Annotated in this window: 46 protein-coding genes and 1 tRNA gene; 20 read left to right on the top strand and 27 right to left on the bottom strand. The window is 59.6% G+C overall.

Features of this window, described 5'->3' with window-relative positions; genetic code table 11:
• Positions 1-191, bottom strand: a 191-nt coding sequence (locus VGN12_29435) for a hypothetical protein (GenBank protein ID HEY4313612.1), incomplete at its 3' end; no start/stop codon positions are given.
• Positions 192-569: 378 nt separating this feature from the next.
• On the opposite strand from VGN12_29435, the gene VGN12_29440 reads away from it, so the two are divergent.
• The gene (locus VGN12_29440) at positions 570-953 is read left to right on the top strand and encodes a winged helix-turn-helix domain-containing protein (GenBank protein ID HEY4313613.1); all 384 of its coding nucleotides are present in this window, start codon (positions 570-572) and stop codon (positions 951-953) included.
• 157 nt (positions 954-1,110) lie between these two features.
• Here VGN12_29440 and terL read toward each other — a convergent pair whose 3' ends face one another.
• The 4 genes from terL to VGN12_29460 form a co-directional block, all read right to left on the bottom strand.
• The gene (terL, locus tag VGN12_29445) at positions 1,111-2,646 is read right to left on the bottom strand and encodes a phage terminase large subunit (protein HEY4313614.1); all 1,536 of its coding nucleotides are present in this window, start codon (positions 2,644-2,646) and stop codon (positions 1,111-1,113) included.
• Complete coding sequence (locus VGN12_29450) at positions 2,612-3,175, bottom strand: helix-turn-helix domain-containing protein (protein HEY4313615.1); 564 nt, start codon at positions 3,173-3,175, stop codon at positions 2,612-2,614. The genes terL and VGN12_29450 overlap by 35 nt, the downstream gene beginning before the upstream one ends.
• A gap of 54 nt (positions 3,176-3,229) precedes the next feature.
• Positions 3,230-4,567: a DNA modification methylase gene (locus VGN12_29455; GenBank protein ID HEY4313616.1), complete on the bottom strand. Its 1,338-nt coding sequence runs from the start codon at positions 4,565-4,567 to the stop codon at positions 3,230-3,232.
• 240 nt (positions 4,568-4,807) lie between these two features.
• Positions 4,808-7,495, bottom strand: a complete 2,688-nt coding sequence (locus VGN12_29460; protein ID HEY4313617.1) for a hypothetical protein — start codon at positions 7,493-7,495, stop codon at positions 4,808-4,810.
• A gap of 316 nt (positions 7,496-7,811) precedes the next feature.
• On the opposite strand from VGN12_29460, the gene VGN12_29465 reads away from it, so the two are divergent.
• Together VGN12_29465 and VGN12_29470 are read left to right on the top strand one after the other, a co-directional pair.
• The gene (locus VGN12_29465; GenBank protein HEY4313618.1) at positions 7,812-8,045 is read left to right on the top strand and encodes a hypothetical protein; all 234 of its coding nucleotides are present in this window, start codon (positions 7,812-7,814) and stop codon (positions 8,043-8,045) included.
• The gene (locus VGN12_29470; GenBank protein HEY4313619.1) at positions 8,042-9,541 is read left to right on the top strand and encodes a recombinase family protein; all 1,500 of its coding nucleotides are present in this window, start codon (positions 8,042-8,044) and stop codon (positions 9,539-9,541) included. The genes VGN12_29465 and VGN12_29470 overlap by 4 nt, the downstream gene beginning before the upstream one ends.
• Here the strand turns inward: VGN12_29470 and VGN12_29475 are convergent.
• Positions 9,523-9,597 (bottom strand) — tRNA-Pro (locus VGN12_29475). The two genes, VGN12_29470 and VGN12_29475, sit on opposite strands and share 19 nt — an antisense overlap.
• 692 nt (positions 9,598-10,289) lie before the next feature.
• Between VGN12_29475 and VGN12_29480 the strand changes: the two genes are divergently transcribed.
• The 3 genes from VGN12_29480 to pyrF all read left to right on the top strand — a co-directional run bounded on the left by VGN12_29480 (position 10,290) and on the right by pyrF (position 13,556).
• Entirely contained in the window at positions 10,290-10,964 is a 675-nt protein-coding gene (locus VGN12_29480; GenBank protein ID HEY4313620.1) for a DUF2293 domain-containing protein, read from the top strand.
• A 183-nt stretch (positions 10,965-11,147) separates the two neighbouring features.
• Positions 11,148-12,512 carry an ATP-binding protein gene (locus VGN12_29485; GenBank protein HEY4313621.1) on the top strand — a complete coding sequence of 455 codons (1,365 nt, stop codon included), beginning with the start codon at positions 11,148-11,150 and terminating at the stop codon, positions 12,510-12,512.
• A 120-nt stretch (positions 12,513-12,632) separates the two neighbouring features.
• The gene (gene pyrF, locus VGN12_29490) at positions 12,633-13,556 is read left to right on the top strand and encodes an orotidine-5'-phosphate decarboxylase (protein HEY4313622.1); all 924 of its coding nucleotides are present in this window, start codon (positions 12,633-12,635) and stop codon (positions 13,554-13,556) included.
• Positions 13,557-13,607: 51 nt separating this feature from the next.
• Here the strand turns inward: pyrF and ndk are convergent, their stop codons facing one another.
• The 7 genes from ndk to VGN12_29525 all read right to left on the bottom strand — a co-directional run bounded on the left by ndk (position 13,608) and on the right by VGN12_29525 (position 21,628).
• Positions 13,608-14,069 carry a nucleoside-diphosphate kinase gene (ndk, locus tag VGN12_29495; protein ID HEY4313623.1) on the bottom strand — a complete coding sequence of 154 codons (462 nt, stop codon included), beginning with the start codon at positions 14,067-14,069 and terminating at the stop codon, positions 13,608-13,610.
• Between the two features lie 306 nt (positions 14,070-14,375).
• On the bottom strand, positions 14,376-15,014 hold the full coding sequence (pncA, locus tag VGN12_29500; protein ID HEY4313624.1) for a bifunctional nicotinamidase/pyrazinamidase: 639 nt from the start codon (positions 15,012-15,014) through the stop codon (positions 14,376-14,378).
• A gap of 112 nt (positions 15,015-15,126) precedes the next feature.
• On the bottom strand, positions 15,127-16,833 hold the full coding sequence (locus VGN12_29505; GenBank protein ID HEY4313625.1) for a DUF1559 domain-containing protein: 1,707 nt from the start codon (positions 16,831-16,833) through the stop codon (positions 15,127-15,129).
• A gap of 310 nt (positions 16,834-17,143) precedes the next feature.
• Positions 17,144-17,941 (bottom strand): DUF1559 domain-containing protein, encoded by a 798-nt coding sequence (locus VGN12_29510; protein HEY4313626.1) that lies wholly within the window; start codon positions 17,939-17,941, stop codon positions 17,144-17,146.
• A gap of 105 nt (positions 17,942-18,046) precedes the next feature.
• Positions 18,047-19,432, bottom strand: coding sequence for a PepSY domain-containing protein (locus VGN12_29515; GenBank protein ID HEY4313627.1), 1,386 nt, complete (start codon positions 19,430-19,432; stop codon positions 18,047-18,049).
• A 48-nt stretch (positions 19,433-19,480) separates the two neighbouring features.
• Positions 19,481-20,545 carry a DUF1559 domain-containing protein gene (locus tag VGN12_29520; protein ID HEY4313628.1) on the bottom strand — a complete coding sequence of 355 codons (1,065 nt, stop codon included), beginning with the start codon at positions 20,543-20,545 and terminating at the stop codon, positions 19,481-19,483.
• 297 nt (positions 20,546-20,842) lie between these two features.
• Positions 20,843-21,628: a hypothetical protein gene (locus VGN12_29525; protein HEY4313629.1), complete on the bottom strand. Its 786-nt coding sequence runs from the start codon at positions 21,626-21,628 to the stop codon at positions 20,843-20,845.
• A 393-nt stretch (positions 21,629-22,021) separates the two neighbouring features.
• On the opposite strand from VGN12_29525, the gene VGN12_29530 reads away from it, so the two are divergent.
• The 6 genes from VGN12_29530 (at position 22,022) to VGN12_29555 (ending at position 30,536) form a co-directional block, all read left to right on the top strand.
• On the top strand, positions 22,022-22,969 hold the full coding sequence (locus VGN12_29530; protein ID HEY4313630.1) for a DUF1559 domain-containing protein: 948 nt from the start codon (positions 22,022-22,024) through the stop codon (positions 22,967-22,969).
• Between the two features lie 56 nt (positions 22,970-23,025).
• The gene (gene mscL / locus VGN12_29535) at positions 23,026-23,481 is read left to right on the top strand and encodes a large conductance mechanosensitive channel protein MscL (GenBank protein HEY4313631.1); all 456 of its coding nucleotides are present in this window, start codon (positions 23,026-23,028) and stop codon (positions 23,479-23,481) included.
• A gap of 188 nt (positions 23,482-23,669) precedes the next feature.
• Positions 23,670-26,714: a DUF1553 domain-containing protein gene (locus VGN12_29540; protein ID HEY4313632.1), complete on the top strand. Its 3,045-nt coding sequence runs from the start codon at positions 23,670-23,672 to the stop codon at positions 26,712-26,714.
• Entirely contained in the window at positions 26,704-28,137 is a 1,434-nt protein-coding gene (locus tag VGN12_29545; protein HEY4313633.1) for a DUF1501 domain-containing protein, read from the top strand. The genes VGN12_29540 and VGN12_29545 overlap by 11 nt, the downstream gene beginning before the upstream one ends.
• A gap of 300 nt (positions 28,138-28,437) precedes the next feature.
• Positions 28,438-29,022: a hypothetical protein gene (locus VGN12_29550; protein ID HEY4313634.1), complete on the top strand. Its 585-nt coding sequence runs from the start codon at positions 28,438-28,440 to the stop codon at positions 29,020-29,022.
• A gap of 365 nt (positions 29,023-29,387) precedes the next feature.
• A complete protein-coding gene (locus VGN12_29555; protein HEY4313635.1) occupies positions 29,388-30,536 on the top strand; it encodes an acyltransferase family protein in 1,149 nt (382 codons plus the stop codon).
• A gap of 32 nt (positions 30,537-30,568) precedes the next feature.
• Here VGN12_29555 and VGN12_29560 read toward each other — a convergent pair whose 3' ends face one another.
• Entirely contained in the window at positions 30,569-31,909 is a 1,341-nt protein-coding gene (locus tag VGN12_29560; GenBank protein HEY4313636.1) for a DUF1501 domain-containing protein, read from the bottom strand.
• Positions 31,910-32,320: 411 nt separating this feature from the next.
• Here VGN12_29560 and VGN12_29565 point away from each other — a divergent pair, with 411 nt between their 5' ends.
• Positions 32,321-33,061 (top strand): hypothetical protein, encoded by a 741-nt coding sequence (locus VGN12_29565; GenBank protein HEY4313637.1) that lies wholly within the window; start codon positions 32,321-32,323, stop codon positions 33,059-33,061.
• 33 nt (positions 33,062-33,094) lie between these two features.
• Here the strand turns inward: VGN12_29565 and VGN12_29570 are convergent, their stop codons facing one another.
• A complete protein-coding gene (locus VGN12_29570; protein ID HEY4313638.1) occupies positions 33,095-34,408 on the bottom strand; it encodes a carbohydrate porin in 1,314 nt (437 codons plus the stop codon).
• A gap of 228 nt (positions 34,409-34,636) precedes the next feature.
• Between VGN12_29570 and VGN12_29575 the strand changes: the two genes are divergently transcribed.
• Complete coding sequence (locus VGN12_29575; protein HEY4313639.1) at positions 34,637-35,881, top strand: NAD(P)/FAD-dependent oxidoreductase; 1,245 nt, start codon at positions 34,637-34,639, stop codon at positions 35,879-35,881.
• A 76-nt stretch (positions 35,882-35,957) separates the two neighbouring features.
• Here the strand turns inward: VGN12_29575 and VGN12_29580 are convergent, their stop codons facing one another.
• From VGN12_29580 to VGN12_29595, 4 genes are all read right to left on the bottom strand, one after another.
• Complete coding sequence (locus tag VGN12_29580; protein ID HEY4313640.1) at positions 35,958-36,407, bottom strand: hypothetical protein; 450 nt, start codon at positions 36,405-36,407, stop codon at positions 35,958-35,960.
• Between the two features lie 367 nt (positions 36,408-36,774).
• Positions 36,775-37,338, bottom strand: coding sequence for a hypothetical protein (locus VGN12_29585; protein ID HEY4313641.1), 564 nt, complete (start codon positions 37,336-37,338; stop codon positions 36,775-36,777).
• A gap of 18 nt (positions 37,339-37,356) precedes the next feature.
• The gene (locus tag VGN12_29590) at positions 37,357-38,079 is read right to left on the bottom strand and encodes a hypothetical protein (GenBank protein HEY4313642.1); all 723 of its coding nucleotides are present in this window, start codon (positions 38,077-38,079) and stop codon (positions 37,357-37,359) included.
• 95 nt (positions 38,080-38,174) lie between these two features.
• On the bottom strand, positions 38,175-39,233 hold the full coding sequence (locus tag VGN12_29595; protein HEY4313643.1) for a M42 family metallopeptidase: 1,059 nt from the start codon (positions 39,231-39,233) through the stop codon (positions 38,175-38,177).
• Between the two features lie 372 nt (positions 39,234-39,605).
• Between VGN12_29595 and VGN12_29600 the strand changes: the two genes are divergently transcribed.
• On the top strand, positions 39,606-41,729 hold the full coding sequence (locus tag VGN12_29600) for a 3-hydroxyacyl-CoA dehydrogenase NAD-binding domain-containing protein (protein ID HEY4313644.1): 2,124 nt from the start codon (positions 39,606-39,608) through the stop codon (positions 41,727-41,729).
• 61 nt (positions 41,730-41,790) lie between these two features.
• On the opposite strand, the gene VGN12_29605 is transcribed toward VGN12_29600, so the two are convergent.
• The gene (locus VGN12_29605) at positions 41,791-42,561 is read right to left on the bottom strand and encodes a PEP-CTERM sorting domain-containing protein (protein ID HEY4313645.1); all 771 of its coding nucleotides are present in this window, start codon (positions 42,559-42,561) and stop codon (positions 41,791-41,793) included.
• A 420-nt stretch (positions 42,562-42,981) separates the two neighbouring features.
• Here VGN12_29605 and VGN12_29610 point away from each other — a divergent pair, with 420 nt between their 5' ends.
• The gene (locus tag VGN12_29610; protein ID HEY4313646.1) at positions 42,982-43,386 is read left to right on the top strand and encodes a bifunctional nuclease family protein; all 405 of its coding nucleotides are present in this window, start codon (positions 42,982-42,984) and stop codon (positions 43,384-43,386) included.
• An 87-nt stretch (positions 43,387-43,473) separates the two neighbouring features.
• Here the strand turns inward: VGN12_29610 and VGN12_29615 are convergent, their stop codons facing one another.
• The 4 genes from VGN12_29615 to VGN12_29630 form a co-directional block, all read right to left on the bottom strand.
• On the bottom strand, positions 43,474-45,273 hold the full coding sequence (locus tag VGN12_29615) for an aspartate kinase (GenBank protein ID HEY4313647.1): 1,800 nt from the start codon (positions 45,271-45,273) through the stop codon (positions 43,474-43,476).
• A gap of 159 nt (positions 45,274-45,432) precedes the next feature.
• A complete protein-coding gene (locus VGN12_29620; protein HEY4313648.1) occupies positions 45,433-46,638 on the bottom strand; it encodes a cofactor-independent phosphoglycerate mutase in 1,206 nt (401 codons plus the stop codon).
• Between the two features lie 3 nt (positions 46,639-46,641).
• The gene (locus tag VGN12_29625) at positions 46,642-47,940 is read right to left on the bottom strand and encodes a homoserine dehydrogenase (protein HEY4313649.1); all 1,299 of its coding nucleotides are present in this window, start codon (positions 47,938-47,940) and stop codon (positions 46,642-46,644) included.
• A 947-nt stretch (positions 47,941-48,887) separates the two neighbouring features.
• Entirely contained in the window at positions 48,888-50,084 is a 1,197-nt protein-coding gene (locus VGN12_29630; GenBank protein ID HEY4313650.1) for a lipid-binding SYLF domain-containing protein, read from the bottom strand.
• A 246-nt stretch (positions 50,085-50,330) separates the two neighbouring features.
• On the opposite strand from VGN12_29630, the gene VGN12_29635 reads away from it, so the two are divergent.
• From VGN12_29635 to VGN12_29650, 4 genes are all read left to right on the top strand, one after another.
• Entirely contained in the window at positions 50,331-51,089 is a 759-nt protein-coding gene (locus VGN12_29635) for an enoyl-CoA hydratase/isomerase family protein (protein HEY4313651.1), read from the top strand.
• A gap of 101 nt (positions 51,090-51,190) precedes the next feature.
• On the top strand, positions 51,191-52,033 hold the full coding sequence (locus tag VGN12_29640; protein ID HEY4313652.1) for an alpha/beta hydrolase: 843 nt from the start codon (positions 51,191-51,193) through the stop codon (positions 52,031-52,033).
• Between the two features lie 33 nt (positions 52,034-52,066).
• Entirely contained in the window at positions 52,067-54,631 is a 2,565-nt protein-coding gene (locus tag VGN12_29645) for a WD40 repeat domain-containing protein (protein ID HEY4313653.1), read from the top strand.
• A 158-nt stretch (positions 54,632-54,789) separates the two neighbouring features.
• The gene (locus VGN12_29650; protein ID HEY4313654.1) at positions 54,790-55,323 is read left to right on the top strand and encodes a TFIIB-type zinc ribbon-containing protein; all 534 of its coding nucleotides are present in this window, start codon (positions 54,790-54,792) and stop codon (positions 55,321-55,323) included.
• A gap of 35 nt (positions 55,324-55,358) precedes the next feature.
• Here the strand turns inward: VGN12_29650 and VGN12_29655 are convergent, their stop codons facing one another.
• The 3 genes from VGN12_29655 to VGN12_29665 all read right to left on the bottom strand — a co-directional run bounded on the left by VGN12_29655 (position 55,359) and on the right by VGN12_29665 (position 57,573).
• Complete coding sequence (locus VGN12_29655; protein ID HEY4313655.1) at positions 55,359-56,222, bottom strand: methylene-tetrahydromethanopterin dehydrogenase N-terminal domain-containing protein; 864 nt, start codon at positions 56,220-56,222, stop codon at positions 55,359-55,361.
• Between the two features lie 226 nt (positions 56,223-56,448).
• A complete protein-coding gene (gene fae / locus VGN12_29660) occupies positions 56,449-56,946 on the bottom strand; it encodes a formaldehyde-activating enzyme (protein HEY4313656.1) in 498 nt (165 codons plus the stop codon).
• A gap of 204 nt (positions 56,947-57,150) precedes the next feature.
• Positions 57,151-57,573, bottom strand: a complete 423-nt coding sequence (locus VGN12_29665; protein HEY4313657.1) for an ATP-binding protein — start codon at positions 57,571-57,573, stop codon at positions 57,151-57,153.
• Positions 57,574-57,671 lie beyond the last annotated feature (98 nt).

The raw sequence follows: 57,671 nt of genomic DNA on the forward strand, positions 1-57,671 counted from the left end.
TCGCCGATTTGCAGGTTTGCGATCTCGCTGGCGCGCAAGCCGCAACAGGCCGCCAGGCGGAAGACGACCAAATTCAGCCGTGTGCTTCGTGAACGAGGCGCCTTGCGTGCCAGTTCCGCCAGTACCGTGCCGAGTTCGCGGCGGGTCAGAATCTTCGTCGGGTCGAGTGCTCGCGGTCGATAAGTATGCATTGAAACTCCCCTTAGTCGAATTGCCAGCAAAAAGCCCTTAGCACGTCCGACTTTCTCGGACGCCTGGACAGTCAGTACCTCTGGCTTCTTCGGAAGGCAAGCGAACTCGGACCCAGTTCGCCCATTGTGGGTCCGAACTCGTAGAAGGACGATTTCGGTCGACCTAAACGATGACGGACTCAGCCCGCATATTCCGCCACTCAGATGCCGTCGTGCTAATGATAAAGCCGTATGGAATCAGCAGATTCTTTTTGCATTCCGCGGTTAAGCGCTTGATGTTTTCCCGTCCGCATGGCTCCTGTGTCCTGCTCGCGCTGGCAGGTGGTTTGTCGATCGTTCGGCGGCCTGCGAAGCGCGACAGCATTCAGGAGACGAAACATGTCCACGAAGAAAAAGGCCGTCGCGAAGGCCCGTGCAAAACCGAAGACCCGAGACGAAGCGCCAGTTTCCGTACCCACACTGGAGACGAACGCCTCGCCGCCTCCAGCGCCTACAAAGCCCAATCCAAAGAAGCGCAACGAGTCGAAGCCAAAACGATTGAGTGCGCTGGATGCCGCGGCAATGGTACTGGCCGAAGCCGGCCAACCGCTGACCACGCGTGAGATGGTCGAAGCGATGGCTTCCAAGGGCTATTGGACGAGCCCAGGCGGCAAGACGCCACATGCGACGCTCTACAGCGCCATCTTGCGCGAAATCGGTGCGAAGGATAAAGCTGTTCGATTTGTGAAGATCGAGCGCGGCAGGTTCGCCGCCAACAGGTAGGCCGTCACCAGTCTCTGCTCCCGACGCCCACGTTGGCCCACGCGTGGGCGTTTTCTTGTTGGTGTGCCCTTTGCGGCAGGGCGGGGAACACCCCGACACGGTGCGAACACGGCCACGACGTGGCAATCCTGCGACGAAGCTGCGAGCCTCGACCTGACTACCGCCTGCGGTGTCCCAAGCGGATATGCTCGTCGCCGCGGCGCTCAATAAAAATGCCGTGACGTCTTGGATCTGGACGTGGAAGATGCAGGAACTCCGGCGCACAATTTGCGCCCGCGTACCGCGCCAGTCGAGCGAACGCACCGGACGAGGCATCGACCTGGTCGTCATTACGACCGTTGGGAAAAACGCAGAGTTCATGGATATACGCATCATTCCAGGACCCCGCCACCAGGCAGACGTTGTTAATGCCGCACTGGGAAGCAAGGGGCTGGGCGCGAACTATCTTGGCTCCGGTTGGGCGGTCGAAGATTACGGTATGACCTGCCAGCCGTCGTCCCAGATACTCTGTAACGCTCTTGCCGGCTGAACCGGGCTCCTGTTCCAGCACGATTTCCACGAACTGCCCGTCAGTTTTGGCCGTTTGCTGAATGATGGCATCGCGTTGGGTGGGATTCCAACGTCCGCGTCGTACATCCTCGATATAGAACGTTCCCGTCTCATCGCGGCTCATGAGTACGCCGCAGGTGTAATCTCCTTCGATGGAAGCTGCGAGATCCCAGTAGCGGACCCGTCGCACACAGCCTTGAGGACCGACGGGCACGATCCGAAACCAGGACCGCTGAAACAATCCACCGTCGAGCGGCGCCGGACGCTGCTGCAACTGGCCGGCCGTACCGTAGAGTCCCAGGCGACGCTTGAGTTCTTGGACCGCCGGCCAGGGAAAACGGGTCGGACACAATAGTGCATTTTCTTTCTGGCGAGGATCTTGCCAGCCTACGGACGTCGTGCAGCGGCGCCCTGGCTCGAATTCCATCGGCAGGCAGAGATGTTCGTATCCCCCTTGTTCGAGGAGGTGCCCCGCCAGGTCCCGTTCGTGCAAACGCTGCATCACGACGACATGGCAAACGGTTCGCGGATCGTTGCCGCGGGTCGACATGGACTGATCCCACCAATGAAGCACCGCTTCGCGCTGCGTATCGCTTTCCGCTTGCGTTACGTTGTGGGGATCGTCGGCCACAATGAAGTCACCTCCTTCGCCGGTTCCCACACCGCCGGTGGAACTGGCCAGGCGAAAGCCGGTCTTGTCATTGTCGAAGCGAGTTTTTTGGTTCTGGTCGTCACGAAGGGCGAATCGGTCACCCCAGCGGCGCCGGTACCAGGTCGACTGGATAATGTCGCGGCAATGCAAGGAATCTCGCAACGACAAATGATGGGCATAACTGGCGAACAGCCACCGCGTATGCGGTCGCGTAGTCCACACCCAAGCCGGCCAAAACACGCTCACTAATAGGCTCTTCATGCAACGCGGTGGGATATTAATGACCAGCCGTCGAATCTGCCCGCGGGTGCATGCTTCGAGATGGTCACAAACGGCCCGCACATGCCAAGTCGAAACCAACCGAGTTCCTGGCTCGACGACGGGCCACGCCTCGACGACGAAATCAAACAGGCTCTTCTCGCACAATAGCGTGGTCGCGGCGTCCAGGTAGCGGGGGTCAATCGATTCGGTCATCGGCGATTGTTTGATCATCGTCCTTAGTCTCCGTTCCTTGAGTTAATGCCAACTGACGGTCGCGCACGCGTTTGAGCGCCCGCAGTTCAATCACGCTCAATGTGGCGACGGCAAGTCGGTAAGGTTCCTGGCCGTTTGGCATGACAGGCGCAATTTTCGTCGGAGCATCAAGGCCGAGCATGGTGCGGCGGGCCGCATTGCATTTCAGGATGATTTCCAACATCCGTGGATCACCATGGCGGTTCCTGACACTTTTACGTGTCTGCTGGTTGCCACCATCTCCGTTGATGACCGCCGATTGCGCGGGCTTTTGCGATTGCTCCCAAGCTGCCCAGGCTTCCCGTTCAACGCGATCGAGCTTTTGCAATTCTTCGGCTTGAGCCAGATCGAAATCCCGAACGGCCGAATCACGCCATTCTCGGCGGACGTACTTTAAGTCGTCACAAACCGTCGATTGATCGACGCCCACGCGCTCGGCGATCGAGGATTGGGTCCACCTCTGCAGATAGAGGTCGGCGACCTGGCGGCGGCGCTGCGCGATGGCCAACTTCTTATTGGCAGGCACGGGCATTTATGGAATCTCTAGAAATGGGCATGGTGACTAGGAACTGCACGCTGCGGCTGGCCGGAGATCGTTTCTGTCACCACGCGCCAATTCGGCCTTTCGCCCGGTGAATTTCTCCCAGCGCTCGACGATGACATCGCAATACAAGGCATCAAGTTCCATCAGAAAGGCATGCCGACCCGTTTGCTCAGCGGCGATCAGTGTGCTGCCGCTACCTCCGAACAGATCGAGCACGTTCTCGCCTTCGCGTGATGAATACCGCATGGCCCGTACGGCTAGCTCAGTCGGCTTTTCGGTCAAATGAACCATCGATTGTGGATTCACCTTTTTGACGCTCCACACGTCAGTGGCGTTAGTCGGACCAAGCCACTGATGTGCAGCACCTTCTCGCCAGCCGTAGAAGCACCATTCGTGATTGCCCATGAAATCTTTGCGAGTCAGCACGGGATGCTCTTTGACCCAGATGATGGCCTGGGAGAAATAAAGGCCCGTCGCCTTGAGCACAGGGGGATAGTTCGCGCAGTTCGCGTAGCCGCCCCAGATGTAGAAACCACGGCCGGGCGCTAAGACACGTGCCATGTTGCCAAACCAGTCTGCCAGCAACTGATCGAACGCCTCGTCCGTCACGAAGTCGTTGGCGAGGGGACGATCCTTGGGGCGTAGCTTCCTGCTAGTCGGCTTGGCCTTCCCAGGATGTCGAGCGACGTCCAGCGATTGATGATGCTTTGGGCCGGCGAACGACGACAGCCCTGCGGCAATCGCATTGTTGGAGCGTGGTTCAACTTTGACGTTGTACGGCGGATCCGTATTCACCAGGTGGATGATTGCGCCCCCAAGCAGCCGGTCGACGTCCTCTGGCTTACTCGAGTCGGCGCACAGTAATCGATGATTGCCGAGGATCCACAAGTCCCCCGGGTGTGTAGTCGCCTCATCGGGAGGTGCTGGAATGTCATCGGGATCACAGAGGCCTTCCACCAAATCGGGATTGAGCAGCTTCGCCAACTCATCTTGCTCGAATCCCAGCAGTCCGAGATCGAAATTCAACGCCTGCAGTTCGGCCAACTCAATTGGCAACAGCTCCGGATCCCATTCGGCCAAGCTGGCCGACTGATTGTCGGCGATGCGGTATGCCTTAATCTGCTCCGCCGAGAGATCTGTGGCCACATGGACCGGTACCTCGTCGAGGCTAAGCCGCTGCGATGCCTTCCACCGGGTATGACCACAGATGATGACGCCTTCACTATCTACCACAATCGGCTGGCGAAAGCCGAACGCACGGATCGATGCTGCGACGGCATCAACCGCGTCGTCATTGAGGCGGGGATTGCTCGGATAGGGCTTGATATCGGTTAACTTGCGCAGCTCGATCTTCATATTTCAGTAACTCCATTTAGATTCGGGCACCAAAAAGCGAACAGTGCTCAACTGCATATAGCGGAACGTTGCGGTACGTTTGCCCTAGGGATTAAATAACCCGCGTGCAATTGCGCATGACCAGATGCGCTCGCACAAGCGCGGATATGCTCAAAAGGTTCCGCAACGTCTCGCAGGATGACATATCTGTCCAATTTCGTTGTGGTTAAGGTGCGGAACGTTGAGGTCGGGCGACGTTCCTTAAACGTTCCGCGCACCAGGCAAACGTTCCGCAATCTCGGTGACGTAGACCGCGTAGGTCGCGCCGTTCCGGTCGTCATCCTTGTTGAACGTTGCCTCGCGGTCATCACACAGAGGAAAACGTTCCGCAACGTACCGTCCGGCCAGAATACCCATTCGGGTTGCTTTGGAGCGAGATGTGCCTGCTCCCAACTGCTCGCAAAGTAATCCGTGCTTGATCGCGAGATCGGCTAGCTCGGCTGCAGTCCATTTGCCTTGGAGATGCTGGGCCAGAACCGATACGAGTTCTGCGAAGTCGCGTTGCGTATCGTCGAGCTCTCTGGCGGACTCCGCGACATTGCTCAGAAAGTCGGGCTCGCCGTTGAATAGCAAAATCCCCCCGACCGTGTCGCCCCAGCCTCGTTTGTTGAACCGTGAGGCGGTTTTTGCCATCGGCATTCCAGCGGCCTTCCACCGCTCGACCATCCCGATCAACTCACCCAAGATTTGGACGCGATGCTCTATGACGAATGTTTCTGGGTCGACGATAACGAACTTGCGATGCGTCGGGTTACCCTCGTGGTGGAGATTGATCGTGACGCTGCGTTTGATTAAGTCGAGACTGACGTCAGGGATATTCGCGGTGATACAAAAACTGTGCGAGTTTTCGGCGCGGATCGAGGCAGACTGGCCCAGAAGTCGAAACGATAGGATTGGGTCCGTGATCGATCGCTCGAGACAGGCTGATTCGATGCGTGGATTTCGGCCTCGGCTTTTCGCATTGTCGATAATGATCGTGGTGATGCCCCGACGCACAATCGCACCGAGCCGTTTCTCGAACTCCTCGTCGTTAGGATTGTACGAAGCGGTTTCCGTCGAGTGACCGTCGCGAAGGATAGCAATGATCTGAGCGAGAATCGATTTCCCGAGCTCCGGTTGGTTGCCATTGAAAAGCGCAGCGGGCTTCGATCCGATGAATCTTGGAACCAGCAGTGGTGTGAGCAACAGCCCGAGATAATTAGTGCGATCGCCCGGAGACTTAAAGCAGAAATCACTGAGCAACGCGTCGAGCTGCTTGGTGTCGTCTCTGGGTTCGACTGTAGGTCCTGCGTAATAGATGCCCGATTGCGAGTCGTATCCCGGGGTGACCAACCGCCAATCCTGGCTGAAAACCGGATTGCGAGTGAACAGCGTGATAACCGGCAGGCGACCGCGCTCGACATGGTGATGGAGCCACGTATTTGCATACGCCGCTGGGAGTGGCCTGTATTCCCCGGTGTCACCATCAATGAAATAAAACTCGACATGTTGGTTGAGGAGTCCCGCCAGTTCAGCTGGCGCGAGCAACGGTAAGATCCGCTCACCATTGATTGCAACCAACTGGTCGGCTCGGCTGAAGCAGTTGCCGGCTGCTAACAGCTTGTCGGTCACTTGGCGGAGCGATTCCGCGACTGGCATCGTCGCGGGGTCGATCACAATGGTCGGGCGTCGATTGACGGCGTCGTCACCCTCGTCAACTACAGTGTTACTCGTTTCACCGACCGCCGGAATCTCGTTCGGATTTGCGCGCCTTTGCAACTTCTCGAGCATCGCGGCGCGAACGTCAAATTCCGCCTTGGCCCAAGTGAGATCGAAGTAGCGCTGGCCCTGCTCGGCGAACTTGCCGACTTGAGCGACTTCCGACCATACTTCCTCCTTCGCGATGCCGTTATTAATCGCATAACAGCAGACGGCGAAGTCGGCCTCGGATCGGGTGCCAGCTTCGGCGATGGCGCAAGCGGCGATTAACTCCGCAAGCTTGTCGGCTTTTGATGCGGCGATCCTTTTAGACTTAGGGAGCGGCATTGCCGCGATCTGCTTCGCCCGTTTAGTGTCGGGTGATGACGACTTGAATGGTTCAAAAGTTGTGAATGAGTACCTGCGCTGGGTGTCGATGTCGACGAGCGCTGTTGAGACTGCCTCAAGACCGTTTCGCTGGTCTTTGCGATTAAGGGTTCCTGGGATGCGAAGTAGACGCGACAGGTCGGTGGTATGATCGCCGCCGACCGCGTCGGCGATTCCCGCCAACACATCTTGCACCAGCGTGGCGTTCGGACTGAGGCGGGAGATATGTCGGCGCTGATCCAAATATGCCTTGTCACCATTCTCGGCGATGTACTTGCGAGGTTTCTTTTGCCCCTCACGAGTCAGTGACCACTCGATTTCGACTGGTGGTGGATCGCCGGCGTCATCAATCTGAAATGGCGTATCTAGTAGCCAGTAAAGATGCACGCCATTGCCGCTATTCACGCTGATCGACGGCAATGGGAGCCCCGCCTTCAAGAGGCGGCTGTGAGCCTCTTCGACGGTCACATGATCGATGTCGGTCCACAGTGCGCGCACCGTCCGTATCTGCCAAGCCAAGTCATATTCGCCCTTATTGCCCACTCTCGGACAGACGCCGAAGAAGAGGTTGAGCCGTTCGTGTTCGGCGATACGCAGCAGGCGCCCCAGTGCGACCTTGATGAGATGCGGCACAGCCTTGCAGTAATTTGTGTTGGAATAATCGACGCGACTACGCTTCTTGCCATCCTCGGTCCACGTCTCGATCGGCCGAAACAGGATTGTGTCTGTTTCCGAAAAGAGCGCAGCGAGAAACGTTGCACCCATCTCGACCGCTGGATTAGAAGGTGCGACATAACGTTCTTCAAAGTTGCTTGCGCCATCCATGGGAGCATGCTCCACATTGCAGTGATCGATGCCTGCCTACTTCGGTGGCTGTTCCTACTAGCTCGATCACACGATATTTCACTTCCATACTATGAGAGTTCACGGCGGCGGTGGATATCGATTTGACAACTCACATGCGCGGCATGTGCGCGAGCGCAAACGGACATGCGCCACACATGAGTTTCGCTGCGCACGCATTCTGCCTATGACATGTCTGTGATCCGCATGAAGAATGGCGCCCAAGATTACAGGCGAGACTCTCACAGCTGGTCGGCTGCTAACTCCAGTGACAATCTCCGTGCCACCATCGCGTAAAATGACTGGACTTCGAGCGCCGACCGGGCATCATGGACCCGAGTTTGGTCTGATCGCCGCGCGACCGCTATCGACACGGTGGCTTTCGGGCGAGCGGATTGCCGAAGCTCGCCGCGTCTGGTCGAAGGCCTACGGGCGCGTGATCAGTGACGAAGAGGCCGTGGAGATCCTCACTAATATTCGCCGGCTCGCCGAGGTCGTGGTGCGAGCCGAAGAGGAGAAGCAGAGATCATGAATGTGGTTTTATGGGCCAGAGTTTCTTCCCGAGAACAACGGGAAGGATATTCGCTCGACGCTCAGCTTCGCTTGAGCCGCGAACGGGCGCAGTCCCATGGCTGGCACATCGTTCGCGAATTCGTAGTCGCCGAATCGGCCAAGCGTGGGGCGGAACGGCTGGTCTTCAATGAGATGCTGGCGTGGGTGAAGTCTCAATCGAAGCGAGAGAAGATCCAGGCAATTCTGAGCCACAAACTCGACCGCGTATGTCGGAACATGCGGGATGCTGTGCGCCTGCAAGAATTGGAAGATGCCTGCGGCGTTCATCTGGCCTTCGTCGACAATCAATTTGGGCCCGGCGCTGCAGGTGCACTTTCCTTCAACGTAATGGCCGCCGTCGCGCAGTACTACAGTGACAACCTACGGTCCGAAGTACTGAAAGGCATGGACGAGAAGGTTCGCCAGGGATGGCCCACGGGCCTAGCGCCATTTGGCTATCTCAATGTGGACAACTCCGAGGAACCCGTCCAGCCGCACCCAGAGAGGTCTCAAACGTTAGTGCGCATCTTCGAACTTTACGCATCCGGTGCTCACACGCTAAAAACCCTCGCCGACCAGCTTGAACGCGAAGGCCACGTATTTCGCCAGAGTCAGCCGCGCTTTAATCGCACGGCATTGTCTTGGATATTAAGCAACCACTTTTACATCGGCGAGTTGCAACGCAATGGCCAAATCTTTGAGGGGCGCTATCAACGGCTCATTGATCGGACGACCTTCGACATCTGCCAGGACATCCTTAATGGTCGAAATCGCCGAACTGGGGCTCCCCAGCATCCATTCGCCGGCGGCTTGTTCAGATGTGCCCACTGCGGGCAATCGATTACCGGTGAACGTATCCGTCGTAAGCTAAGAGGAGGCGCGATCCGAGAACATATTTATTATCGCTGCGCGAATAACAACCCTGGCCCAAGTCATCCGAAAGTCCGCTGGAAGGCCGAAGATCTCGAGGAGGCCATTGTCGCGGACTTGGACATGATGCGTTTGGCATCACCCGAGATCGCGGCTTGGATGCGCACGGAGCTGAGCGCCGCAACAGCCGATCTGACGGCGTCGCGACGACGGCAAGGTAGCTTGTTGGCCAAACGAAAGAGCGAATTGGCAGCCATGCAAAATCGGCTGCTAAATGCGTACCTCGCGGGCACTGTCGACGAGGAAGTCTATAAGAGCAAACATCATGAGCTAAATACTGAGGCTGCCAAGGCGGCTGAAGCCTTGGCTCGACTGGGGGATGTCGACCCCGTTCGCGAACAATCCGTCCTGAAGCTATTCGATTGGACGCAGCGAGCGGCGGAAGTGTGGCGTCGTTCAAACAGTGCTGTTCGGCGAGAGATCCTTGATACGCTCTGTTTGAACCGTATGTTGAGCGACGTAAACCTAATCACTCAAAAGAGAAAGCCCTTCGACCTTTTCGCCAAAGGGCTCGAAACGAAGAATAGTCGGGGCGACAGGATTTGAACCTGCGACCTCAGCGTCCCGAACGCTGCGCTCTAGCCAGGCTGAGCTACGCCCCGCATGTTGCAACTGATTGCTGTGCCGCCAGTTGCGTTGCGAATTCCTACGCACGACTTGCCAGAAGTCGCGTCTGTCACGGCGATCGAGCCACGACAATAGCGAGAGTATACCGATTGCGGCATCGAACCACTACCCCAGCGGCCGCATGTCGATTGGCGGGCTGCGGCTGGGTCCGAACTCCCCAAAACATCAGATCTGGGTGCTGCTTTGTTTATTGGTTGCGGCAAGTCCGCACGAGCGATTAAACCCGCAAACTCTTTTACGGCTAGAGCCATCGAAGCCCCCGCAATCCGCCGCATTTGCACCGTTTTCATTCGATGCCACCGAATATAGCGCTATTTCGGTTCAGGACCTTTACCCTGCTCACGCACTGTTCGCGTGATTCTCAGCACGTCCGTCAAAGTCCGTCCTTTTCGACTTCGGCACACGGTCGTACCCGCTGCGCCGAGGCGAGTCAAGCAGACTGAAAAGCCGATAATTTGGTGATGCGTAAACACGGAATCCAACCTCCGAGAAAGGCCAGCCATGGGGCATCACGACCGCAGCCGGCAGACAGAGACTTGAGCTGCATGATATTGATTCTCGAGCTTCGCGCCGCCTCTCGTCCAACAATATCGACTCGTAGATTCGCGTTCGCGCAGAAATGATCGTCGCAAGTACTCGACAGAACTGTACCTTGGAACCTAAAGGAATGACTGCCTCGACATTCGCACCTGGCCCCTCTTCGGACACTGTTCGGACCACCGAGGGCAAGATTCTCGGGATGCCTGCCGGTTGGACGTTGCTCGCTCCTGGTGACGCGGCGCTGACGCGGCGAGTTAAAGCGGCGGGTGAACATTGGGTCGTGCAGGAGAAACGAGGGCGGAGGATTTTTTCGCGAGGCATCTGGGCGCCCGCCGCGACGATCGATCGCTTGCGTGATGCACTTGCCGTCGAACGATCTACCGAAGGATATGCGAAACGCCGGTCTGCCGACGTACGCCGCCGAGAAGCATCACAAGCGGAATATGTTGAAGACTTTCAGGCAGCGGTGGTGTCGTTTCTGGCATTTCATCCGGCTCACGGCCATCTCGCCCAAACACTTGCGCGGGCTGTGACCGATCACGCCACTCCGGTCGGCAGCGGCACCGTGGCTCGAACAAAACGCATTCCCATCGAGCAGCGAGCCGAAGCCGCGGTGATTGCCTGGATGCGTCACCAGACGACCAGTTATGACGAGATGGAAATCCCCAGGGTGCGCGGGAAGCGGCGAGAAGTCCGGCGGTTGCTAGCGCAGCGGTCGAAGCAGTTGCTGGCTCGCTATCGGAGTAATGACTCACAAGACGGTGCATGTCCACTGCAGGCCGCATTGGTCCGGGCGCAGTAGCTCGAGGACGAGATACGATCAGCGCGCGTCCTTGTTCGCGGCGAGGCGGCTGTTCCGCCCGCGGTCGGCACGCGTTTGTGCCGGTCTCGCCGGGACCGACCTGCCGGTTTTACATCCGGAACGCTAAATTAGTAGGCGCTCCAGCGTCGTCAATCACCATTGGAATCGACCGAAAGCGTTCGCATGTTTTCCTTGTTATCAGGGCGCTCTGCGCGGCCCGCAGAAACCACGGATTATGTTGACGCAGCCGTCGGCGACGAACTGGCCGCGCTTACGGGGGCCCTCACGGCTTTTTATCTGATCGTCAGTGTGGCGCATTGGTTTCTGTTGCCGCGGCATGCGGCGCTGGTTATGACTCCGTTGGCAGCGGTGTCGGCCTGCATCTTGTTGGCAACTTTCATTTCGATTCAAAAATATCGCTTGTGGGCACAATGGCTGCAGCCGCTCGCGTTTTTTGTTTTTAGCGTGGCGCTCATCAACTGCGCCGTCCACTTGTATTTGCTGGGCAAGCCAGAAGATTCTACGAATCTGGCGCTGCTGGTGGCTGCGTCGGGGTGGCTGACATTGTCGTATGCCTGGTATGCAACGGCCGCGAGCATGATTTGGGCAAGCTGGCTCGGCGTTGTCCTGTTCGCCGCGCCGCCGGGAAATTGGCCGCATTTTGGCTTCTTTCTGTTGGGCGCCACGGCCTTGGGATTCATCATTCAATCGGCGCGCCGAAATATGTTCCTGCGAATGATTCGTGCCGAGGCTGACCGCCGACTTCTTGTCGAGCATCTGGAGGAAGTTATCGACAAGCGTACGCACGACCTGCGAGATTCGCAGGATAAGCTGCGACATTCCGAACGCTTGGCCTCGATCGGCACACTGGCGGCGGGCATCGCCCACGAAATTAACAACCCGTTGGGCTTGATGGTCTTGTCCGCGCATCGCATCAAGAGCCATCTCGGAGAAGCCGCAACAACCAACGAGATAGCAGTCCTGTTCAACGAACACTCAGAATATGGGCAGCGCTGTGCGAGGATCGTCAAGAACGTACTGCACTTCGCGCGCGAGCAGCCAACCGAGCGTGGGGCGGCCGATTTGAATGCAGCCGTGACGAAGGCGGTCGTCTTGACGACAGCCTATGCCACCGAGCGCGGGGGCACGATCGAAACGTCGCTCGATTTGACCTTGCCTGCCGTGACGATGAACCGCCTAGAAATCGAACAGGTGCTTGTCAACCTGATCAACAATGGGATCGAGTCGGCCGCGAATTCGCCGCATGTCGTCATTTCGAGCGGGCTCGCAGGCGGCGCTGCGCGATTGGAAATCTCCGACAATGGTCGTGGCATGAGTGATCAGACACGGGCTCACATGTTCGATCCATTCTTCACCACTCGACGATCCGACGGCGGCACCGGACTGGGACTAAGCCTGGTGTACGGGATCGTTTATGACCACGGCGGAACGCTGGAAGTCATCAGCAAACAGGACCAGGGAACCAAGGTCATCGTCGAATTGCCGTTGAGCCCCACGTCGACCGCAGAGGAAGTGGAACCAAGTTAACGGCCCAGGGACCGCAGGACCGCCAACTTCGCCGCTTAACGATCTGCGCCAACCACGGTAAGCTAGTGGCAATATCGTAACGTCGTTCACAAACTACGAAATGCCATCGCGGAGAGACTGATGGAAGGTTTTGGCGATCGGTTGGCCGCTGCCGTCACGCGGGTTGGTAATCCGGTAGTTGTGGGACTCGACCCGCGCTGGGAAGAATTACCCGATGCAATCCGGAGCGGTCGGGACGCTGACGATAACCGCGCTCGGGCCGAGGGATATCTTTCCTTCTGCCGCGAGATTATCGACGTCGTGGCGAGCCGTGTCGCAATGGTCAAGCCGCAAGTCGCATTCTTCGAACAACTTGGACCGGCCGGCATGCAATGCCTGGCCAAGGTCATCGCACACGCGCACGCGGCGGGGCTGATCGTAATCGCCGACGGCAAACGAAACGACATCGGCTCAACGGCCGAAGCCTATGCCGATGCCTGGCTCGGCCCACAGAGCGCCTGGCAGGCAGACGCCTTGACGATCAGTCCCTATCTGGGGGACGACAGCCTCACCCCCTTCGTAGCCACAGCCACAGCGCGCGGCGCCGGTTTGTTCGTGCTAGCCAAGACGTCGAATCCGGGTGGTGGGCAGTTTCAGGATCTGGCTGTCGACGGTCGAACCGTTTACCGGCGCGTGGCCGATCATATCGAAACATTGGCGACGGCCGGCGCGGGCTCAAGTGGTTACGGCGCCGTGGGGGCAGTGGTCGGTGCGACCTATCCAGGGCAACTTGCCGAACTACGCGAGGCCATGCCGCACGCGTGGCTGTTGGTTCCCGGTTACGGCAGTCAAGGCGGCACGGCCCGGGACGTCGCACCGGCGTTTGACGCGCGCGGACTGGGCGCCGTCATCAATAACTCGCGCGGCATTATCTTCGCCCATCGTCGGCGCGAATACGCCGAACGGTTCACGGCGGCACAATGGCCCGAGGCCGTGGCATGCGCCACCGACGATATGATCGCCAGCCTGGGTGCCGAAACGTCTGTTGGATGCCTAGGCCGCTAAACCTTGATGACTTCGTCGGGCCAAGGCGCTCAGGACCGGTCCTACCGCGGCTCAGCCTTCGTCGCTTGCGCGCAGCCAAGGGGTCAGTGTCAAATCGCCGGCGCAAATCTCGCTGGGATGAAAGTACAGGCTGATTTCGCGCTGCGCGGCTTCGGGTCCGTCCGAAGCATGTACCAGGTTCATTTGCCGGCTGGAGCTGAAATCGCCACGAATCGTACCGGCGGCTGCTTTCAGGCCGCTTGTCGCGCCGAGGATCTCACGCACGACGCGAATCGCCTCCAAACCCTCAATGACCGCCGCCACGATCGGTCCGCCGGTGATGAAACTTTCCAGGGCCGGGAAAAATGGCTTACTGACGTGCTCGGCGTAATGCTGCTTGGCCAATTCCGGCGTAACGCGCATCATTTTCATGCCGATGACGTTGAAGCCTTTATCCTCGAAGCGACCGAGAATGCGCCCCATCAAGCGACGTTGGACGCAGTCAGGTTTGAGCAGAATCAAGGTTCGTTCCATGGCGACTTTCTCCAGTGTTTATGGGATCGCGCGACGGGCTGCAGTGGACGGTTGCAACGAAAAGCGTGCTTCAGCCACGCGACGACCTGCCAACTAAATAGGGCTTTCGCTTAGGCGCGTCGCTTTGTTGACGCCCGAGCGGCGCACAATGCGATGCAAGTCGGGGATTTTAGGACATCGACCGCCGTTCCTCAAGGCGACGCGGAGCCTGGACGAAACGGCGCGAGCAGCGTTAGGATCGGTCGCCTATCGTCTCGATGTCTGATATGACTGATTGCGGAAAGTACCAACCGGCAATTTCTGTACTTAGTCAGCAGGCCAGGCGGATAAATCCTCGATTGTAAGAAGTCTCGCCCCGCGTTGGCATAGCTCGGAAAGCGTTGTGGCACTATCCGGAGTTACGTCGATTCCCCGGCAACCATCGACCAGAATCGAAACTTTGAAGCCCAGGTCCAAAGCGTCCCGCGCGCTGGCAGCCACGCAAAAGTTCGTTGCGAGGCCAAGAAAATAGAGATCCTTCGCGCAAACCGATCGCAGGTATGCCCCCAAACCCGTCGTACGGCGATCCTCTTTTGCGTTATCGAAGAACGCGCTGTAACTATCGACGTCGGGATATGTGCCCTTGTGAACTAAATGCGTGATGCTTCGTACGTCGAGCCCGCTGGCCAGAGCCGCGCCCCACGTATCCTGCACGCAATGGACGGGCCAGAGCGTTTGCACACCCCCCGCTAGTTTGATCACGTCTCCGACATTTTGGCCCGGATGATTGACCGCGAAGCTGACATGATTCTGGGGATGCCAGTCTTGCGTCGCGACGACTTCCCGGAAATAGCACGCAGCACGATTCGCAACGTCGATAACCTCATCGCCGTACGGCACGGGAAGACTGCCGCCCGGCAAGAAGTCATTCTGCACGTCAACGATCACCAGCGCACGGTCAAGCACTGATCCTACCAGGCGTCTTTCTCATCATGCATCGTCGGCGGCCTCGAGAAACGAACGTCGCTTCCATTTTCCAATTCCGCGACGCAGCAATCGCGTCCGCCGGTTTTACGATTTAGTACTCGTCGGGAATCGCTTCACCCCCTGCGGGCGAAAAGAGGCCGACAAGGATCGCGCCATTCTTCTTTGCGTCGATCTCCCGCGCGTTGCCATCGGCGAAAGCGGCGAGAAAGGTGGGCTTGGCCAGGTGCGTCAAATTGATGGTCGCGTCGGCACGATCGAACTTATGATCGGCGGGCTTGGTCCATTCGACACCACGTCCTTCATGCACTTCGATCAGGAGGATCGTCTTGTCCTTTCCGTCGGCAATTGAATCCGGCTTGGGACCATCCTGTCCTTCGAAGAGCGTGCCAACACCGGTTGGCAAGACATAGAGCGTTTTGCCGTCAAACGGTTGCCCGGCCGTCCGATACACCCGCGGCATGCGTGGAATCAACTTCTTGTTGTGTTCGCTGTCCCAAGGCTCGTCGAGGTGAAATTCGTCGTACAACGCCTGCTGTCCTAACAGCGGCAACAGTTGCACGCGCCAACTCAGCAGGGGCTTGCCATCGGGACCATACGTCGCAGGAGTAGGATACGCACCTTTAATGCTCGCCGATTCGATCAGTGCCGCGGCAATCTTCTGAAGGTTCTCACGGGACTGATCGCGCCAACCCTGCTGCCACGATTTTCTAATCGGTCCCATGGCCATGGGACCGAGCAACACCAGTTGATTCTGCACCGATTTGCCACCATAGCTAAGCTTTAAATTGACTCCGTCACGTTCATGCTTGAGGTCGGTTTTAAAGTCTCCGAACAGCCCTTGCATGGCGCCCGCCTGCGCCGCGGCGCCGCGGTCCGACGCATCCTCCGGGGCGGTGGTCATTTCATCGATGGTCTCAGTGACTTTGTCGATAATGTTCGCAAATAGAGTATCCGTGGCGATTGCGGCGTCTTCGTCTTTGGCGCGCAAACTGAGTTTGAGTGTCGTAAACGGTGCCAACTCGAATTTGGCGATCGCCTCTTCGATATTTCTGGGGATCTGCTTGACTCCGTCGAACGGAGGCTTGTCGAAGGGGGCCGGCAACTTAGTAAACGCTAGAAACGCGTTGATCTGCGGGCGAATCGCGGCCACTTCTAAAACGGCTAGAGCACCGGCCGAGTCGTCAGACTTGCGCAGCGTGGTCAACAGCGGGCTTTCCGCATCCTTGGGAGTGGTGATCATTCGTTTCAACGTGTCTTCGGCGCCCATCACCAGGATTCGGTCCGTTGCGGAGAAGACACAGGGAATACCACTTTCGAGCGGGCGGAAATACTTCTGGTCGCCTTCAACGACCTCCTCCCATTCGGGACTACGTTCGTGTAGATATTTCTGCACGTCGACTGGCTGCTTGTACCGCAGAATTGTTGCCCCGAAATACTCACCGAGTTTCTTACCGAGTCCGCCAATCACGATGACCTGCTCGGTATCGGTGAGAGAGATCCCCATATCCAGTGCGAGTATTTCCCTCGGGCCTTCGTTATTGATGAACAAAAAATTCGGCGATTCAATGAGCTGCTTGCAATCGACCACTACCGCCAGCACGGCATCGGCCGGGATATAAGAGACGTCTAGGGGCTTGGGAACCTTCGGCGGCAACGGTGGACCTGACGTCAAATCGACGTCTTTCTCTGCGCCCGGCCGATAGATGGGCGTACTTTTACCGCATCCGCCGACGAACAAGGCGCCACCAAGAAGAAGAATAACTCCAAGCACAACTGGTAAGGCGTACCGCGCTCTCAAGTGACACCTCCGATGAAAGCCGTAATGGCTGATAACAATCGCTGGCAAGAATCGTATGACGATGGGCACCGATCGCTTTTGGCGAGAAATCTCGCTGCACCGCAAATCGGCAGGACGTTTTGCCCCTTCGCCCGGCTGGCCTCAGCCGACAATCCACACACTCGGCCCGCCCTGTCGGAACCAGATCTGCCCGACGTGCGTCCCAGCCGGCAATATAGGCTGAGAATGCGCTGCTACGCAAGAACCGCGGAAATCGAAGAACCAAAAGCGGCCCACGCGGAAAATCGCGATGACCGCATGCATCGGCGCGCTACGGATAGCTGCTGTCGACCGTCAGCACGACCTTGTCAGGATACATGTCCGTTACCGCCGCATCCCAACTGCGCGTCACGGCATGCCCATCGAGGTAAAGATAGTTAGCGACCTGGGCGTGCCGCTGGAACGAAATCCAGGGCTGGATCGTCGCCGTGCCAAGCCAAATATCGTAATCGTCCTGGCGCGGGTCGCCGTCGGCGGGCGGAGTAAACGCGCTGCTATCCCGCTCGGAGAAGGAAACGAAATTCGATGTACCGACCTCGGTGAGAAATCGCATCCAAGTCCAACGGCCGTAGCGGCGGGTCTTGTGACTCAATAAGGAATTCATCAAGTAGCTGGTTCGCTGCTCGATCCCGTCCACGACACCACTGCTGTCGACATAGGGACGCTGTTCGGAAAGATCACTCGGGCAGCGGTAAATCGCGGCACTTCCGGTCACGATGCCGGCACGAGCCAATTCCTCATTGGCCTCGGGTGCGCCGCCAACGAACGGCATGATCTTGTCTTCCCAATAAATCTCGGCGAACGATTCCGAGGCCCCGCTGTTGGAAAGGACATCCGCGTCGAACGGATGGTGCAGAAAGAACTGACCATCGTATGCGTCGTAGTACTGCATGACCCCTAAAGCCACCTGGTGCAGGTTCGACAGGCATTGCGTGCGGCGCGACGCCTCGCGCGCCATCTGCACCGCGGGCAAAAGCAGGGCCACCAACAGCCCGATGATGGCGATCACGACCAGAACTTCGACCAGAGTAAAACCCCTCGACGTGGAAAAGCCCAATTCTTTGCGCATGCCGTCTAATCCCGTTTTCGAATACGTCGTGGTGACCAGATCATACGCGCAGAAAAAAGCCGTCGCAACGCGTGCCCGGCCACAGCGTGCGACGATTTCAGTGGATTAAGCGGGGCGGGAAAGTCCCCACCAATCGCGCAGTGCCGGGATTCGCGCCAGCAGCGTCTTTTCAATCACAAGTACCCCCAACAAAGACGCACCGAAAAGCGGAAGATAAATCGCCAGCGCCACGACAAGCACAAAAAGCCCCAGCGAAAACCGCGGCGATGACAATGCCTTCGGCGCGCCAAGTGCGCCAGGTTCGCGGCGACGCCACCACATAATCAGGCCGCTCGCACAAACCAGGATCAGACCGCAAGTTGTTACCAGTCCCAGCAATTGATTTGCCAGCCCGAACAATTGTCCCTCATGTGCCGCGATACCTGTTCCGACGATGCGATCGATCAGATGCCGGTCGCTGAAGTCCTCGCGATTTTTTATCGCGCCGGTCGCGCCTTCCAGCACGAGATTGACACGGTGCGTGCGATTGCCTGCCAACGATTTCGCGGTCCAATCGCCCGAGCCTTTTCCCGCAGGCGCTATCATTACCGGCGGCGCCAATTCGAGCGGACGGACCGTGGCGACAATGCGATCGACCGCTGCAAAGTCGATCGGTACTTGATTCCCCTCGGTTTTGTCTGCCCCCTCTGCTTGGACGCGACGACCGCCATGTCCGCCGTGCTCGCCGTGCCCCCCCTGCCCTCCCCCATCTTTCGCACGGCCGCTGCCGACAGTCCAATCTTGCTGCGCGACAGCGGTCCCCGTCAGCCTTCGCGCGGCCTTCAGGTAATTTCCCCACGATTTCGCCCAGGGCAAACCGCTGAGAAGCAAAAACAAAGCCATGCTCGATATCCAGATGCCGGTAACGCTATGCAAATCGCGCCAGAAGATGCGAGAGCCGGACTTTAATCGCGGATAAAGCACACCGCCCCAGCCTTTCGCCTGCCGCGGCCACCACAAATAGATTCCCGTCACGATCAGCACAATCGTCCACGAGGCGGCCAGTTCGACGATCATCGAGCCGCGATCGCCCGACAGCAATTCGCCGTGCAAGCGAAACACGTACCGCATAAACCGCTCGTCCTCGGGCACGGTGTGCAGTACTTCCAGTGATGACGGATGCACATAAACGCGTACCGCCTCGCCGTCGCGCCGTACGATCACGCGCACAGCGTTATCGGAAGCGGTAGGCAACTCGTAATTGCCGAACCTCGCGCCGGGTACCGCCGACAAGGCGGCCGCGATTTGATCCGCAGCGCTAGGCGTGGCGCCCTCGACCTGCAGATGGTCGTAGGGCGCATCCAGCCAGGTCTCGATCTGCGGCTTGAACAAATAAATGGTGCCACTTATCGACAGGATTATCACGAACGGAATGCAGAACAGGCTGGCGTAAAAGTGCCAGCGCCATACGGCCCGATAATCGGGCCACGATCTATCAGTTTTGTCTGGCATACTTCGCCGCCTGTGTGGACGAACGGGTCGTTCGTGGAATGCGAGGGATCAAAAGGCGCCCAAGACTTCGCTGCCGTTGCGGCTGTGCAAATTGCGATGCAGAACGACGTCAATCGTGTCGTTCAAGAATCGCACCGAACCGTCTCCCAGTAGCACATTCGCGCCGCCGGGATGAAAGCTGCGTGGCCCAAAGTAACCAGAGTGGTGCATTACGACATCAGGAATTCGGCTATTGGGCGGTGTGTAGCCGTTGGTTTGCGTGTTGAGCGCTCCCTCGGCCGCCCAGCAGGTGCCGCGACCGCGCATGGCCGTGCTACCGGCGCCACGCCAGCCGGTAAACTGCGGCCAGACGGGCGTCAGATTGGGATTGGCGATCATGCCGTTGATCGTGGGACCGGTCCACGGCGCGCCGGTCATCGTAATGCCAGGCCCTACGCCGGGCGTAAGTCCGGTAGAACCATTGAGCGTGTACTGGTAGGGAAAACCCGGCGTCTGACCGGCCGCGAGCGTCAGGTCGCTGCCGATGCTGCGAATGGCCTCGCTCATGAACACAGTGTTCGAGCTACCATCAGTGACATCCGCATAGCGCACGGCCGAATTGTAAAACGTGATTCCATCGGTCGTGAAACGCTGATCGTAAAGTATGCCCGTGCCGCTGCCGGTGCTGATCATGTAATTGTTGCCGGCGTACGTGGCGTTGTAGGTCGTTTCCGTGTTGATGACGTCAGCCGGATCGGTGGGGCATAAAAGAAGCGGGATGGGCATGGCAAACGTTGCCGCGAACAGCGGATTCGGCACCTGCGCGTTGTACGCCCCCGTAAAGGCGGGCTGGGCGAAATCGAGTAGATTCTGCAAGTTGGCTTGCTCGACATACGGCAACAGTCGCGCCTGCGGCGAGAAGCCGTTCGGCGGATCGGTTGCCGGGAAGCAGCCCCGAGCTCCTTCAAAGTTGATCAAGGCCAGGCCCAGTTGGCGCATATTGTTCTTGCATTGGCTGCCGCGAGCAGCCTCGCGGGCCATTTGCACGGCTGGCAGCAGCATCCCGATCAAAATGCCAATTATGGCAATCACGACCAGAAGCTCGACCAGGGTAAAACCCTCTCGGCGATTCATGGTAAATCTCCCCTAACTTGGCGCGCTAAAGTTCCCAAAATGCAGCCGTGGACTGGCCGTGATCTTGATCCGCGTCTGCGCAGCAGGTCACGCTGCACCGGCGCCATCGACGACGGCCCGGTCGTGCCGCGAGGGAGAGGAGACAAGCCAACGCACAGCGCGCAATCGCGCCGCGAGGCCAATCGGCTGCTTTCGAATGCCGTCCGAACAACTCCTGCAACGCGTGATCAATCTCACGGCGCGCGAGCGCAATGGTCCGGCAACATACGGGCGCAAACCGCTCCCCGGGCACAACCGCTAGACGCGGGGAGGGCGCGTGGGAGGCGAGAAGAAAATCGAATCGGCGTGAGCACTGACGGGCTCAAGCCACTCTGATGTTTGCCAGTCGAACGAATAGTCGACAGCGTCGACAGGGGGCAAACAGGAGAAGGAAAGCACAGACAACGGCCCCATCCCGCGGCAATGGCTGGCTAGCGGTCCGACGATGAACGAGATTCGCCAGCCACGCTTGTTCTGTCCGTTGTTCAACCGGGATGTGATATCCGTGTCGGCGGCGGGCTGCGCTTCGCCATCCTCGTGCAGACGGCAAACCATGCTCGAGCCGGTTTCCTGCCGATCGCATTTCGCACAGGCGCTGGCCGATTCGCGGGGCTTGTCGTCTTGTTTCGACGCACTACAACACGAATTGGCCTCGTGTTCATGACTGATCTCGTGGCCGTCGTGATCGGCGCCGGCGATCTCCGCATCGTGATCGTGGTCGTGATCGGCTTCGTCGTGAGGTGAGCTTTCCTGCGCGGCGGCGGCGATCAGCTCGTGCGGCGCTTCAATATTGTTTGCCTTGGCCCACGCCAGCCGCTGGCGAGCTGAAAAGCAGCAACAGCCGCGCAAGCATTCATCGGCCGACATGCAACCGCAGGGGCGATCCTGGCAAAGGAATGGCTTGCTCTTGTCCTTGCCGCGCGGCGCCACGGGGCGCACCACCGGCAAACCGGTATTCACGACCAGGAAACCCACCAGGCCAAGGCCGACGATCCATCGGCTGGCGAGATGACCCACGCGATCTAGCGAACGAAGACGTCGCATGAGAACACGATTGGGCAGGACTTTGGCGGGTGGGGAAACTTGGAGGCCAAGTTTAAGGGGGGTACGATCCCCTGTCAATTCGCGCGCTTTCCGGGGCGGATCTAGGCGTAACTGCCTCGCGGGACGCCTCGGACCAAGCGACTTATCTCACGCCCTGTACGACATTTCGCTATCCCTCGCGGCACGCTACCGCTCAATGCCAGCGCGAAACCTCGCGCCCCGTCGCGGCAGCTATCAAGCAAACGGCAGCAGGCCTTAAACCTGGATTAACCGCTGCAGTTTAGCCGAAAGGAACTAGTAGGACGTGCGCCAGGCGGCGAAGGCGCGCGGCTGGCTGTAGGCAAGACGCGCAGCCCTCGTTTCGTAGTGTCGAGGTTCATGGAGGGACTGATCATGAAAGTATCACGCCGGGGCATGACGCTCATTGAACTGTTGGTAGTGATCGCGATCATTGGCCTGCTTGTCGGCCTGATCCTGCCTGCCGTTCAAATGGCCCGCGAAGCCGGACGCCGCGCGGCATGTCTGAATAACCTGAAGCAAATTGGCCTGGCGCTGCACATGTACGCCGATCGCAATGGCGTCTTTCCGCCCGGCTATATATCGCGCGTCGTACTTCCCAGTCGCGAGGACGGTGGTCCCGGCTGGGCCTGGGCCGCGATGTTGCTGCCGGACGTCGAACAAGGCTCGCTCAACCAGCAGGTCAACTTCACGGCCGCGCTCAATAGCCCGGCAGCGGACTCAGTGCGGACGGTTTCATTGGCCACATTTGTTTGTCCGTCTGATTCAGAGTTCGAGCCGACGATCGAGATTCCCGCCATCTCGGACAACTCGGTGATCTGCACGATGGCAGCGTCGAGCTACGTCGGCTGCATCGGCACCGTCCGGCCTACGTGCCGGATCTGCCGTGACTCGTTCGACGGAATGTTTGGCCGCAACCGTGCGGTGAGCTTTGCCGAAGTCTGCGACGGCACCTCGAACACGATGGCCATCGGCGAACGAGCCTTTAAATGGTCCTCGCCAGCTCTGTGGGGTGTGATTCCAGGCTCGGAGCTTGTCGACCGTTTGATCGTTGGTCGCCTGGCCGCCGGTCCCGGCTACGTGCTCGGCACTACGTTCAAAGACGGCTTCAACCTCGAAGAGATTGTCGACGACCCGCGCGAAGATCATTCGCTTGCCGAAACCTTCGGCAGCATGCACCCGGGTGGCGCTAACTTCGCCTTCTGCGACGGCGGTGTGCGGTTCATCAAAGACTCGATCGATCCGGCCGTGATGAATGCCATTTCGACCCGCTGCGGTACGCCATACGGCGGTGAGACGATCCATTCCAACCCGCTGGATTGAAATCGATTTTTCAAAATCGGTTTCACGGACGCCGAGAGACGTTCCAGGAGCCACGCATGGGCCTGCTTAAAGAATTCCGCGAATTCGCCATGCGCGGCAACGTAGTCGACATGGCGGTGGGCATCATCATTGGCGGGGCATTCGGCAAGATCGTCTCGTCGCTAGTTAATGATATCGTGATGCCGCCGTTCGGCCTGCTCCTGAAGGATGTCCCCTTCAAAGACTTGGTCATCAGCCTAAACGATTTCCGTCTAAAGGCGGCGGCTTATGCAGTGGATGATGCAGGCGGCCCCGTCGCCACGATCAACATCGGGTCGTTTATCAACACGGTCCTCGATTTCGTCATCGTGGCCTTCGTGATCTTCCTGGTCATCCGCTGGATGAATCGTGTGCTCCCCACGCCGGTGACCACACCGCCGGCTGCGAAGAAGACCTGTCCCTATTGTCAGTCAAGCGTCCCGGCGGCCGCGACCCGCTGCCCGCAATGCACTTCGGAGTTACCCGCCGCGTAGCGAACGGCGGATGCTCGCAGCTGCTTTTGCCTGGCCGCTTCGGACTGCAAACTGGACGGCGCCCATCCCCGTGGCGATAATCGGGGGGCACCCGCCCGCACAGGTTCTGTGCGGGCGCGGTTTGGAATGGTCGTCCCGGTTCATAGACGGGGCGATTTCCGGACGAATGCCGCCCCGCCCGAGACGCCATGCTCGCAGATTCGGCCACTATCCAACGTGCGATTTTTTTAGTTGCGTTGTCGTTTTGCATCATTTCAGGCGCAGCGAGCCATGGCCAAACGGCCGACACGCCTGCCAATGACGCGATGCAGCATTTCGATCGCGAGATCGCACCGCTCCTGTCGCGCCGCTGCCTTGATTGCCACAATCTGACTGATCAAAAAGGGAGCCTCGATCTGACGAGCGCGACTGCGTTCCAGAAAGGGGGCGACAGTGGCCCGGTGGTCGAACCGGGCAAGCTTGAGGACAGCCCGCTCTGGTTGCGTATCGACAATGACGAAATGCCGCCGAAGCATCCTCTGCCGGCGGCCGAACGCCAAACGATCAAGGACTGGATCGCTCGCGGCGCAATCTGGGGCACGGAAAAGATTGACCGGTTCCGCTATACGTCAGACGCACGCGCCGGTTATGACTGGTGGTCCCTACAGCCGCTCGCCCGGCCAAACGTGCCCGCGACGACGGACGACGACGAGGCGCGTGGTCCGCTCGATCGCTTCGTACGGACCGAGCTACTGCAACATGATCTGCGACCGTCGCCCGAGGCGGACCGCCGCACGCTGATTCGCCGTTTGACCTTCGACCTGACGGGGCTGCCGCCGACGCCGGAAGAAATCGCGGTCTTTCTCAACGATGCAGGAGAGGGCGCCTATGAACGCGTCGTCGATCGGCTGCTGGCCTCGCCACAATATGGCGTGCGCTGGGCGCGGCATTGGCTGGACATCGTTCGTTTTGGCGAGAGCAACGGCTTTGAGTACGACGAGTTGCGACCTAATGCGTGGCCATATCGCGATTGGATCGTACACGCGCTGAACGAAGACATGCCGTACGACGAGTTCGTGCGGCTGCAACTGGCCGGTGACGTTCTCAGGCCGCACGATTTCGACGCCGTAACCGCCACCGGCTTTCTGGCTGCCGGCGCGTACGACACGGCAGGGCAAAATCAGCAGAGCGCGGCGATGCGGGCCGTGGTGCGACAAGACGAAATGGAAGACCTGGTCGGCACGGTCGCCCAGACGTTTCTGGGGCTGACCGTTAACTGCGCCCGGTGCCATGACCACAAGTTCGATCCGATTCGCCAGACGGAATACTATTCGCTCGTCTCGGCGTTGTCGGGCACGCGGCAAAGTGATCGTGCGTTGACCGGCCTAAAGCTGGCCGGCAAACGAGCCGCGGAACTAGCAAAAGTCGAAACGCGGCGCAAACAAATACGGTCCGACATCGCCGCGATCGAGCAACCGGCCCGCGACGCGGCGCTTGTAAAACTCAAATCGAATTCCGTCGAATTGCAGCCGCTGGCCTCGTGGGATTTCCGGCAAGATCACGCTCGGCAAACCGCGGGTTGGGAAATTAAGCTCAGCGGCGCAGCGCGGCTAGGTCCCGCTGGCTTGGAATTGAGCGACAATAGGTCGTTCGCTGCAACCGGTTCGCAACCCAAAATGCTACGCGCGAAGACACTGGAAGTCTGGGTACAACTGGCCAATGTCGCACAGTCCGGTGGGGCGGCCGTCGGCATTCAAACGTTTGATGGCGGCACCTTTGACGCGATCGTCTTCGGCGAGCGCGACGCACGACAATGGATGGCTGGCAGCGAAAACTACATCCGCACGCAAAGTTTTCGCGCCCCCGAAGAGTCCGAAGCAGTTGCCGCGCCGGTTCGCCTATGCCTGACCTACGCCGAAGACGGCTCGATCGCGGCTTATCGCAACGGACAGCCATACGGACAACCCTATCGAGGCGGCGATCCGGTGACGTTCGCCGCGGCAAAATGGCAAGTCGTCTTCGGCCTACGTCACGCGCCGGCAGGCCCTGGCAAAATGCTTGCGGGAACCATCGAGCGGGCCAACCTGTACGATCGAGCACTTTCGGCCGAAGAGATCGCCACCGGGTTGGATCAAGCCGTAACCGGCAAGATGATTCGTGAGCAACTCGGCCCAGAATTGCAGGCCCGCTACGACGCGTTGCACGCCGAGTTGGCGCAGACAGATTCCACGATCAACGTCCTGCAACCGCCGCAGGTTTATGCGATCAAGTCGAAGCAGCCGGAACCCACGCGCTTGCTGGCGCGCGGCAATCCTGCGCAGCCGACCGACGTCGTCGCGCCCGGGGGTGTCGGCTCGCTGGGACAATTGCCCGCGGATTTCGGGCTGGCTTCCGACGCCCCAGAAGGCGAACGCCGACAACGTTTGGCCGAGTGGATCACTGACCCTCGCAACGCAATCTTCGCCCGCGTAATGGCGAATCGTCTGTGGCAGTACCATTTCGGCGTGGGCCTGGTCGATACCCCTAATGACTTTGGATTTAACGGGGGCCGACCGGCGAATCAACAACTGCTCGATTGGCTGGCTAGCGAATTCGTCGCCAGTGGCTATCGCCTGAAGGCCATGCACCGGTTGATCGTCACGTCGGCCGCCTATCGTCAGAGTTCACAGGGGAATGAATCGGCCGTAAAGATCGACGCCGACAATCGATTGCTGTGGCGGCATTCGCCGCAACGCCTCGAGGCCGAAGCCGTCCGCGACAGCATGCTCTATGTCGCCGGCGTGTTAGATATGTCGCTCGACGGACCAGGCTTTCACGAAATGAAGGCCAGCATCGCTCCGGGGACCAACACCTTCCTTTACGCCCCCGACGATCCGACAAAAACAATCTTCAAGCGCCGCACGTTGTACCGGGTGTGGGCGCGCAGTGGTCGCAGTGCATTGTTGGATGTGTTGGATTGCCCTGACCCTTCCACCACGAGCCCCCGGCGTGCGGTGACTACGACGCCGCTACAGGCGTTGTCGTTGCTGAATAACGCGTTTGTGCTGCATATAGTCGAGAAGTTCGCCGATCGAATCGCGCGCGAAGCCGGGGCCGAGCCAGAACGGCAGGTTGAACGAGCTTATCGACTCGCCTTCGGGCGAAGTCCATCGGCCGAAGAATTAGCGGCGGCCACCAACGTGGTGCGCGAACATGGCGTCGGCGTTCTCGCCCGAGCGATCTTCAATAGCAACGAGTTCGTCTATGTCGACTGAAACGCGTCGCGAATTCCTGTCTTGGGTCGGCAATGGCCTGTCGAGCGCGGCGCTCGCGAGCTTGATGCTGGGTGATCGCACGCTCGGTGCCGCGCCGATATCGGGTGATGCCGCGGACTTGCCACCTCATCGGCCGGTCAAGGCGCGCCGCGCCATCCATATCTGTCTGTGCGGAGCAATGAGCCATGTCGATACATTCGATCACAAGCCCGAGTTAACACGCCTGCATGGCAAGTCCCTCTCGACGGACGAAAAGCCGGACGTGTTCTTTGGCCAGGTGGGCCTGCTGCGCGCGCCGGCTTGGAAGTTTCAGCAACGCGGCCAAAGCGGCCTATGGGTGAGCGACCTGCTCCCGCATATCGCCGAAGTAGCCGATGAGCTGACGGTCATCAATTCGATGTACGCCGAAACGTCCAATCATACGCCGGCAATGTTTCAGGAGAATACCGGCTTCCGGTTGAACGGTTTCCCCGTATTGGGAAGCTGGCTGTCGTATGGCCTGGGTTGCGAGACTGACAATCTGCCGTCGTTCGTCGTGATCCCTGATGCTCGCGAGCTGCCGGCCGGTGGCTCGATCAACTGGACGAACGGTTTTCTTCCCGCCCGGCACCAGGGAGTCGTGGTGCGTGCGCGGGGCAACCCGATTGACGATCTGTTTCCTCCGGCGTCGATTAGTTCCACAGATGAACAAGCGACGCAGAAGCTCTTGGCCACGATGAACGCTCGGCACCTGGCGGCGCATCAGGGAGCTGATCCGCTGTCTGCACGCGTGCAGGCCTATGAGATGGCAGCACGCATGCAACTGGCCGTGCCCGAAGTTGCGGACCTGCAGGACGAAACGGCGTCAATGCAAGCGATGTACGGTTTCGATCGGGCGGAGACGAACGATTTCGCCCGCGCGTGTTTGATGGCGCGACGACTACTCGAACGTGGCGTACGATTCGTGCAACTTTTCTCGGGTGGTACCTTTGGCAGTCCCCGACGAAACTGGGACGGCCACGAGGACATGGTCAAGAATCACGGACAGGAAGCGCTGCGCATCGACCAGCCGGTCGCCGCACTCCTGAAGGATCTGCGGCAACGCGGCATGCTCGAAGACACGCTGGTTCTGTTCACCACTGAATTCGGTCGCACCCCCTTCACCCAGTCCGCGGCGGATGTGGTCGGCAAGGGGCGTGACCATAATCAGTATGGGTTCACCGTGTGGATGGCAGGCGCCGGATTGAAGCACGGCACCACCCACGGCGCCACCGACGACGTCGGTTACCGAGCCGTCGATCGGCCCGTCCATTGGCACGATTTCCACGCCACGGTGCTGCACCTGCTGGGCATCGATCACGAGCGGCTGACGTTCTATCATAACGGTATCCGCCGACGAATCACCAACGTACACGGCGAAGTGATTCAGCCAATCCTGGCGTAAGCGAGCCCGAGGCCTAGCAATCTCGTTGGCACGCTGCCATGCGTGTTTTGCAACTTCTGGCTCTTCTCATTGAGCTTCTGCCCGGCGCCCAGAAAACTTCTTCGGCCGATGCAATTTCTGGTGTCGCTGCCCGTTATATCTTTCACGCGGCGGAGATTGGTCACAGGCCGTGACTTGTACCCCCGGGGACGTTGGTTCCGTATGGCGGCGTACGTCTCTAGGGCCAAAACGGCACTGATCGCCGAGCGCTGCGGTGAACCTCGGCTTTGGTAACGAATCTGGAGAAACTCGATGAGACGCATGGCATGGTCCCTTGGATTCTTGGTCGTGGCGGCCGGCGCGGTCGCCTTGGCTCAGCCCCCCGGCGGTGGACGAAGTGGCCCCGGCGGTCCGCCGGGCGGTCCTGACGGCGATTTCCGTCCGCCTCCTCCGCTAGTCATTGGGGCCTTGGATACGGATCACGATCACGTACTTTCTGCGGACGAGATCAAAAACGCGTCCGAGGCACTACTGAAACTCGACAAGAACAAGGACGGCAAACTCACGGAAGACGAGTTCATCGGTGCGCCCCCGGGCGCCGGTAATCGGCGCGGCGGGCGTGACGGCGATGGTCCCCGCGGCGGGCGTGGTGCAGGGAGACAACGTCCCGATGATCGCGGACCGCCCCCAGGTGGTCCGGGGGGCGACCTTGGCCCGCAAGGGGGCGACGGTCCTCCGGGGCCGCCACGTCCGGAACAATTCGTCGAGCACGCGCTCGACTATGATGCTGACAAGGATGGCAAGCTCAGCCCTGACGAGTTGCGAAAGTTCGCCGAAGACCTGTCGCGGCACGGGCCCGGTGGACCGGATGGTCCCCCGCGCGGCCGTCCGCAACGCCCGGAATAACGGACCGGATGCAGTTATTGCTGGCTGGTTCGAAAAGACGCAGTCGCCGGAACGCGTCAGAAAAAAAATTGCCCGAAAAATCTTGCCAGGCGACCGGTGCGAATTGCGCAGGGGGCCTGGCTTTTTTTCGGGCAAGATACACCGCTTTTGCGGAATTTTTCGGATATCGCGAACTTAATTTTCTAGCGGCCCGTCCGAACGGTTGACTATCGCGTAAACGGCGGCAATCCTGATTAGGAAGCTCGTCCACCCGCGTTCCGTTTTCCGCGATTTCGCGCTTGCCAGATAGCGTCGCCATTCGGCGATTCGTGCAGGCGTGTGGCAACGCGGTTTTTCGAACCGAATATCAAGAGATTTGCCTCGCAATGGGTGCATCGTTACCGTTGTCGATTGCCTCGGGCTCGCTCTCCGCGAGTTCTGCGCCGATTCCCATTATCCATTTACTGCGCGCGATCGGATCGCATTTGATCGTGTGGCATCACCTGGCCTTTTACGGGCCGGTGTCGGACATTGCCTACACGACGTCGCCGGTCGTATTCGACTGGCTGGTGGATTACGGGCGGATGGCGGTGCAGGTGTTCTTCGTGATGGGAGGCTTCGTGACGGCCCGCAAGCTGAGCCGGCCCCAGCAATGGACGCCGCGGATCTTGGGGCGCGAAATCGTGGCCCGTTATCGGCGCATCGGAATTCCGTACCTAACGGCGCTATTGCTGGCCGTCGCAGCCAACGAAGTAGCGCGTCGCTCGATGGAGCACGAATCGATTTCGGCCACCCCGTCGATGACGCAACTCGTGGCCCACGCCTTCTTCCTGCAGGATGTCCTGGACTACGAGCCGGTTTCGGCCGGAATCTGGTATCTGGCCATCGATTTTCAACTGGGCCTGTTGACCCTGGTCATCCTGGCGGCCTCCCAATGGATGCGCGGTGCCCAAGGGCGCGATGCCGAGGCCGGTTTCCGAACGGCTCAATATGTATTCTGGCCGCTGGCCGCGGCGTCTTTATTGTGGCTAAATCGCTTCGAGCAATTCGACCATTATGCGTTGTACTTCTTTGGCAGTTACTTCGGCGGCATGGTCGTGGCGTGGACGCTGGCTGGTCGCCTGCCTCGAACGGCGCTCTTGGCCTACGTGGGACTAATGGCTGCGGCGTTGGCCGTCGATTGGCGGCCCCGGCTCGTCGTGTCGGTCGCCACTGGGTTGACGATTTTCTTCGCCGAGGCAACGCGCGAACGGCGCAACGCTTGGACAAGTTGGGCCTCGGGTTTGGCGCGCTTTTGGGGGGACCGGTCCTACAGCTTGTTCCTGATCCACTTCCCCGTGTGCCTCGTGATCACGGCCTGGATCGCAGAGTACGTCGTCGATCGGCCGCACGCGGCACTTGGCGTGATGATCCTAGAATATGCAGTCAGCCTGATCGCGGCCGTCGCCTTCTATCGATTCGTAGAGGGGCGCACACTGCGAACTGGGTCGAAACGCGAAGCGCCTTCGCTACGGACCGCGGCGCAGGCTTCCTAGTGCGTCCATTGCACTGCTGCTAGCGACGCGCCCTACACCAACTCGCTAATAACTTGGCCTTCGACCAGCGGTTGCGGCCGGCCCACCGGATCGACGACGTGCGTCACGGCCGGATTGATGCCGATGTTGTGGTACAACGTGGCGATCACGTCCTGGAAATTGACAGGACGCTCGGTGGCAAACTCGCCCAAGCGGTTGGTGGCGCCGATGACCTGGCCGGTCTTCATGCCGCCGCCGGCCAGAATCGCGCAACTGACCTTCGGCCAGTGATCGCGACCTGCCCCATTGTTAACCTTCGGCGTGCGACCGAACTCGCCCCAGGCGATAACCGTGGTGTCCTGGAGCATATCGCGTGCTTCCAGATCTTCGATCAGGGCGCTCAAGCACTGGTCGAGCTTGCCGCCGTGGTCGCGCACCAAGTTGAAGTTATCGCCGTGGCTGTCCCAACGGCCGTAGCTAAGCGTAACGCAACGCACGCCCACCTCGACGAGCCGGCGAGCGATCAGCAAATGCTCGTTAGCCGTCGGCGCACCGTCGTATTGGAACTTGTACGGCTTACCGTCGCCGTAACGGGCACGCACGGCGGGGTCTTCTTTGGAAAGGTCGAGCGCCTCGAGCAATTTGCTGCTCGACAATACGTTAAACGCTTGTTGCGTGAACGTGTCGGCCGCCTGCATCGTGCCGCGGTTGTCGACATCGCGACGCAAACGATCGAAGCTCGACAGCAGAGCCTTGCGATCTCCCAATCGATCGAGCGTGATATCCGTGAGCTTCATATCTTCGAGGCCGACCCCCTCGGGCTTGAAGCACCGATAGGCGGGGCCCAAGAATCCGGGCGTGCCCGGATCGGACCAGGGCATGTGCGATGTCTTATCCGCCAATCCGACAAACGTCGGCACCGAGGGATCGACCGGGCCGAGCACCTTCGTCGCGACAGCGCCGACGCTGGGGTGTCCCCCCATGATGCTCAAATCGCGCGGGGCCCAACCCGTCATGCATTGCCAGGCGTCGTGACCGCCGGTGGCGCCGACGACCGAGCGAATGATCGCGCACCGGTCCATCAAGCTGGCGATGCGCGGAAAAGTTTCGCCAATCTGAATGCCGGGGACCTTGGTCTGGATCGGCTGGAACTCACCCCGGATTTCGGACGGTGCGTCCATCTTCAGATCGAACATATCCTGGTGCGGAGGTCCGCCTCCCAGGAAGATGTTGATCACCGATTTGTGTCGGCGCGCCTGCTGTGCCGCTTGGACACGAAAGACATCGGCCAGGTTGATGGTGCTGGCAAAAGCCGACAGCGCGCCGATCTGCAAAAAGTTGCGTCGCGACAGGCTGCTTGCTCGGTCCGAGCGGCGACCAAAGATCGTCAGCATGATCGTCTGTTCCGCAGCGAGTTGTAAGGTGGGAATATCTGGCGGGGCCGCATCCGTGAACATCCTGTCCCAGGACGCAGCACCGATAATGATGCCCTGGATCGCGGCCGGAATGCAAGACCAATCCCCCGTCTGGCGTATTAGGCCAGGGGCTCGATCCGGACTCAGCATATCAGGAGAGAGGTGCAGTCCCAAGCATTTTGGCCCTCTGGTGGGAGAAATTTCCGGCCAAGAAACTAGTATTCGCGCAAAGAAATTTGGCAAAAAAGCGACACGATGCGCGCGGCGCCGGTATGTTTGAGGTGCATTGAAAGTTCGTCGGGCCCGTGGCGCTCGCTGCGACTCGCCGAATTCCACGTGCCCCATCTCTTGGCTGGTCTCCGTCAATCGCTCTTTAATGGAAATGCATCCATGCCCGTCCCCGCTGCCAAAGTAAAAGCGTTATGCACCTCGGCCGAAGCCTCGTTGGTTCGTGCAAGTCGCAAGGCCGAACTCGCGCAACTAGGCGCCGCCGACGTGAAGAAGCTTGCCGTTCGCGCTCGCCAGTTGCGTGACAAATGGCGCGATCTCAATCGGCGGCAAGCGCGCGGCAGCGGCACAAAGCCCGAGGTGGGCGAGGCGGCCACTAATTCGCATTTGAAGGAAGAAATCTTTCAAGACACGCTGACAAATTTCGAAGCGCGTCTTGCACAATTGGAAAAGACCGACGCACCGGCCAAGACCAAAGCGACTTCGAAGACGAAGCAGGACCGCTCGGCCGAACATCGCGCCACGCGTGCGGCTGTGCGGAAAGGGTTGTCGGCGGCTGAGGATCTGCTCAATGCCGATTTGAATAGCGCTCCGCGGCGGAAGAAGCCCGTTGCCGCGCCTGCTAAGCCTGCAGTTGCCGCCGCGCCTGCCAAGGCGTCTGCCGCTCATGAAGCGACATCAAAAGCGCCCGCGAAAAAAGGGGCCGCGAAGCTGCGTCCGCCGGTCGCCAAGCCAGCCAAGGCACTGCCGCCCATGCACGAACTCGCAAGCAAAGGCAAGCAACGTCAGCTCGTTGCCGCCGCTAAGCAAGCCCGAGTCGCGAAAAGCGGAAAGACAACGCGTCTGCGGGCACATGTCAAGTCGCAAGGCAAACGCGTGCAAGCGCGCCGCGACGGCAGATAGCGATTGCCGAGGTCTAACGCCGTTTGCGGTCGTTCAGAAAACCAATTGAGCGCGCAATCCCAAGATCAGCGCTGTGCCGAAATCGCGCAGAGCCGGCACGACGACTTGAACGTCGGGCGTCAGTCGTACGGCCGGGCTCAAGTGGTAGTTGTAGAAGCATTCCACGCCTTCGCCGCTGCCGATCGGTCCGTACTGCGATGCCAAAAGCGGGCCAATAAACGAGCTCGTCGCGGCATGGTACCAGCCGACGCCGAAATCGTCGTCCGGTCGCGATCGCAGTGGGCTGCTGCCGCCAAGGCCAAAACTCAAGAACCAGGCGACGGGGCTGGTATCTTTGTCGGCGATACCAGCGCGACCGAAAGGGCCCCAGCTGCGCGATGGGTCGTTGTCGTCCACGACCAGACTTTGGTCGAAATTCCAGAACAATGACCAAGAGCCGCGCGTGGTGGGAATTGTGATATTGGGATAAGCGATGTAGGCTTCGCGCAGGTTCGAGTAATGCTGGCTGTTCCAGGTACCTCCCACGAATTGATGGCCGGGCAATCCCAACAGTTCCGTTGGCAGGCGAATGTTTGCCGATAGCAGCATCCCGTCATTAAACAACTGGCTGAAGCCGCTGGAGTTTGTCGTATCGCTCGCGTTAAGCACCGTGATCATTGCCAATGCCTCGCCATTGCGCGTAAACGCCATACCGGCTCCGAGGGTCGAATACGGGACCGTTGCGCCGACGATGGGATTAAAGACAAACGCCATGTTCGAGAATTGGGTCTTGCCACGAGCATGGGCGAATGCATTCTTATCGCCGTCGAGCGTGTCCATTTTGCCGGCGTAGATTTCGAGCGAGTCATTAATGACCCGCGTCAGCATTACGTTCGTCAGGTAAAGTTGATCGCTGCCGAAGACCGGCAGATCAGAAAGCAGCGTCGGCGAGATGAAGCAACCGACGTTATTGACGACCTCTTGCCCATAGCGATGCTCGGCGCGAATCTTCAGATACGTATTGTCGGCGATGCCCAGCTTCTCGCCGTCGAAGTTCAGGACGTAATCGCCGTGGCCGCTGCCGAGCAGTTGCTGCGAAGATCCGCCGGTGGTATTGCCAAAAAAGAAACTGGTATTGTCGGCGTTGAAAGTAAAGCCATTGTCGGCCCAGGTTTTGCGCGCACCGAACCAGTCGCCGGTCAGTTGCGGCGAGGAATCGCGCCAGGTGACGTCGCTGTTCGGCGGGACCTCTTGCGCACACGCGCGGTCTTGCCCCGGCAGCATTACTGCCGCGTACAACAGCCAGAACCATAGCGCGACGCGCGGCTTCCTTCTACCCTGCGTTCGTGGTTGGAAACGTTGTGGCACCGGTCGCGTCGCTGAGAAATGGGCTAAGAAATAGAACCGCCAGGGCGCCGCGCTCGATTGCTATGCAATTGCCCCTGGTCCGTTCATCGGCAGTTACGTTTTTCGCCGTTGGCGAACTTTGCCGAGTGCCATATCTACGCGCGACGCCTACGGCTGGGTAAACTTTGCCGGCCGTCCACGCCTGCGGCAGCGTATTCGAGGCGATTCTGGTTCGTACGCAGGTTCGGCATGAAGTGGGATGTGGTGGTCGTGGGGGCGGGCGCGGCGGGACTGGTCGCGGCCGAGCGTGCCGCCTCGCGTGGGCTGCGCACGCTGCTCTTGGAGAAGAACCGCAAGCCCGGTGTGAAGATCCTCATCTCGGGCGGGACTCGCTGTAACCTGACTCACGCGACTGACGCGCGCGGCATCGTCACCGCCTACGGATCGCCAGGCCGTTTCCTGCATTCGGCACTCGCTAAGCTCGGCCCGCAAGATCTGGTCGCGCTGGTCGAAGCCGAGGGGGTCGCCACGAAGATCGAGCCCGATACCGGCAAGATTTTTCCCGCAAGCGATCGCGCCCTCGATGTCGCCAACGCGTTTGTCGCGAGGCTACGACGCACGGATGCCGAACTAGCATTGGGAGAAGCGCTGCTCGACGTCGAGCGCACCGAATACGGCTTTCGGCTGGATACTTCACAGCGAACGCTCGAAACAAAAACACTCGTCATCACCACAGGTGGGCAATCGTATCCCGGTTGCGGCACCACCGGTGACGGCTACCGATTTGCCACGAAGCTAGGGCACGGCCTGATCCCGCCCCGGCCGGCACTGGTGCCGGTAACGATTTCGACCTCCTGGGTGCAGGATCTGGCCGGCGTCACGATTCCTGACACCGTCTTGCGCGTGATCGAGCCGGCGAGCGACGGGACGAAGCCACGAGTTCTCGGCACGCGGCGAGGCTCGTTGTTGTTCGCCCACTTCGGCCTGACGGGACCCGTGGCCCTCGACATTAGTCGCGTGATTAGCGGGCACGAACGACCGCAGTCGCTGCGCATCGAGTGCGATTTCTTGCCAAACATTACGCCGGCCGCGCTCGACGAGCAAATTAAGTCCGCCGCGACAGACGCGGGCAAGAAGCAGATCATCTCGTTCGTGCCGGATACGGTGCCGCGCCGCCTGGCCGAAGCCGTGTTGAAAGACGCCGGCCTCGCCGCTGATAAAAAAGGAGGCGAGCTCGGCAAAGCGGACCGGGCGCTATTGGTCCGCGCGCTGAAGCAAGCCACGATCGTGGTGAACGGCACGCGCGGCTTCTTAAAGGCCGAAGTCACGGCCGGCGGCATCCCGCTCGCGGAAGTTGACTCGCGCGACATGCAAAGCAAAATCGTGCCAGGACTATACCTGGCCGGCGAAGTCCTCGACCTCGACGGCCCCATCGGCGGCTACAATTTTCAGGCCGCCTTCAGCACCGGCTGGCTGGCGGGCTTGAGTGTGTGAACAGACAAAGGGCGACAGCTCAGAATGCCCTTCTTAATTCACTTTACGATTGTCTTAATTGGCGTCTGCATCGACGTTAGTCGCGCACCCAGTAGAACCAACATTCATCTAACTTTTCCAAATGGAGCAGTGCATTTCGTCCGGTGTGATCCGTCGGAATGAGCAATGCCTGAAAACCATGCGGAGAGTATATCAGTTCGGCTATCGCATCCGGAGGAAGTGATTCAAAATAGAAGACGACACATTCGTCGCTTTGACGGACATACGTGACGCCTCTTTTTCTTAAAGAGGGGTCAACGACAAACCCTTGATTATCGGCCCGAAGCTCGGCCGTACCGGCAGCGATCGCCGCTACCGCATTTTCAAAATCGGTTCTACCCCGGCGGTAGCTACTAACCGCCGGGGGAGTTGCGCGACGATTCATCGCGTCGAACAAAGTGAACGCGGATACCAAAACAATTGCAAGGATCAGAAATATGGCTGTGGGCCTTGACCACCGCGTTTGGCCGGTTTCCCCGTCGACCATATATCTGCCTTCAACCTCATGCCAAGAACAGGGGCACAGGGCAGTCAGTTCCTGTGTATCGGGAGAACTGATTCAACAATTGTTCGGCGCGACTCTTCGCGTCGGCAGCTCTAAGCCGAACTCTATGCAATCTGGAGTTTTACGGTTGACCAAGAATTCCTACGGCGTGAAATCGTTCGTCGACTTGATACCGCTTCGGTCTTTCTGTAAACGCGCCGGTTGAGTATTGGGCGGATTACTTGGTTTCGAAGGCAACTTAACGCCGCCGGTTTACGAAAGCAACGAAACAAAGTAGCATCTCCCCTTTTTATTGCTTTTCGATGGCACAACGTGCCTCGCCACTCTTGAGACGCGTAACCGGCAATTATTAGGTGACACGTATGAATCTTTCGAAGTCAGGACAGGACTCGGCACCGCAGTCCGCCAACGTGTCGTAGTTCCAGGCCAAAAACCGAACGCCGAGCAAACCGCCGAGAGTCGTCAGGGCCTCCTCAAGGAAGACATCGTCGCTTTGCAGTGCATCGGCAATCAGTTTCGGCATGACCGGAGGATTGCTCAATGCAGAAACAGCTTCCGCAATCCTATCTACTGGAACCTCTTGGTCGTTGATCTCCGACTCAAAATAATCAGGACAAGAATTGTATTCCGCCACGACGTTACCAAGCGGGTCGATTACCCAGAGCATGAGCACATCCGAATCGTATACGGCTGCGAGCAGGGCCGAAGCAGAGCATCCGCGAGACAAAGCCCTTGCTGTCTCAATGATTGCCTCTATAGCGAATGATTCAAAGGCAGCGTCGAACACGCTTACCCAATTCTGACTGTTTGGCGACACGAAGCAATCATGGCCAGGAAACAAGGAACTTATCGCGTCAGTGACGACATGCTGAGTCGTGCCTTTTAACGATAAATTGACAACATTTGAGCCCATTGCTATCCCGTCTCCTATTCACGTAATTGGGACCGGCTGCAAGCGAAAGTGTTCACCGTCGGGCTCAATGACGCCATAGTCGAGCAAATACGCCGAAATGTCTCCGGCGTAGTCGTTGGCGAGTACGTCCATCGGATGGTCGGCCTCATTGCGCTGAAGCGGATATCCAAGAAGCCGCGCGTAATGGACGATGTTCATTCCCCAGGTGCTTGTTGAAATCCGAGTGACGTCTTCGGGCATCTCGAAGTGCGCAATAAAGCGACCCGATATCTTTTGGATGTCGGATAACCAATAAACATATCGTTCAAGCGCTGGTTGCCACCAGAACGCGCCTTGTTCATCGGGCCTGCCGGGGCGGATCGGATCGGTGCCCTGCCCCCACCCGACGCCCAAGACACCGACGGTGAACCACAATTCTTTCATGCCTTGAAGAAGCAAATTGCGGGTCAGTTCCTCCCGCTCGTCGTAGTCCATTGAATCTCGTTTAGAGGCCGTGACGAAATCTTTTAGCCTTGAGACGCAGTAAATTCTCCACTCGATTGATTTTGGCCTCAGAAACTCTTTGTCTTTTCCCAAAATCATCAAAGGAGCGGGCAATGCCTCTATCGACTCCATCTCCAGCGCAGGGAAGACGTTGTCCCACGTTCTGTCCGCGATAGCACGACTCGCAACACGTCCCCAGGCAGCACGAGTCGATTTCTGATCGCCATAAAACATCTTCGGAAAGAATACTGCAGTCATTACTCTGCCTGAAGAAGAAAGGGGACATGCTACTTTTGTCTCGTTCGCTTCTTTATCCCTTGTCCAATCTGCGGATCCCTCGCCCACCGCCCGGCTCACGGCGTGAAATCGTCCGTCGACTTCACGCTCAGCGCGAAGCCGGCCAGTAGATTGGCTGTGTGGTCGATGTCCGTCAGTGAGATCATTTCCACCGGGCTGTGCATGTAGCGGTTCGGGATGCTGACCAGGCCGGTGGCCATGCCGGCGCGGCTGACTTGCATGGCGTTGGCGTCGGTACCGGTGGCGCGGCCGCTGGCGGCCATCTGGTACGGCACCGCCCCCTTTTCCGCAACTTGTACCAGGCGATCGACCACGCGCGGGTTCATGTTCGGCCCGCGGTAGATCACCGGCCCACCGCCGAGGCGGACATCCCCTTCTTGCTTCTTGTCGACCGTCGGACAATCCGTGGCGTGCGTAACGTCGACCGCGATGCCGATCTGCGGATCGATACTGAAGCTGGCCGTTTGCGCGCCGCGCAGGCCGATCTCTTCTTGCACGGTCGAGGCGCAGTACAGGCCGATATCAAGCTTGCGCAATGTCGCGCGACGAAACGCCTCGACGACCGTCCACAGGCCCGACTTATCGTCCATGGCCGTGGCGAAGGCGCAGTCGTTGCGCATGGGGTGCAAGCCGAGTTGCATGGTGACGGGATCGCCAATGCGGACGACCTTGGCGGCCTCTTCCTTATCCTTCGCGCCGATGTCGATCCACAGGTCCTTCAGCTTCACCACTTGCTTACGCTCTTCGTCGGTCAGCAAATGGATCGCCTTGCGGGCGATGATCGCCGGGATCGGGCCGCTGGCGGTCCAGACCGTCATCGGCTGGCCGATCAGGACCTGCGGGTCCCAGCCGCCGATCGTCTGGGCGTAGATGAAACCTTCGGCGTCGATGTGCTGCACTAGCAGGCCGATCTGGTCGCAATGCCCGGCAAACATCAAACGCACCTTGGCGTCCGGATTCTTCACCGCGATGACATTGCCGTGCAGGTCGGTGGTGATCTTGTCGGCGTACTCTTTCAGGTAGTTGCGGACAATTTCTTGAACTGGCTGTTCGAAGCCCGACGGGCTGGGAGTTTCCAGGATCTTCTTGAAAAACTCGAGCGGGGCAGCGTCCATGGTGAGTCGCTCTTTCTAGTTGCTGGTTTTCCGAGGTAGGCGGGCCGTGACAAATCAAACGACGAAATACGGCCCGGCGTCCGATTATCGCGAATCATGCGTGCCCTGCAAAGTCGAACCGCGCGTTCGTACATTGGCGATCGAGTGATTCCACGGGTCGCAACCGTGGTTTCGCCAGGGGATTGAACGCCGTCCGGCGCAGCCTTAACATGACGCGCTTCAGCCTGTGCGGTCGGCGGGTGTTGAAAACTCCTCGCCGTCCGCCGGTCTTGCCGCACCGCCCACGAAGTTCGCCATCGATTCGTGCGGCCTGGGCGATCGAATTCGCACTCACGTCCACCCGATACACCTTCAATCGATCGAGAAAGAATCATGAGCGAAGTAGTCCATTTCGAACGTCGTGGCGATGTGGCGTTGATCACCATCGATTCGCCGCCGGTCAATTCGCTCAGCACGGCGGTCGTCGAAGGGCTATTCGCACGCGTGGCCGAAGCCAACGCCGACGCCGGCATCCGCGCGATGGTGATTACCGGAGCGCGCGAGAACTTCATTGCCGGCGCCGACATCACCGGCTTGCAGGCGCTGGCCGAAGGCAAAGGGAAGGTCGACTCGCAGAACATCGGCAGCCTGACCGCGAAGCTCGAAGAGCTTGAGGCCAACGCCAAGCCGGTCGTGATGGCGATCGACGGCTTTGCTCTCGGCGGCGGACTGGAAGTAGCCATGGCCGGCCAGTGGCGAGTCGGCACGACGCGTTGCCGCTGTGGACTGCCCGAGCTGACGCTGGGGATCATTCCCGGCGCTGCGGGGACGCAACGGCTGCCGCGAATCGTGGGTGTGCAAAAAGCCACGGAAATGATGCTTACTTCGGCCGAGGTGCGCGGCAAGGAAGTGCTTGAGTTGGGAATCGTGCAAGAGCTGGTCGAGCCAGACAAATTGATCGACGCGGCGATCGCGGCCGCGCGCAAGCTGGCCGACGGCCACGCCCAGCCGGTGCGTGCCTCGAAGCTGAACGACAAGATCGGCACCGTCGACCAGGCAAAGATGATCATGCAAGGGGCGACGATGCTGGGGGGGGACAAACTGCGCAACCTCGTCCATCCGCACCTGTGCATGGACGCCATCCTGACGGGCGTAACCGATGGGTACGCGGCCGGCCTGAAACGCGAGGCCGAGAATTTCGCCAAGTGCCTGGCCAGCCCCCAAGCGGCCGGCATGATTCACATCTTCTTTGCCACTCGCGCCGCGCCGAAGGTGCCGGGCGTCACGGATCAAAAGTTCGAGCCGAAGGCGATTAAGCGCGTCGCCGTGTTGGGGGGCGGCACGATGGGATCCGGCATTGCCACCTCGCTGTTGCAATCCGGCTTCGAAGTCGTGCTCAAGGAAGTAAACACCGAGTTCGTCGAAGCCGGTCGCGGTCGGATTCAGGCGAACTTGGAATCACGCGTCAAGAAAGGGAAGCTCGCCCAGGACAAGTACGAGCAGATGCTGGCCCGGCTGACTCCACAGATCGAATACGCCGGCTTCGACAAGGTCGACATGGTGATCGAAGCTGTAATCGAGAACATCGACCTGAAGCAGAGCGTATTCGTCGATCTGGAAAAGGCCGTCCGGCCCGACTGTATCCTGGCTTCGAACACCTCGACCATCGATTTGGAAGTGATCGGCGCGAAGACCAAGGCCCAGGACCGCATCTTGGGGACGCATTTCTTTTCGCCAGCGCACGTGATGCCGCTGGTCGAGGTTGTGCGCAGCAAGCAAACCAGCCCGCAGGCATTGAACTCGGCGATCAATCTAGTAAAGCAGTTGAAGAAGACGCCGGTCACGGTCGGCAACTGTGTCGGCTTCTTGGTGAATCGCATTTTCTTCCCCTATGGCCAGACGGCACTGTTGCTAGTGGACAACGGCGTCGATTTGTATCGCCTGGATAAGGCGGTTTACGACTGGGGAATGCCTATGGGTCCGTTTCGAATGTCGGACCTGGCGGGTGTCGACGTGGCGAAGTTCGCCGGCGGCATCCTGGCCAAGGCCTACAGCGAGCATAACTACGTGTCGACGCTGGTCGATTACCTGTTCGAAGCCAAACGCTTTGGCGAAAAGACTAAGGTCGGCTACTACAAATACGACGGTAAGAAGGCCCTGCCCGATCCGGAACTGGCCGGCTTCGTCGCCAAGGCACGGGCTGACGCGGGCAATCCGCCGGCGATGGAACTATCCGACAATGACATCGTCGAGCACGTGCTGTTCGGCGTCGTGAATGAGGCGTGTCGCTGCCTTGACGAGGGAATTGCAATTCGCCCCTCGGACATCGACGTTGCGTGCGTGATGGGAATGGGCTTCCCGGCCTATCGCGGCGGCATCATGAAATGGGCCGACACGCTGGGAGCGAAATACATCTACGACAAGCTGTTGGCGTGGAGCAAGAAGTACGGCCCCGTTTACGAACCGAGCGACTATTTGAAGCGCAAGGCCGAAAAGGGCGAAAGCCTGATGAAGTGATCGCGGCATGCTGCGCAACGAGCTACGACCTCCGGTCGGGACCGCGAGCAACTTCCCTTAGCTATTGCATTTCGCTACGTCGATCACGTCGAAGTCGCCATACTCCCCATGTACAACATGCCGCGACAACCAGTGCCGCGGTCGTTGGCTCGGGGACTGGGGCGGTGGCGACGATCTGTCCGGTGTAGACACCGAGCAGCGTAATCCCGTCCACATCCCCTTCCCCCACGGCAAGAATCGGGATGTTGATCACGTACTGGCCGCCGACGACGGTCAGGGTACCACCCGATGCTTGATTGGTGACTGGAAAAGTGATGTCGGCACTGCCGACGACGGGAGTCCCCAACAAGTTCAGATTGTAGGCAATGCTTCCGGTCAGAAACTGCATGGCGAGTTGTGTCGAATCGAACGAATCCCCCGTTAGCGGCAACGACGAACTCGTGACGTCGCCGACCAGTTGACGCACGGCCCCCGCGCCTCCGCCGATTCCTGGGATGTCGATCGTCAGGCCGTATTGTGCCGGAGCCGAACCTGACGTTCCGTCGGCTAAAGGGCTTTGAGGTTCGGGCTGCAAGGCGAACTGCCCATTTCCCGACGCGAAGAATTGAATCGACGTCGGCGATATGTCGACTTGCGCCGTGCCGAACAGGGTGGTCGTATCGCTCCCCGGTGATTGTGCCGTCGAAATTGGCGTGCCATCGGTCAATTCAATGGCCAACGAGATTTGGCTCTGTGTACTGTCAATCGTAAAGGTCACCGGACTAGCACTAACCGGAAATGCAGCGAAAACGGTGACGAGGGCCAGCAACGCCACGGGAAAGCGATACGCCATTAAGAAGAAACTCCAAAAACGATCCGAGGCAGGTCCAAACACGAAAGCGACTGTTTCCAGACTAGACAGAAATAACAATCGCGATCAGTATTCCGGGAGCGTCCGAGAGCGCAAAAGCCGCGACGAAGGTCGCCGAACGCGCTGCAAAAATCGATCGCATGGCCATCCCTTCATGCGTCAAACGGGCGAAATGGACCGCTTATTGTACCGGCCGTGAAGCGGCACATGTCCCGCAGGCACCCGAAAAGCGTCTCGTTGCGGCATGTACGACGGTCAAACGCAGTGCCTCAACTGAATGAATCTACGTCATGGCTAGCTCAGTGCTCTGCTTCGGCGATATAATCGACTGCTGGTCAGCCTATGAGCTGTTTGGCTCGTTCAGGGCGGCCGATCGTGATTTTTGAGCGGTGGAGTTCGGCCATGCCAGTGCAGATGGAATTGTCGCGGATCATCATCAGCGAGATCAACGACCAACAGGTGATCTACCTGAAGGAAGTTGACGGCGATCGCTCGTTTCCGATTCTGATCGGCATCTTCGAGGCCACGAGCATCGACCGCCGCGTGAAAGGACACGGTTCGCCGCGACCATTGACCCATGATCTGCTGGTGCGTGTGGCCGAGCACTTAGGAGCCGAATTCCAAAGCGTGGTGATCAGCGAGCTAAAGGATCACACCTATTACGCCAAGCTGCAAATCAAGCACGAAGGCGAAACGATCGAAGTTGACGCCCGCCCGTCGGACGCCATCGCCGTGGCCGTGACCTGCGATCCACCGCTGCCGATCTACGTCTCGGAAGAAGTGCTGAACGATGTGCTGGGGAATTAGTATCAAGTAGTCGGTAGCTGGTAGTCAGTTAAGCCATGACGCTCAATTGCTTTCAGCTACCAGCAACTGAGTACCGACTACCTTCCCTCACACACGCGCGTCGGCGAAGGCCTGCTTCAGGCATTCCATTCCTTTTTGGCCGGCGGCGCCGTCGACGACCACGTTCACGCGCACTTCGCTGGTGTTGATCATCTCGATATTGATACCGGCCGCGGCGAGCGAACGAAACATGCGGATCGCGACGTCAGTATGGCTGCGCATGCCAATGCCTGAAACCGAGAGTTTCGCCACGCGAGGCGAACTGGTTACCGGTCCGCAGCCGAGTTTCGCGGCAGCCTCTTTGCTAACTTGGATCGCTTTATCGAGATGCGATTGAGGAACCGTGAAGCTCAGGTTCGCATGGCCGGCGCGCCCCAGGCTTTGCACGATCATGTCGACGAAAATCGAACCGGCGGCGATCCGCTCGAACACTTCGGCGGCCAAGCCCGGCTGGTCGGGCAAGCCGCTGATCGTGACCCGGGCTTGCGTCTCGTCGAGCTGGATATCGTCGATCGTCAGATCTTCCATCCCGTGCAACCGGTCGACGATTTTTCCCTTCAGCTTCGCCACGATATCGTTGGCCGTGTGGCTGCGAGCGGGTTCGCTACCCGCGCCGTTTTCGTCCAGGGCCTTCGGCGCCTTGTCCAGCTCGAACACGCGATGCACGGCGCGCAAGGCCGTGGCCGCCTGATCGCGGCTGACCAGGGCCGAGATCTTGATTTCGCTGGTCGTGATCATCAGCATGTTGACCTTCGCATCGGCCAGGGCGCGGAACATTTGTTGTGCGACGCCGGTCTGCGTGGCCATGCCGACGCCGACGACCGAAATCTTCGACACGCTGTCGTCCTGGCTGAAGCCTTCGGCCCCTAGTTCCGCGGCCACCTGTTCGACTGCCTTCAGCGTCGTCGGCAATTCGTCCTTCGGCACCGTGAACGAAATATCGGCCTTGGCTCCGGCTCCGACGTTCTGCACGATCATATCGACCGAGATATTCTTCGCCGCGATCTTCGAGAACAGCGACAGGCTGGTGCCCGGCTTATCGGGAACGCCCAACAACGTAACTCGGGCTTCGTTCTTTACGAGTGTGGCACCGCTGACAGCTTGACCTTCGGCCTCGGGACGCTCGGTGATCATCGAGCCGGGCTGATCGCTGAAGCTGCTGCGGACGTGAATCGGCACCGAAAACTTCTTGGCGAACTCGATCGAACGGCTGTGCATGACGCCGGCCCCCAGGCTGGCCAATTCGAGCATCTCGTCGTAGCTGACTTGCCGCATGCGGCGCGCCTCGGGCAAGAGCCGCGGATCGGTCGTGTAAACACCGTCGACGTCGGTATAAATCTCGCACGAGTCGGCGGCCAGAACCGCCGCCAGGGCCACGGCCGTTGTATCACTGCCGCCACGCCCCAGGGTCGTGATATTGCCGTGCTCATCGATTCCCTGAAAGCCGGCGGCGATCACGATCTTGCCGGCATCGAGCGCCTCGCGCATGCGATCGGTCGAAATCGAATGAATGCGCGCCTTGGTGTGCGTGTTGTCGGTGCGAATGCCGATCTGCGCGCCGGTGAAGCTGATCGCCTGGCAGCCGAGTGATTCGATAGCCATCGCCATCAGCGCCACGCTCACCTGCTCGCCCGTCGACAGCAGCATGTCCATTTCGCGCGCCGGAGGATGGTCTGTGATCTCGTGGGCCAGATCGACCAAGATGTCCGTATTGTGCCCCATGGCGCTAACGACCATCACGACTTGATTACCGTCGGCCTGCGCGCGAACCGCCTTGCGGGCCGCGGCCAAGATCTTCTGACTGTCAGCGACGCTGGTGCCGCCGAATTTCTGAACGATAAGTGGCATGATGCCTCGATGCGTTGACGAACGATGTTCGCTTATTCAATCGCTCCGCTAGTGGAGCAGCGAAAGATTTTGTTGATTAATGTTTTCGTTGGGGGCGGACTTTATAGGGTGCTCTCTGAGCACCGTCTTAATCAATGGCTGTCACTGTCCAACTAATGCCTATTTGCCTTCTAAGAAATATCGCATCAGCTTCCAGCCGGGATCGAACGAGAGAGCTGAGTTCGCGGCCGATGTTTCGCCGTAAGTATTCAAGCCGTCGGCGGACACGCCGCTACCGGCGATCGTCCAAGGCACGGCGCCGTGGCTGTGCGTCTTGGTGCGGACCGGCGTGGGATGATCGGGCGTAACCAGGATGCGATAATCGCCCTGAGCCTTAAGCGCCGCGTGCAGCGGGCCAACGATGTGCTGATCGATTTCTTCCAGGGCTTTGATCTTTTCTTCGGCCCGACCTTCGTGCGAGGCTTCGTCCGTGGCTTCGACGTGGACGCAAATGATATCGGTCGCCGGAATCGCCTCGATCGCGTACCGCCCCTTGGCGGCGTAATCGGTGTCGAGATACCCGGTAGCGCCCGGCACTTCGATTCTTTTCCAGCCCACCAGTGCCGCCAGGCCCCGCAATAGATCAACGGCCGTGATCATCGTGCCACTATGACCGTACACCTCGGCAAACGGCCGCAGGGCCGGCATACGGCCTTGGCCCCACAGCCAAATATTCGTGGCCGGCAGCTTGCCTGCCTTCCGCCGGGCGACATTCACCGGATGCTCGGCGAACAGCGCCACGCTGTCGTGCATTAATTGATTCAGCACGTCGCTCCCTGGCCCGCGCGGATAATCATCCAGCACGCTTTTGTCGGTCAGGTCGTGCGGCGGCGTGGCCCGGGTGTCATTGCCAAACGGCGCCGGCCGGCCCGCACCGCGATAGACGAGCAAGTTGCGATAACTGACACCCGGAAAAAACGTCAGCCGATCGTTGCCGAGCTTCTCCTGCGCGGTCGTTAGCAGGGCCGTCGCTTCTTCGGTGGAAATATGGCCGGCCGTGAAATCGCGCATCGACTGGTTTTCGACCGTCACCAGATTGCAGCGGATCGCCCAATCCTCGCTCCCCAGCGGAATGTCTTGTGCCGCAGCTTCAAGCGGCGCTCGACCGGTGAAGTATTCGAGCGGGTCGTAGCCAAACAGGCTGAGGTTCGCCACGTCCGAGCCGGGGGGCAGCGACGCCGGCACATGGCTGGCCCGGCCGACGACGCCAGCCTTGGCAATCGCGTCCATGTGCGGCACCTGCGCCGCCTCGAGCGGCGTGCGCCCGCCCAACGATTCCTGAGGTTCGTCCGCACAACCATCCGGTATCACGATCGCATATTTCATTGTCTAATCCCTGACTCGCATCCGCACACTTCCCGGCCTGACGGCGGGCAGGCGGTCGATTTCTTCCTTAGCAATCCGCGTGGCCCCTTCGCTGGCGTGGTGGGTCATGATCACTAGCGGCACCACGTCGCGTTCGGACTCGGTCGCTTCGTGTTGAATCACCGACGCGATGGAAATGCCCTGTCGGCCCAGCACGCCGGTAATCTCGGACATGACGCCAGGCCGATCGGCGACCTGAAAGCGCATGTAGAATCGTCCGCTCGTACGATCGTGCTCGCGCGGAGCGACCAGCGCTTCCCGTTGCGACCAAAGTTCGAGTGTACGGAACGTAATCGCGGTGCGGCCGACCACGGTATCGATTAGATCGGCGACCACGGCCGAGGCGGTCGGCATTTGCCCGGCCCCCAGACCATGAAAGAAAACCCGACCGACCGCGTCCCCGACGACCGAAATTGCGTTATAAGCGCTGCGGACTTCGGCCAGCGGAGTGCCGCCGCGCACCAGCGTCGGCGAAACGTGCAGTTCCAGATCGCCATTAATCAGTTCGGCCACGGCCAGCAGCTTGATGCGGTAGCCCAATTCCTTGGCGTACATCATGTCGGCGAAGTCGAGCGTGTCGATCCCTTGCCGGGGAATGTCGCGCCAATGGACACGAGCGCCGAAAGCCAGATGAGCCAGGATCGCGAGCTTCTGGGCCGTATCCGTACCGTCGACGTCCATCGTCGGGTCGGCCTCGGCATAGCCGCGCCGCTGGGCCGCTTCGAGCGCTTCGCCGTACGAGATCCCCTGCTCTTCCATTTGCGTCAGCACGAAATTGCTGGTGCCGTTCAGAATAGCGTTGAGCGACAAGATCTGATTCGCGGACAGGCACTGGCTGATGGCGGCGATGATCGGAATACCACCGGCTACCGAAGCCTCGAAGGCGATCGAGCGTCCCAGTTCGCGCGCCCGGTCGAAGAGTTCCGGCCCATGCTCCGCCAATAGAGCCTTGTTGGCCGTGACGACGTCTTTGCCGCTCTCCAAGAGCGCGAGCATGATCGTTCGTGCCGGCTCGAGCCCTCCCAGCAGATGCGCCACGGCCACGATCTCGGGATCGTCGGTGATCCGTTTCAGGTCGGCCGACAGAAGGCCGGTGGGCAGTTCGCAATCGCGCGGCTTAGTGACGTCGCGCACCACGACCTGCTCCAGCCACAGCGCACGTCCGGCATGTCGGGCCGTGCGGTCGCCGTAATCGAGCAGCAGCTTCGCCACGCCCGACCCGACGGTCCCCAAACCGACAATGGCAACTTTAGTTTTCTCCATCGGCGAGGCACAAAACCAAGGGGGGTGGCGCTGCGTGGTAAACCCCGGCCTGACGGAAAATCGTCGGCCGAGGAGTCAAAACGTGGACGAATCGCGAGGGCAAAATCCGGCCCTGACATTCCCTGGCTGCCCCCGAAGGACACCCCCGGAACGGTCAGGGGAATCCACAATCGTAGGTTGCGCGGATAACGCTCGTCAAGGCAGGGAAAAGTCCGGTGGTGGGTGATCAGTATGTGCGGGCGGCTGGTGCATCGCCGAATGTGGGTGGGCTAATGCGCCGAAGCCTGGAAATGCCGAATTGTGGCTTCGGGAAAGGAACGCTCAAACCGCATTAAATCATGATCATCGTAGTAAATCGTAGTAATACGGCAGCTCGATCGCTCCAACTGCTTCATCTCCAAGCCAGCGGCGGACCATCGATATTTGAGCAAGGTCGGGACGCCTCCGGTTGAGAGTAAGTGGCCCCGTCGTGATACTATGTAGCCCCCGCCACAATTCTGAAGGTATGACGGTCCCGCCGTCCTCGCACACGGCGCTGAGCATCGCCCTCCGCTCGTGGATGTACTTCAGCTCCCAACCAAGCCATAAAGCGATCAGTGTCACCGCCACGAACATCGTCCGCATCGAGACGCGGAACCAGCGGCGGCGGCTGGACGGATTCGCGGCCATGGATGCATTCTAACTGGCTGAGCCCCAGATTGGTCGGTATCGCCGAACTGTGAATTTCCGAAGGACAGCGGGAAATAGAAGAAAAGAAGACCTACCAGGTCAACACGATGCATCTGCGACCTTGAGGATTTTGGAGCACGCGCGGAGCCAAACAGCGCGCGCTTTTTGGGTAGGCAATTGAAGTCGAGAACCAGTCGCGACGACGCCGCAATAGCCACGAGCGATGCGGCCAGCATGAGTCAGACGACGTACCAGGCAGCGCAAGCGGTGCGACGCGCCTACCGCAGCGGCAATATGCTCTGCTGCGGTGCGGCCGGTGGTGCAGTGGCTCCAGGAACAACCGTAGGCGGAGCAACCGGTGGCAAGGCCGGCGGCGGACTGGCACCGAACGGCAGTGCCCCAGAGGGCGAGGCGGGCGCGGTGTGCGGGGGCGGCGGAGGGAGATTGCTCAGCGCTGGCATCGCGCTGCCGGCAGGCGGCGCCGAAGCCGCATTCACGGCGGCCACGTAGCGACGCAATAGATCGTGCGTTTCGTGAAACTCAGGCCGGTCGGCCAGGACGCGATACTGCGGATCGGTGGTGATGCGGTCATAACGAATCAGCGCCGCATCCAGCTCAGCGGCCGAGGCCGGCTGATTGGCCATGGTCGGCACCGGTAGCGCCAGATACCTTTTCCAAGTGTCATCGACCAAAGGATCAAGCCGACGCGAAGATTCGACGACGGCCTGTCGCAATTGCTCAGCCGGCGGGGCTGCAGCCACGGGTGTCGGCACGAAATTGACCGCCGGAACTGTCGTGGCGGCGACCGGGGGAGGACCGGCCGTGTCGCGAGTGACCATTTCGACCAATTGCTGCGCTTGGGGCGGAACGAACGTGCCGTTGGCGTAATAGGCGGCCACCGCGCGATTGTCGACCTTCAGCACCGAGCCGTCCAAGGCAACACCGGCGAACAGCCCGCGGCTACGCGAATAGGAATAGATTTCGGCATTGAGTTTAATATCAGTTCCGGCCGTGGCCTGGCGCCCCACTGGACCGGCGGCGACTGCCGCGTCGGCTCCGAGCGTGAACTCGCTGCCGGTGAGCATCGCTTCTACGCCTTTTCGATTCTTGAATACCAGTACCACGTCCGTCGACTGCAGCCCGAGTTGCCAACCGACGCTACCGCCGGTAAAGGTTACGAACAGCGGCGCGCGCCAGGCTCCATTGGGATCTCGCACCAGCAACACGCCGCGGCCAAATCGACCGGCGATGATGAATCCCCCCTTTACGACATTGGGGATGATGGCAACCGCCTGGGCGTCGGCCAGCATCGATTGCGGAATCGATTGAGCACGGAACTGCGTGAAGCCTTGCAACACGTCGATGGACGCTGCCACGGTTTGCGTTTCGACCCCTTGGCCGCGCGCCGACGAGGATGACAGAACGAATGCGCAAACGGTCGCAGCACAGGCTAATGCGAGTTGTCGCCGTTTCATCGGGTTGCCTCCCTTGGGTCGCGGTGAGTTGGGTATCGTGCCAGCGAAGCGGGCGAAGTCCGCCAGCCTTGCAGCCGAGGAATGCTCGCGGGGATGCAAACCTTAGACCAGAACGGAAAATCGGTCCAGGTCGATTTGCGACTTCAGGCAAGACAGGCAGCGGCGGTTGTTTCATAGCGCCCCGAGCGACGTTACATTAGCTGTCAGCGTCGTGCAACTGTGCCGAAGCAAAAGGGGGACGTCGCCATGATCGAACTGGAACATCGTGGTGCGGTGAGCGTGCTGCACATGATGCGCGGGCGGGGAAACGCCTTCGACGTTACTTTCCTGTCGGCCCTGATTGATGCATTAACGTTGCTTGAGCGCAGCGACAATCGGGCCGTGGTGATCACAGGCCAGGGGCGAGTCTTCGGCGCCGGCGTGGATCTGCCCGCCCTGGTATCGGGCGGCCCCGACTATGTGCGTGAATTCATTCCTCTGCTGACCGAGGGCTTTGAGCGGTTGGTCAAGTTCCCCAAACCACTGATCGCGGCGACCAACGGCCATGCGATTGCCGGCGGCGCGATCGTGATGCTGGCTTGCGATTTTCGCTTGTTGGCCCGCGGCACGGCACGTATCGGTCTGACCGAGGTGTTGGTCGGCGTACAGTTCCCGGCCTGGGCGCTCGAGATTGCGCGATTCGCTACGCCGCCGCAACATTTTCCCGAGATGATCCTCACCGGGCGCACCTGGCCGCCGGAGCAGGCGCTAGCGCGCGGCATGGTCGACGAATTGGTCGAGCCGGAGCATTTACTCTCGCGCGCTTGTGAGATTGGCGAGGAACTGGCTGCGATTCCATCGGCCACGTATGCCGCGACGAAGTTGGCGGTACGCCGACCGATGATCGAAATGGCCGAGCGGCTGGCCGCGAGCGAAGATGCCGCGATCATCGAACGCTGGTGCTCGCCCGAGGTTCTGGCCAGCGTCAGTGAGTTCGCGTCTCGCGCCATCAAGCGCAAGGAGTAGGCGCCCCTGCCCTGCCCTTTCGGATACACGGTTGCCAGCATAGCACGGGAATTTTTTCGCATCGGATCCGCATTGGAACGCCTGATTAGGAGCTCTTGATTATGCAACGCTCACGCATCGCTTGGGGAATGATTGTTACGCTCGCGCTTGCGCAATCGGCTTTGGGCTTTGAAGGGACCGACGGGTATTTCACGTCGTCAGATGGGCTGAAGATCCACTATTTAGAAGCCGGCCATGCCACCGCGACGGGTAATCCCGTGGTATTGATTCATGGCTACACCGGCAATGCCGAAGGAAACTGGTTCACCAATGGCGTGGCCAAAGCGCTCGCGAAAAATCATTGGGTGGTCGCCATCGATTGCCGCGGCCACGGCAAAAGCGAGAAGCCGCACGATCCGGAGAAATACGCCATCGCCATGCCGCGCGACGTGATTGAATTGATGGAGCACTTGAAGATCTCGAAGGCGCACATCCACGGATATTCGATGGGAGGTATGATCACGGGACAACTACTGGCTGCGCATCCCGAGCGGTTCATTACCGCATCATTCGGCGGGTCGGGAGTGCCCGAAGTTGATCCCGAGTGGAGGGCCAAGGTGCCAGCCGATAAGCCTGGGCCCGACCCGCAAGAGGCCGAAGCCCGTGAAAAGCTGTCGCACCATCCCGAACGCGACGAAGAGGCGCTCGTCGCAGCGAGGGTCGTCTTTAAACCGGAAAACCGCGGCACGATCGATCTGACCAAAGTGACGGTACCCGTCCTGGCGATCAATGGCGAATTCGACGGACCGAACGCCAAGACCGCGCGCATGCAGCGCGAGCTAAAGAACTTCAAGTCGGTCGTGCTGCCCGGCAAATCGCATCTGACCGCGATCATGGCAGGCTACATCCCGCAGGAATACATCGACGAGCTGGCGGCGTTCATCAACGCGAATGACACGAAGTAGCATTCCTCGGAAGATTACGTTGAGGGGGCCTTGATGTCTAAGTCGGCGACCGACAATCTGCGACGCATCGTGGCAATCGGTGCGTGTGGCGGGCTCTTTTTTTTCACCTCGGCAAGGGCCGAGGATGCGGTTCTCCCGCCGGCCGCTACTACGTTCAAGCCTGTGCCTCCGCTAAGCAACAGTGCCTTGACGCCGCGACTGACGGACTCGCTGGGCGATCCGCTGCCCACCGGTGCCCGGATGCGATTGGGGACGGTGCGGTTTCGGCCCCCGTCGGGCGTCCAGGAAATCGCTGTCTCTCCCGATGGCAAAACCGTCGTCACGCTCGGCGACCATCTCATTATTTGGGATGCTCCCACTGGAAAGGAACGCTTCCGCAGTAACGAGTTACCAATTCGATCTCAGGCCGCTTCGTATGGATGCCGTGCTCTCTGCTTCTCCGCTGACGGGCAGCATTTCTACACGCCCGGAGTTCTCGATGATCTGATGCTGTGGGATCTCGATGGTCGGTCTCAGCAAATTCCGATTCCCCTGGCGAAAGACGATCCAATACGAGGACAGCCGGGGATCATCGCTCGGCAATGCCGAGCGATCGACGTCGTCGGCAACGGCGAATTGCTCGCGCAAGGGACGAGTCGTGGCGTGACGGTCCTTGGGCGCGATCATAACGTGCTCTTTGAGATCGCCAACGCGGCCCAGGGGAACTTGCGTGACAAAGCCAAGGTCAAAGGATATGCCGGAAAGCTCAATTCCGACCGCATGGCATTCGGCGGAGATTTCAGCTTCGTTCGCTTTTCACCGGACGGCAAGTTACTGGCTGTCGTGCTTAGCCAAAAACCAGATGAGTTGCGCCTGCTCGAGGCGCCGACCGGAAAGGAACTGCGCCGGATTCCGTTCGAGCACTGGATGGTGCGCCTGGATTTCTCGCCCGATAGCCTGCACCTCGTCACGACCGAGCGGGACAGTTCTGCGCGGCTCTACGATGTCGAGTCGGGCAGGTGCAGTTGGTCTCACATCGTAAAGCTCGACAATCCGAATGAAAACTACACGTCGGCCGTGGCCTTCAGTCCGGATGGCAAGATCGCTGCCGTATGCGCCACAGACGAATTGATTCATCTGCTCGATGCGTCAACAGGCGAGGAAGTAGGCGTCTTGAAGGGGCACGCCTGGTATCCCTGGACGCTTTCGTTCACGGCCGACAGCAAAATGTTGTATTCGTCGGGCTGGGATCCCGCGATTCGCCGCTGGGACGTTGCGGCTCGCCTGCAACTGCCACCGCCGACGGGCGTTCGCGGCACTGAGGTGGTGACCATTTCGCCGGATGGAAAGATGCTGGCCTACGAAGAGACCGGCGGGATCGTTCACCTGGTCAGAGCCGAGGACGGCAGCGAGTTTCGAACGCTCGCGGACGACGGCTGCCGTTTCTCACAGCTGCGATTCTCTCACGACAGCCGGTTGCTGGCTGCCGGGGGTTCGATCGGCGGTGACGTGCGCGTGGTGATCTTCGAAGCTGCCACGGGGGCAGTTAAGCATCGCTTCAGCTGGCCGAAGGGGGGCGACCCGCACTCCACAATCGAATCCCTGGAATTCACACCCAACGGGGATCGATTGGCCGCCGCCGTTTTTCGGCAGAGCGCCGCGTATGTGTGGGACCTGAAAACCGGCGAGCAATTTGCAAAGCTAGCTCACAACGACGTGTACGGGCTGTCGTTCAGCTCGGAGGGAAAGACACTGGCCACGGCCGGCTGGGATCGGATCGTACGACTGTGGGAGATGGAAACGGGCGTTGAGTTACGTCGTTTGGCAGTCGAAGACCGCGACGGGAATCAAAAGCGCGACGTCCGCATGTACGCAGTCTGCTATTCGCCAGCCGGGGACGTCTTGGCCACGGCACATATGGATCACAGCGTACGATTGTGGAGCGTCAAAGACCTATCGCTACGCGGCACGCTAAACGTTGGTGATGGCTTTACGTTCGGCGCCATGAGTTTTTCACCGGATGGCCTGTGGTTGGTAACGGGCGGGAGGAGTGGGAAGGTCACGCTGTGGGACGTTCTGGAAGCACGAGTGCTAGGCGGAGTAGGCCAACATGAGAGTTACGTCTACACCGTCTCCTTTGGTAACGACGCGCGCACGATCGTTAGTGGTGGCGCGGATGGCGTGGGTTACGTCTGGGACTTGCGTCGCTTTAGCAATCGTGACATGCAGGACCTTACATCTCTTTGGGGCGATTTTTTAAGCGAGGATAGTCAATCCGTGTTTTACGCCGCTTGCGACTTGTCCAGTCATCCGGAGATCGCAGTCAGATTGTTACGCGAGAAATTGCGCCCTGTCAGGTTTTTGATTGACGAACGGCGCGATGCGCCAGCGCCAGGAGTCGAGGCAGCACAGGTTCGGCGCCTGAAGAAGATATTGGTTGAGAAACCCGATTCGGACACGATTCGCGGTATTTCGGCGCGGCGGGCGCTTGCGATACTATCGCGGCTTGGTACTGCCGATGCCCAGGCTTTGCTCGAGGAATTGGCACGGCGCGACCCCACAAGCGATCTCGGGATGCTTGCCACCGCCGCGTTAAAAGTCGCTGTCCCGGTGAAATGAATGCGTTCCGCTCGCTTGGAATCGAATACTCCGCACGTTGGTTACCAAATCGGATTTCGCACTTCAATTAGAGCGAATCGATCCCTTTGTTTATGATGTTCATCAAGAGACGCAAAACATTTCGTGCGTGATGCATTGACGCATTTCGGAGGTTCGTGGTGCCCGGTTTGCAATTCGGCTGCCCTTTTTGCGGGGCGGTCTCCGAGGTCGACGCCAGCCAGGCGGGGCAAGAGACGGTCTGCCCGGCTTGCGAAAACGTGTTGCTGGTGCCCGTGGCAGAAGACGCGCCGGCTGTGGGCGTAGAAATTGTATCGGTCGAAGAGTTGAAGCGCTCGCTCCCGTCGAGCAAACCGAAAGCCGCCAAAACAAAACTGTGGCAGAAGGCCCCCAATACGGGCTCCTCGGATGGTGGATCGACGTCGGTCGAAGCCGACTTGCCACAACCGATCGCGCCCAAACCTAAATCCGATCCGATGGCCGCGCCGCGCCGACACAGTAACATTGACGTCGTCGACTTGTCGCTGGAAGGTAACGCGCCGGCAGCGGATGACAGCTTCAGCGAGCGGGCCGATCGGATCGTCCGCGGCCAACGGCGGCAACGCCGCGCGATTTCCAACGCCGTGATGCTCGTCGGCTCGATCATGATCCTGATCGGAGCACTGGCCGGCCTGATGTGGCTGTCAGGGCGATAAGCGAGTTGCTTGCCGGAGCGCAACGAAAGGCAAGCTTATAGCTCGCGGCCGATCTGAAATATCTCGGGTGCGTCGAGTACGCGATCGTTCGACGCGAAGAGCGCTTTGACGGCCGCCTTGTGAATCTTCATCTTCGTGCCGCCGACGCCGATGGCGCCGTAGTAGGTAACGCCAGCACGCTCGACCGCTTTGTCCATGACCTTGACGCCCGAGATGCCCAGCGGCGGAACGGCATTGAGGTCAATGGCCACTTTCAGGTTTGCCGCGCGATCGACCGCGGCCTGCGGCAATAGTTCGATGCCAGCGGCGCCGGCCGCCACGACCAACGTCACACCGCCTAGCGCGGTATGCAAATCCGCCGCCGCGCTAACGCCCGCAGCCGAGATCTTTTGCGATCCGGTTTTCTCTCGGACGCGCGCTGCAACCTCTTCGGCTCGATCGAGGCGACGCGACGCGACGCGGACAGTCGCCCCTTCCTGGGCCAACAGCCAGGCGACACGCTGCCCAACCGGACCCGTGGCAGCCAACACGAGTGCCTGGGTCGACGCCAGGTCAAGATGCTTCGCCGCGGCCAACACCGCGGCCGCGGCCGTCGTATTGGCCCCGCCCGAGTCCATCATCACCGACGTGCGCAGCGGCCCAATAAACGAAGCCACGATCGCAGCCAGTACCTGCTCGCCCCGGGCGACATCCGAGCCGCCGACGAACAAGGCCGTGTGCTTTAAATCCTCGGGCCCGCGTGTGAAGATCGCACCATGCACACGGTCGCGGACGTTCTCAGGAGTTATCGCCTGGTGTCGCAGCAGGTGATCCGCCCCGGCATCGATCGCCACGACCGCGTCAAAGACGCTCGGTTGATCGTCTGTGTCGAGCTGGACGAGGATCTTCGGTTTGCTCATCGAAAATCGCACCGAGGTACGATGACCGCGTAAGAGAATTGCTCAGCTACGAATTGGGCGAACGGACAAATGAAGCGAACGCGCGCATTCGGCGCACTCATGTGCGATGCGAGTGGCTCGCAGCTAACCAGCGTCGCCCCCTCACCCTGCCCTCTCCCCCGCGGGGGAGAGGGATACTTGGGTGCGAGCAATTAAATAGCGCCGACGGGTTGCAAAGCCGACCGCTTTAGAAGCCGCGGAACGGGTGCTTGGCCGAATCCTTGTTCGCCACGACCTCGTCGACCGAGGGCTTGTTGCCCAGGGCATTGGCGATGGCCAGCTTGGTGGCTTCGTAATTGAATTCGTAAATCTTCTTGTCGTCTTCGGCTTGCGGGTGAATGAACACACCGCAGATGATCACCAGTTGCTCGGCCTGGTTCTTGGGAATGACGTTCGCGGCGACCTGGTCAGCCACGGCCTTGGCGACGGCAGCCTGCGCGGGTCCGAACATCTGCACGGCCTGCTTCATACCCTTGATCGTGACCTTGGTGATCAGCACGGTGGCTGGCTTGACGGCGATATTCGGCGTCAACACGGCCAGCAGGTTCGTATGGCCTTCGCTCTGCGTGGCCAAGGCGTTGGCAAATGCGGTGCCGACAGGCCCATCCTTGCTGCCGATCAATAGATCGATATGAGCGATTTCGTTCCCTTCGCCCACTAGGGCCTCTCCGACGTACATCGACATGGCTTGATCTCCGTGGAATGCCGTAAGTCGCACCGTTAACAACGCGTCTGGCTCGACCAAACGCGCCACGATAACAAACCCAAGAACGAATGCAACGGTCACCAAGGCTTGTAGAGCTGGCCGCGCGCAAGCCAGCCGTGAAATTTGCAATGAAAACGAGCAGCTAAATTGCTGTCGTTAGAAAGAGAGACGTCGCAGACAAGCCTAGGCGGCGTCTTCGCCTTCCTGGCGGCACTTGGTCATGACCACGCAGTTCCCCTTGTCGCGGAACTCGACGCTGTTCATGAAACTGCGCATCAGCAGTACGCCGCGACCGCATGGCATCTCGAGTCGGTCGGCATCCGTGCAGTCAGGCACATGATCGGGATTGAAGCCAGGGCCCTCGTCCTCGATCTGCACGAAGAGGCGCTCGTTGGTTAACTCGCAAATCACATGCACACTCTTCGAGACGTCGCAACCATTGCCATGCTTGATGGCATTGACCAACGCCTCTTCCAGCGCCAAATGCACGCTGAAGATATCGCGCTGTCCCCAATCGTGGGTGGCAAGCTGCCCGAGGATCTCGTCGAGAACCTTCTTGCCGGCTCCGTTTTCGCTTGGAATGACCTGCTCGGTCCTCCAAGGCATGCCGTTTACCGTCATATCTTGGGTAGCCCGGAATGCGTGACGTTTGCGACGCGTGCCAATCGTGGCGGCGTGAGCCGTGGGGCGAAATCGACTATTAC

The organism is Pirellulales bacterium, assembly GCA_036499395.1.
Taxonomy (GTDB): domain Bacteria; phylum Planctomycetota; class Planctomycetia; order Pirellulales; family JACPPG01; genus JACPPG01.

Bases quoted from the DNA above. Each gene is read 5' to 3' on its own strand.
- VGN12_29525 (HEY4313629.1), bottom strand. From the start codon at position 21,628: ATGCGACGTCTTCGTTCGCTAGATCGCGTGGGTCATCTCGCCAGCCGA.
- VGN12_29610 (HEY4313646.1), top strand. From the start codon at position 42,982: ATGCCAGTGCAGATGGAATTGTCGCGGATCATCATCAGCGAGATCAAC.
- VGN12_29560 (HEY4313636.1), bottom strand. From the start codon at position 31,909: ATGCTGACGATCTTTGGTCGCCGCTCGGACCGAGCAAGCAGCCTGTCG.
- VGN12_29520 (HEY4313628.1), bottom strand. From the start codon at position 20,545: ATGAATCGCCGAGAGGGTTTTACCCTGGTCGAGCTTCTGGTCGTGATT.
- VGN12_29615 (HEY4313647.1), bottom strand. From the start codon at position 45,273: ATGCCACTTATCGTTCAGAAATTCGGCGGCACCAGCGTCGCTGACAGT.
- VGN12_29635 (HEY4313651.1), top strand. From the start codon at position 50,331: ATGATCGAACTGGAACATCGTGGTGCGGTGAGCGTGCTGCACATGATG.
- VGN12_29470 (HEY4313619.1), top strand. From the start codon at position 8,042: ATGAATGTGGTTTTATGGGCCAGAGTTTCTTCCCGAGAACAACGGGAA.
- VGN12_29645 (HEY4313653.1), top strand. From the start codon at position 52,067: ATGTCTAAGTCGGCGACCGACAATCTGCGACGCATCGTGGCAATCGGT.
- VGN12_29480 (HEY4313620.1), top strand. From the start codon at position 10,290: ATGACTGCCTCGACATTCGCACCTGGCCCCTCTTCGGACACTGTTCGG.
- VGN12_29600 (HEY4313644.1), top strand. From the start codon at position 39,606: ATGAGCGAAGTAGTCCATTTCGAACGTCGTGGCGATGTGGCGTTGATC.
- VGN12_29530 (HEY4313630.1), top strand. From the start codon at position 22,022: ATGAAAGTATCACGCCGGGGCATGACGCTCATTGAACTGTTGGTAGTG.
- VGN12_29550 (HEY4313634.1), top strand. From the start codon at position 28,438: ATGGCATGGTCCCTTGGATTCTTGGTCGTGGCGGCCGGCGCGGTCGCC.
- ndk (HEY4313623.1), bottom strand. From the start codon at position 14,069: ATGGAACGAACCTTGATTCTGCTCAAACCTGACTGCGTCCAACGTCGC.
- VGN12_29455 (HEY4313616.1), bottom strand. From the start codon at position 4,567: ATGAAGATCGAGCTGCGCAAGTTAACCGATATCAAGCCCTATCCGAGC.
- VGN12_29590 (HEY4313642.1), bottom strand. From the start codon at position 38,079: ATGACTGCAGTATTCTTTCCGAAGATGTTTTATGGCGATCAGAAATCG.
- VGN12_29485 (HEY4313621.1), top strand. From the start codon at position 11,148: ATGTTTTCCTTGTTATCAGGGCGCTCTGCGCGGCCCGCAGAAACCACG.
- VGN12_29465 (HEY4313618.1), top strand. From the start codon at position 7,812: ATGACTGGACTTCGAGCGCCGACCGGGCATCATGGACCCGAGTTTGGT.
- VGN12_29655 (HEY4313655.1), bottom strand. From the start codon at position 56,222: ATGAGCAAACCGAAGATCCTCGTCCAGCTCGACACAGACGATCAACCG.
- VGN12_29605 (HEY4313645.1), bottom strand. From the start codon at position 42,561: ATGGCGTATCGCTTTCCCGTGGCGTTGCTGGCCCTCGTCACCGTTTTC.
- terL (HEY4313614.1), bottom strand. From the start codon at position 2,646: ATGATCAAACAATCGCCGATGACCGAATCGATTGACCCCCGCTACCTG.
- VGN12_29515 (HEY4313627.1), bottom strand. From the start codon at position 19,432: ATGCCAGACAAAACTGATAGATCGTGGCCCGATTATCGGGCCGTATGG.
- VGN12_29540 (HEY4313632.1), top strand. From the start codon at position 23,670: ATGCTCGCAGATTCGGCCACTATCCAACGTGCGATTTTTTTAGTTGCG.
- pyrF (HEY4313622.1), top strand. From the start codon at position 12,633: ATGGAAGGTTTTGGCGATCGGTTGGCCGCTGCCGTCACGCGGGTTGGT.
- VGN12_29575 (HEY4313639.1), top strand. From the start codon at position 34,637: ATGAAGTGGGATGTGGTGGTCGTGGGGGCGGGCGCGGCGGGACTGGTC.
- VGN12_29545 (HEY4313633.1), top strand. From the start codon at position 26,704: ATGTCGACTGAAACGCGTCGCGAATTCCTGTCTTGGGTCGGCAATGGC.
- VGN12_29555 (HEY4313635.1), top strand. From the start codon at position 29,388: ATGGGTGCATCGTTACCGTTGTCGATTGCCTCGGGCTCGCTCTCCGCG.
- VGN12_29580 (HEY4313640.1), bottom strand. From the start codon at position 36,407: ATGGTCGACGGGGAAACCGGCCAAACGCGGTGGTCAAGGCCCACAGCC.
- VGN12_29565 (HEY4313637.1), top strand. From the start codon at position 32,321: ATGCCCGTCCCCGCTGCCAAAGTAAAAGCGTTATGCACCTCGGCCGAA.
- VGN12_29640 (HEY4313652.1), top strand. From the start codon at position 51,191: ATGCAACGCTCACGCATCGCTTGGGGAATGATTGTTACGCTCGCGCTT.
- VGN12_29585 (HEY4313641.1), bottom strand. From the start codon at position 37,338: ATGGGCTCAAATGTTGTCAATTTATCGTTAAAAGGCACGACTCAGCAT.
- fae (HEY4313656.1), bottom strand. From the start codon at position 56,946: ATGTCGATGTACGTCGGAGAGGCCCTAGTGGGCGAAGGGAACGAAATC.
- VGN12_29440 (HEY4313613.1), top strand. From the start codon at position 570: ATGTCCACGAAGAAAAAGGCCGTCGCGAAGGCCCGTGCAAAACCGAAG.
- VGN12_29460 (HEY4313617.1), bottom strand. From the start codon at position 7,495: ATGGATGGCGCAAGCAACTTTGAAGAACGTTATGTCGCACCTTCTAAT.
- VGN12_29620 (HEY4313648.1), bottom strand. From the start codon at position 46,638: ATGAAATATGCGATCGTGATACCGGATGGTTGTGCGGACGAACCTCAG.
- mscL (HEY4313631.1), top strand. From the start codon at position 23,026: ATGGGCCTGCTTAAAGAATTCCGCGAATTCGCCATGCGCGGCAACGTA.
- VGN12_29595 (HEY4313643.1), bottom strand. From the start codon at position 39,233: ATGGACGCTGCCCCGCTCGAGTTTTTCAAGAAGATCCTGGAAACTCCC.
- VGN12_29625 (HEY4313649.1), bottom strand. From the start codon at position 47,940: ATGGAGAAAACTAAAGTTGCCATTGTCGGTTTGGGGACCGTCGGGTCG.
- VGN12_29510 (HEY4313626.1), bottom strand. From the start codon at position 17,941: ATGCGCAAAGAATTGGGCTTTTCCACGTCGAGGGGTTTTACTCTGGTC.
- VGN12_29630 (HEY4313650.1), bottom strand. From the start codon at position 50,084: ATGAAACGGCGACAACTCGCATTAGCCTGTGCTGCGACCGTTTGCGCA.
- VGN12_29665 (HEY4313657.1), bottom strand. From the start codon at position 57,573: ATGCCTTGGAGGACCGAGCAGGTCATTCCAAGCGAAAACGGAGCCGGC.